Genomic DNA, 57,671 nt, shown 5'->3' with positions numbered 1-57,671 from the left:
TCAAAGGCTTTATTTAGCCGCCCCTGGTTTCCTTTTACAGCGAATAAATAATCACCTCCCTGTTTTTGTATCTTCTCTGCAATATCTTTCTGGCAACCCATCGCATCAGTTGTGATAATTTTTCCTTTAATATCCAACATGTTAAGAAGTTCAGGGATAGCTGTGATCTCATTAGATTTCTCATCTGTCTTGATCTGTCCGATGACCAGACTGTGCATTGTTGAGAACGCACTAATGACATGAATCGCTCCCTTGCGGCGACTCTTGTCATAAGAATGCCGGAGCGTTTTTCCATCAATTGCAATGACGTCTTTATCATTTGACGAATGGCAGTCACGCATCCAGTTAATAAAGCACTCGTGAAATTTTGCAGGACTGATACAGGATACAACTCTGGCAATGGTATCGTGAACAGGAATACCATTTTCAAAATCACCATATTGCTTCAAAAAATCGAGATGTGTTTCCCCAAAATCCTCTATATCTTCCCATCCTTCTGCACCAGAAATAACGGCACAAATAGTCAACAGTAGAATATCCGATAATTTATATTCCACTTTCCAGGCTTGTCTGTAATCGGGAATAATAGAAATATGTTCCATCAATTTTTTAAGTTCCATTTTGCTCTCCTTAATTATGTAAGGAGTATTTGATCATGTATAAGTAATAAAAAACAGCTTCAGGTAATGAGGAATATCTCAATTTTTAAACATAAAATGCGAATTATTTAGTACAAAAAGTGTACTTCTGATGATCTTTCCCTGAACGAAGTACAGGAACTGCGCAGGGAGCTTTATCAGGTTAAACAGGCAGTTAAGGGGATGCGTGACGGGATCTTTAGTGTGCTGAACGAGAGTTAAATAATAAAAAACCGGGAAGGTTCAATTCCCTTCCCGGTAATACAAATAACTAAACCCTAATATACACATCCATATATTTTGATACATTATCTTTATATAAAGAAGAATTTCTAAAGGTCTTTAAATCAATACCATTTAATTTACTGTAACCATCCTCACTCAATGAGTCAGATTGCCAACCACAGACGGGGCATATTTCAAAAACAGAGTCTTCATATTTGTCAAAAACAATAAACCTACAAGCGGCGCAATGAACCCCAGTAATTTCGCTATCAGAATGATCGATGATTTTTATTTCATTCCCAGTAACTTCCTTAACCTTATTTTCTAGATACTTATTTCTTACTAATGGAGATAATTTATAAGCATCAATAATATCGTTATTAAAAATTTGCCTATTAGATAAGGATGATTCAGGAATATCTATTAGTCCATTCTCATACAAAAAAGTAACTCTGCCGTCTGAACTTAAAGTAAATAATGAATAAGAGGAAAGAAAATCAATAACCTCGGAATGAAGGAATTCTATATACATTATTTTTCTCCAGCTAAGTCAATTGCATCCTGAAATGGAGTCTTACTTCGTCCATCATCTATATAATAAGTCCTCATTTCTCTTTTCCCCATATGCCCTACAAATATCTCACCAGTACTTTTATCATGTCTGATTACAAAATTGCCTACCTTTGCTTCTTGCATTGATTCGGTTAAAGGTTTTGAAGCAAATTCTTTCGCTTTTGCCATATATTGATTTTGCGTAATATTACCAAACTCGTGTCCATGTTTTGCATAGTGATATTGTAATCCAGTTTGACCTGTTACAGGGTTTTTGTTCGGGTTAAAGCTTTTCCACTTAACAGAGCCAGCGATACCACAATTATTAAGTCCGAGAGGATCGATCCAACTTAATGGATTTGGTGCATACTGATAAAGATTTATTCCCCCGCCAGCTATCGGGTCCGTAACCATGAACCGCCCGACATCCGGATCATAGTACCTGTGCAGATTGTAGTGCAGCCCCGTTTCCCTGTCGAGGTACTGTCCCTGGTAGCGCAGGTTCTGCTCCACCCTGCCGTGGTCCTTCTCCTGTATCGTGTTACCCCAGACCTGATACCCCGTCTCCCACACGATTTTCCCGTCACTGTCCGTCATCTCTTCCGGCGCGCCGTTCACATCCGTGTGAAAATACAGTATCCGGTTCGGTCCCTCTTTGCCCGCCTTATCCACCCGCGCCAGCGGTTCATAACTCCCCTGGTCACTGTAGATATACAGGCTGCCTGTTCCCTCCGGCCTGCTCTCCTGCGCCAGCCGCATTCCGTCCCATAAAAATTTTGTCCGGTTGTACGGCTTACCGTCAGGGCTGATGTGCTGTTTTTCCGTCCGCCTCCCCAGCGCATCGTACACATACCGGTACGTTCCCCGCACTGTCGTCACTTCCACCATCCGGTGTTCCGCATCATAACGGTAACTCTGCGTTCCGCTCCGGCCCTGCTTTTCCACCGTCCGGCCGTGTTCGTCATAACGATAGTGCACGCCACGGTAAGACATCAGCCGGTTGAACGGCAACACGCTGTTTTCTGCCGTGGCCCTTTCCCCCGCGCGCCTCCCCAGCAGGTTTCCCGCCGCGTCGTACTGCCAGCTCGCCAGATACCCCTCATCCTCCGAGCGGCACGCCGTGATGTGGCCCGTAGGGTCATAGAAGTAATCCGTTTCCCCCCGCCGGCTGTGCCGCGTCTTCAGCAGTTCATCCTCGCCGCTGTAGCTGTACTGCCGGTCCGTGAACGTCTCCGGTACCACCCCGCGCATCCCGCTGTATGTTTCCCTGCGCTTCAGCCGCCCGCCGGGGTCGTAAAGCTGCCGCGTGCTCAGTCGCCCCTGACTTCTGAGCACCTCCCGGTGCAGGGCGTCACGTGTGAACTCGCTGATGACCTCCCGGTCCAGATTTATCTGCTGGAGATGTCCGCTCCCGTAGTACAGATGGCGCTGCGTTCTGCCGTCCGGAAAGGTGGTGGCAGTCCGGTTGCTGAGTTCATCGTACTGATGGGTTAAGACGCCCTGTGCCGTCTCCTCAGTCAGCATCCGCCCCAGTCTGTCGTAACTGAAACGGATAATCTCCGGTGCGTCCGTTTCCCCGGCATCCGACCTCCGGCGGCGGATTTCCAGTAACTGGTCTGCCGCATCATAGACGTATTCCGTACGGCTATCGGCTGTCTCCTTTGCCGTGAGCCGGCCCACCGCATCACGCGCCAGCCGGTGACGGATTTCACCGCCCCGGTCCCCGGTGAACACCACTTCCGTGACCGCGTTCAGCGCGTTGTAACGGTACGCCTGGCGGCAACCGTCCGGGTTTATCTGCTCCGCCAGACGGTCCAGCACATCGTGTCGGAACTGATAGCGTTCTCCGTTCTCGTTTGTCAGCCGGGTCAGCCGCCCGTAAGCGTCGTACCCGAACGCCGTCCTGCGCCCCATCGCGTCCGTCCGGCTGCGCACCCGGCCCTGCCCGTCGCGTTGCCAGCGCGTTATCCTCCCCATCGCTGGTGTACTTCACCAGCCTGCCCGCCGCGTCTGACTGGTAATTCACCGTGCGGCCGTCCGCCAGTATCACCTCCACCAGGTGACCGCTGTCGTCATATCCGTAGCGCGTGCTGTGGCTCTGCGCGTCAGTCATCCGTATCAGCCGCGTGCGTTCGTCGTAGAACCAGGCCGTCTGCGAGCCGGAACAGTCCGTATGTCGCATGAGCTGCCCGTCTTCGTTCCACTGAAGGTATTTATTCCCCCCACGGGCATCGGTTATCTGTACCACCTGGCCGTGGCGGTCATACTGATACCGGGTGTTCTGTTGCAGCGGGTCGGTCACGGCAAGAAGATTGCCGCGTTCATCGTACTCACACCGCCAGCTGTTCCCCGCTGCATCCACTTCCGTTTCCGGTTCGTGCCACACCGGGTGCCACTGTGTCTGTGCCACCCGCCCCAGCGGGTCGTGCGTCTCCGAGATATGCCCCAGGCGGTCATACACATAGCGCCATTTGCCGCCCTGAGCGTCGGTCATCCCCAGCAACAGTCGTTCTTCGTCGCTCCAGCGGAACGTCATCACCTGCCCGGCTTCGTCCTGGTACGCCGTCACCTGATTCTGTGCATCCCACTGATGAAAGCGGGTCCGGCCAATCCCGTCTGTCACACATACCACACGTTCAGCCATCCGCCAGTCCAGACGGTATCGCGCACCACTGTCGGTATGGTGGCCCGTCACGCGCCAGCCTGCATCATCCGGCCCTTCATACCAGCCCCACTGGTAATAATATCCTTCACCACCGGGCTGGCGGTGCAGCGTCATGCAGTGGTTTTCGTCGTAAGCAAACTCACGCAGCAGCTGCCCCGTGCTGTCGTACACGCCGTTCAGGTCGCCGGCCTCGTCATAGCTGTAACGACGCAGCAGTAAAGGAGCAGCCTCAGGGAAATGCTGATAAATCTGTGTCACCCGCCGAGGATGCGCCGCCAGTTCGTAATACAGACGGATGCACGGACGCTGCTGTTCGCCGCTGATTTCAGTGATGCGTCCCCGGTCGTCGTAGTACAGATTCAGACAGTTGCTGTTACGGTCGCCCAGCATTTTCAGCCGCTGGCGCTGCGGGTGATGCGGGTCGGCTTCAAACAGAAAAAAATGTCCATCATCGCTGCTGATAAGCCAGTGCCCCTGCTCACCACGCCGTACCGCCAGTCCTTCGCCGGGGCTGTAAAACCCGCCCCCCGGCAGTACGGCTTCCATATCCAGGCGTCGCCCCATACCCGACATAAAGGTCATGCAGTTTTCGTCCGCGTTACCCGGCGTGCGCACGAGGCTGACTTCATACATCACACTCCAGCCCTGACCAAACATCCCTTCCGTGCGTTCGTCACGACTGCTGTACACGCGCTGCCAGTCCAGCGGAAAGTGGCCCGGCAGGCTGAAGTCGAAGTCATCGTCATCAGCCAGGTATTTGGCCCCGGTGGCGGCATTGACCGGATGCGGAAGGGCGCTGATGGCCTTCTGCGTCATCATGCTCATTCCGATACTGGCAGCAAAACAGGCGATTTTAGAAAGCATTTTGCCCGGGCGAAGAAACATCAGCGCCACGGTTGCCACCAGGGTTATCTGCGACCTGCCGCTTCTGATATCCCTGACCACCAGTAACGGACCGCCAATGCGGACATCCGGTGACACAAACGCCCCGTTTCCCGGCTCATTCACCACCCTGGCCTCGCAGGTGCAGCGTGCCCCGCTGCGTGCCGCCGGCTGGCTGTTGATACGCACATCCCGCGCGCCTTCCGCGATATATTCCGCCGCGGGCGGCTCGTCATCGCCTTTGAACAGATTACTGATGCTGCCAATAACCGCATTCACTCCCTGAAAGGCGGTTTCCAGCATACCGTCCGGACTCAGCAGGTTAAGGGCCGTTCCCAGAGGGTCATCCAGAAAGGCGGCTTTTTTTTGTGCGAGAAACTGCGTCAGTGAGGAAGGATGTTTATGGCAGTCGATTTTATCGTCAGGGGTCGGGGTGGAGCCCGGGGCCGCACTGGCCACAGTGGGCTGCCATAGTTCCGACACAAAATGTGTCACGCCATCCACCATTTCAGAACGCCCTTCTTCCGTACTGAGCTGGTCGTGCAGCGCACGGGACATCAGCACAGGCCCTGTTACCGGGTTAACCGTCAGGGCTATTGCCCCCGCCATTTCCAGATATTCCCCGGCGACATCCAAGAACGTTCTGGCATCCTCCTGACGCTGCGCTTCTTCCTGTTCCGCCTTCGCCTGCGCTTCCTGCGCCTCAATGTCCTGCCGCGATGCCGCAGTCGCCGCTGCCCGCGCGGCAGGTTTGCTGTTGATCCATGTGTCGCCAGAGCCGGTGAGGATGTAACCTTCAATCTGAGGAGAGAAAAGCATATTTGCGAGGTCTGAACAGGCTCCGCTGACCGTTTCTGTCACGCCGGTGTACACCATCGCCACACCCACCACAAAACCGGTCAACACGACGGCCGTGCATCCCATCGTGAACCCCACTGACGCCGCCAGTAACGAGGTTGCGCCGACAATGAGGGCATCAATAACGACATTTGCGGCCACCTCCAGCACCGCCCCCAGCACATCTGCCATAAACGACGTATGCAGCAGGGCATCACCCAGTCTTGCCGCCCAGAATGCATCTTCCATGTCCCGTTCCCTGTGTGATTAATTCGTCCTGGCTTCCTGCCGTATCCTGAAGCGCAGATTCTTTTTAATTTCAGCCCAGCGCGTCATATCAGCCGGGGTCAGCGGTGTGGTTCTGGCGTAGGTGAAGGCCATCATGACCCGCTCACCCGGCAATACAAATGCCACCTGACACTGGTACACATGCTCGTTACCCCGGAGAAACTGGCTCTGTATCTCCAGCCCTTCCTCTGCGTCATTAACCCCCACGCGGGTCACCTGCACGGGCGTGTAGCGCAGTTCTTTTACCTGCTTTTCCAGCTTTTTCATTTGCTGTTCAACCTGAGATGCTAATTCGTCTCCTTCCTGCATCTGGCCCCGGCTGATAATTAGTGCGGCGTCGGGATTGCTGAGCCGCAGCATATTAATGGTACTATCCTGAATAATATTTCCAGGAAAAGTTACAACAGCTTCATTAAGATAATACTCCGTCATAATGGCATGAGTCCTTTTTAATAAATGAATTGTTTATGGATTGGTTTTTATTTATTTTTTAGTCATGAAGGTAACGTCTATTGCCGTCTGAAGGGCTGTTTTCTCTAATGCTCCAGGCGGAGGTATATCTGCCGCTCTGTTATTCATATTTAAATCAAGCTGCCCTGATTGTGTATTTATTTTCCCATTTTCTGTTGCAGTAATATTAAAATTCTTACAGGTTATATTAAATATCCCGTCACTGGTCATTTGCAGGATAGTTTCTCCGCAGCTAAGAATAATGGAATCTCCCGCAGCAAGGCGTAAATTCTGCACTGTCTGAATTGTTTTATCTCCTCCGGCGAGAGAGATATCATCTGTCTGGACTGTTAGAGAACGTTTCTCACCAATAATCGCAGTTTCTGTTTTATCAATGACTTTAAGGCGATTATTGCCCACCCAATGGCTTTCATTATTATTTACTTCAATGCGTTGATCTTTCTCGGCATGCAACCAGATTTCTTCTCCGCCAGTTTTATCCTCAAAACGCAGGGCGTTAGCATTGGTTGGGCCGCCGCCGATGGTGTGGCTGTAAAACCCGCTTTGCGTCGCTGCGCCCGGTAGTCCCCACGGTGGCATGGTGTCCTGGTTGTATGTCCGCCCTACGATAATGGGTAAATCCGGATCACCAATGGGTAAATCCGGATCACCATTTTTGAAATCCACCAGAACTTCCTGACCAATGCGCGGGATCTGAATGCCACCGAATCCTTTACCCGCCCACGGATAACTGACACGGACCCAGCAGGAACTGTTTTCATCATTCTTACCGTAACGATCCCAGCCAAACTGAACTTTCACCCTTCCATATTTATCTGTCCAGATTTCCTGTCCCGCCGGGCCGGTCACGATGGCGCTCTGTGGGCCTTTGGTGTGGGGTTTGCTCAGGGTTCGCTGCGGACGGTAAACTTCATTGGTGGGATGTAACTCAAAGCTGGTTGAGTAAGAGAAGTGCTGCTCCTGGCCGCTGTGTTGCGCATTGTCCTGTATAAATAGCGTGGTCTGTGCCAGCAGATATTCCCGGTTCACTTCGGCTGTCGGATAGTTTTCCAGGGTGAAGGTAAAACCTGTCATCAGGGTACGAATATTGCCGCTGCCCTGTACCCGACTACCGGGGCTCCGCTGTTCTTCCATGCGGATGCGTGTCAGCATTTCACCTTCACTCTTTGTGAAGTAGTCTCCCGGCCATTCATAGTGCTCATATTCAGCAAGGCCGGTTTCACGCGGATTAGCCACGGTGCTCTTCAGCAGTGAACGCGGCTTCATAAAGTCGAAATCATTCAGCACCCACTGTCCGCTGCGCAGGCTTTCATTTGCTGTGATGGTATGGATAAACTCCTTGTCCAGTTTCAGCCCTTTCTGGTAATAACACACCAGCGGCGAATCTGCGCATGCCTTGTGGACATTAATGGCATCAGCCAGCACTAACGTGTGACTGTTCTCGCTGTGCTCAAACCACCAGTAGATACCCCACTCCTGCATCAGGCGCTGAATAAAATCGAAATCTGTTTCACCGTACTGCACCTGCCAGGCGCGAGTCGGATAATTTTCCACCAGTCGTTTTTCGACTGGCCAGGGGTACTCATCCAGTACCTCATCCAGAATGTCCACCACGTTTTTATTCTGAAACGCTTTGTAGTCACTGGTGTGGGTCAGTATTTTTAACCACGGTTCGATCCGCAGTTCATACACCACCGAACGTCCTTGGTGACCAGCCACGCGTGCTGCCGTCACCAGCCCGCTGATATAACGTTTTCCGCCGCCATCCAATTCGATATGGACGCACAGATCTTTGCCCACCATCGGTTTGAGCTGCAGGTTGGCTGCGGGGGAAACATAGCCCAGGTTCAGGGTGTCAGGCGTTTTTAATTTAATAGAATAAGTAAATAGTTCCCCTACTGTTTCTGTACCCCCCAAGCTTGCAAACAGTAACATTCCATCAGGAACTGCGCTGCCGCTCAAAGTCACGTTATGTGTACCCGCTCCAACTAGTGCGCCGGATGGATAATCTGTAGCTGTAAAACTCATAATTAATCCTTTTAACTAGAAATGGTTCACTGCTAATAAGAAATCTTACAGAAAAGAAAATATGCAATATATTCGCCTGGCATAAAATACTTCAATACTTATGAGTGCTACTAAGAAACTATCAACCATATATACCATGAAGAATGCACCGTTATGTTAACCTGGTGAAAACATTCATCTGAAACACATTAATAAAACTAATGAAATTATTTAATTTGTCATTTGATATGATTATCATCAAGTCTTAAAATACGTTCCCCTGATCTAATTATGCTAAAACCATAGTATTCTTTTTTACTTCCGGAAGAGAGCATGTATTTTCCGATATAAATGACATCTGAAGATAGCTCACTTATGTCAATACATACGGGATCGAACTGACCAGTCACTCTTTTCAGTTTTATTGCATTGCCATATTTACCTTCATATAAAATGTAATTTGAAATCATATTCCCATCGTCTGGTTTTGAACAAACCCGTCCGTCTTGTAAATATATATTACCAGGCAACAATGGGCGAACATAATCACCAACAGTACATCCCGACAAAAAGAGCAACAAAAAAAATCTCTTCATATGACGCCCGCAGGAAATAAACCAAGCACATTTTTGTATTTTTCCGATAGAGTATTCACTGATTCAGTTGTATCACCTACATACTTAACATTTGCCAAATCAGCTACCAGTCCATAGTTAATCAACAGCCAATAATCAGCAACTATAGATGCTTGTTGTTCCATGGAATAAGAAGCAATTGACTGTAAACTAAGATCGTAATGATAATTTGCTGCCCAGGAAAATAAACCACGCAACTTAACTGAATACCCTTTCTGATATTGCCAAACATGCATCATTTCATGAATAAACAAGTGAGAAGCACCTGCTACTGTTTCACGACCACCAGGCATTGCTTGCGATGAAAAATCTGAACTATAAACAGCATCAGGATAATACATTTCCCCGTTTGGGGTCATCGCGGTTCTTTCCCCTTGACCTGGCAAATATTTTTCATTGTGGATCCATACTTTGTTATAATCAATTGTATTCTCAAAAATCGATCTGGCTAATGTTAATTCACCAGATGTCATTCTCCTTAATGACATATCCTTCCTCCTGGAGATAATATTTTTCAGATAAAAAACAAACGCTATTTTATTATTTATTAAATAGGGTTCTATTTGATGCTCAATATTTCCACCTTATGAAGTGTTGATGGCATCGTCTTCATAGACAACGAAATCAAAGCAAGTTCTCAACGTTTTCCATTACGATTTCTTAACATTAATTCTCAGCATTTTTATTTATCTATCTTCGATATCAATTGTTGATGTAAATGATTTTACGGATAACATAACTTTCATCAATCAATTAATATCTATAAACGCTACCGCCCCACCCTGATATCTTAATCTGCACATAGCCATCTTAACGTTATGCCCCATACATTAGTAATGTAAATTAAGAATTCGGAATATATCAAATTCACTTCATAAATTAATATCGAGAATGATATACACATTAATTATATTGAAGTAATGTTTTAAGGGTTGTAATGTCCCTGGAACGGGACTAATTCAAGAAGTTTCTGTTGGGCAATAGCGCGTTTATCACCCTATATCCCTCTTACATTTTTTGGCATTTTCTGTAGCGTCGGTAACTGGCATTTCTAATCAGCAATTGTATTGGTCTTTGGCGTATTACCCCTGAAACCAGTCATACGCTAGTCCTTCACTATTCAATGATAATCAGCGACGACCAACCACACCAGTGTCCACTGCAACCACTGGCGTTCAGAGCAACGAACGAGTGGTGAAAAAGTCGGCGACCGTCGAGTACCATCGAACCAAAAGTGGTTTTTCCGTCATAATTTCATCAGGTTGCGACTTTGTCGCTAGCCGCCATTATCCCCACACATTTATAGCGGGATTATTTTGCATCGTTACACGATAAAAGGTAGGATTCTGCGCCGACAGTTATACCCATAAAGAATAATGGTGAATCTTGTCATCGCCAGGATGAATAAACATTGTTCATGGCAAGTTATATGACGTTTTTATTAAAGCAATCAGGGAGAGCAATGAGTAAACACGACACCGACACTTCAGATCAACACGCCGCGAAACGCCGCTGGCTTAATGCCCACGAAGAGGGGTATCACAAAGCGATGGGCAATCGTCAGGTGCAGATGATCGCCATTGGCGGCGCGATTGGTACTGGTTTGTTTTTAGGCGCGGGAGCCCGACTGCAAATGGCAGGGCCAGCGCTGGCACTGGTCTATTTAATCTGCGGCTTGTTTTCGTTTTTTATTCTGCGTGCATTGGGTGAGCTGGTGTTACACCGCCCTTCCAGTGGCAGTTTTGTCTCTTATGCCCGAGAGTTTTTAGGAGAGAAAGCCGCTTATGTTGCCGGTTGGATGTACTTCATCAACTGGGCGATGACGGGGATTGTCGATATTACCGCCGTCGCACTGTATATGCATTACTGGGGCGCATTTGGTGGCGTGCCGCAGTGGGTCTTTGCGCTCGCTGCGCTGACCATCGTTGGCACCATGAATATGATCGGTGTGAAATGGTTTGCGGAGATGGAGTTCTGGTTTGCGCTTATTAAAGTGCTCGCCATTGTGACCTTTTTGGTTGTGGGTACAGTGTTCCTCGGTAGCGGTCAGCCGCTGGATGGCAACACGACTGGCTTTCATTTAATAACCGATAATGGCGGCTTCTTCCCCCACGGTTTGCTGCCTGCGCTGGTGTTGATTCAGGGCGTAGTGTTTGCTTTTGCCTCCATTGAAATGGTGGGTACAGCTGCCGGAGAATGTAAAGATCCGCAGACCATGGTGCCTAAAGCGATTAACAGTGTGATTTGGCGTATTGGCCTGTTTTACGTCGGCTCCGTGGTGTTGCTGGTTATGTTATTGCCGTGGAGCGCGTATCAGGCGGGGCAAAGTCCGTTCGTGACGTTTTTCTCTAAACTGGGTGTGCCATATATCGGCAGCATTATGAACATTGTGGTGCTGACCGCTGCCCTCTCCAGCCTGAACTCAGGTCTGTACTGCACCGGGCGTATTCTGCGCTCGATGGCGATGGGCGGTTCCGCACCGAGTTTTATGGCGAAAATGAGCCGTCAGCATGTGCCGTATGCCGGGATTCTGGCGACGCTGGTCGTTTATGTCGTCGGCGTATTCCTCAACTATCTGGTGCCGTCTCGCGTATTTGAGATTGTCCTGAACTTCGCGTCGCTGGGAATTATCGCCTCGTGGGCGTTTATCATCGTGTGCCAGATGCGCCTGCGTAAAGCGATTAAAGAAGGCAAAGCAGCGGATGTCAGTTTTAAACTGCCTGGCGCGCCCTTCACTTCCTGGCTGACATTACTGTTTTTACTGAGTGTCCTGGTGCTGATGGCGTTCGATTACCCGAACGGGACTTATACCATCGCGGCGCTGCCGATTATCGGTATTTTGCTGGTTGTGGGTTGGTTTGGTGTGCGCAAACGCGTTGCCGAAATTCACAGCACTGCGCCAGTCATCGAGGAAGATGAAGAAAAACAGGAAATTGTGTTTAAACCTGAAACGGCGAGTTAATTGCAAAATTGCCCGGTTTAGAGCCGGATGCGGCGTAAATGCCTTATCCGGCCAACAAACTATAAATAAATCAAATAATTATGCGTATTGTAGGCCTGATAAGACGCGACAGCGTTGCATCAGGCATTGTGCTCCGCTTGCCGGATGCGGCGCTAGCGCCGCATCCGGCCTACGAAAGACAAACTCCCCTGTGTCGATTACAGCGCAATACGAATCACATCGTCCGGCTGGGTAGCTTCCTGCTGTTTAGTGGATTTTTGTTTAACACTGACATACAGCGTTTTGCCATCGGCAGACAGCGCCAGGCTGTTCGGATGAGTCGGCGTATCGAACGTTTTCACCACCTTATAGCTTTTCGCATCAATCACACTAACTTTACCCGCCTGACGATGCGTCACGTAGGCTTCATTACGCGCCGGGTTAAACAGCACAGCCAGTGATTCCGGTGCCGCAACCTTCGCCAGAATATTGCCATTACGGGTATCGACCACTAACACTTCTGCCGCTTTAGAGTCGGTGATAAATGCACGCTGCCTGGCGGTATCGAGGCTGATGTTGATAAAGAAGTGCTCTTTGCCGTCATCCAGCAGCTTTTTACGGCTGAGAATTTTATTATCGGCGGTGTCGATGGTAATCAATTCGCCGTCAGCGTTAGTGGTGTAAAGACGTTTGCCTTTGCTATCCAGCGCCAGGCCAGTACTCATTTTACCGGTGTTCTGGATGGCAGTTTTCAGTTTGATGTTCTCGCCATCAACGACCCAAATCACGCTCTCTTTGCCAATACCACTGATGTAAACCGTGTTCGTGGCATCGTCAGCTACCAGCTCACGCGGCTGCAACGGGCGCACCTCTTCCGTGCGCTTACGATCATCCAGCACCAGACGGCCTTTCACTTCGCCCGTTTTGGCATCTATCGCCGTGACCGCGCTGTTTACGGTGTTACCAAACCACAACGTTTGAGTAGCGTTGTTAATGGTGGAGCCAAACGGCTTGAGATCGTTATGAATCGCCAGAGTCACTTCCAGAGTGACCGGATCAAGACGATAAACCACGCCGCCTTTATCCAGTTTGCGGCTTTGCGAAGTGGCGAGCCACAGCGCGTTTTCTTGCTGGCTATAAGCCATTTCGTAGGCACCTTTACCTACCGCTTTACGCAGCATTTCTTCTGCGGCCTGCGTACTGAATGATGAAGCAACAAGCAATGAACCTAACAGTAATGAACCACGCAGGCGCGATGAAAACAGATGACGTAAATGCATGACGACTCCCTTTGATGAACCGATATTTTTGCTGCTTCACAATGCTTCGCTAAGCGTAATCATCGTTACGCTCTTGTTATAAATGGGAATGGTAATCATTATTTTCTCAAATGTGGAGTATTTCTTGCCGTTACGACTACAATTTTCTCAATTGCTTAACGTATTGTGCTGTTTCGTTTTCCATGAATTTACAATTTTATTACCATGACGGCGTATTCCCATTCTTAACCTGGCTTTTTTCATGAAGATTTTCTCCGTCCGACAGACTGTTTTGCCCGCACTGATTGCCCTTTCCCCTTCCGCTTTTGCAACCAATGAACAAACCATGATTGTCAGTGCCGCGCCACAAGTGATTTCCGAGCTGGATACGCCAGCAGCCGTGAGCGTGGTGGATGGCGAGGAGATGCGCCTGGCAACACCGCGCATCAATCTGTCTGAATCACTGACCAGCGTGCCTGGTTTGCAGGTACAAAACCGGCAGAACTATGCGCAAGATTTACAGCTGTCGATTCGCGGATTTGGCTCCCGTTCCACTTACGGAATTCGCGGTATTCGCCTGTATGTGGACGGTGTTCCCGCCACCATGCCCGACGGACAAGGGCAAACATCCAACATCGATTTAAGCAGTGTGCAAAATGTGGAAGTGCTGCGTGGCCCCTTCTCTGCCCTGTATGGCAACGCGTCTGGTGGGGTGATGAATGTCACTACTCAAACCGGACAGCAACCGCCAACCATTGAAGCCAGTAGTTACTATGGCAGTTTTGGCAGCTGGCGCTATGGGCTGAAAGCAACGGGCGCAACGGGCGACGGCACACAGCCTGGCGATGTCGATTACACCGTCTCAACCACGCGTTTTACGACCCACGGCTATCGTGACCATAGCGGCGCACAGAAAAATTTAGCCAATGCCAAACTGGGCGTACGGATTGATGACGCCAGCAAAGTAAGCCTGATTTTCAATAGCGTGGATATCAAAGCAGATGATCCTGGTGGATTAACCGAAGCAGAATGGAAGGCGAATCCGCAACAAGCTCCACGCGCTGAACAGTACGACACGCGAAAAACCATCAAGCAAACTCAGGCTGGGCTGCGCTATGAACGTAGCCTGAGCGTGCAAGATGATATGAGTGTGATGATGTATGCCGGAGAGCGAGAAACGACCCAGTACCAGTCAATCCCGATGGCCCCCCAACTTAACCCGTCGCATGCGGGCGGCGTGATTACTCTGCAACGCCATTATCAGGGGATAGACAGCCGCTGGACACACCGTGGCGAGCTGGGCGTTCCGGTCACGTTCACTACCGGCCTGAACTACGAAAACATGAGCGAAAACCGCAAAGGCTACAATAACTTCCGACTGAATAGCGGCGTGCCGGAATACGGGCAAAAAGGTGAGTTGCGCCGCGACGAACGCAATCTGATGTGGAACGTCGATCCCTATTTACAGACGCAGTGGCAGCTGAGCGAAAAACTGTCGCTGGATGCTGGCGTGCGCTACAGCTCCGTGTGGTTTGATTCCAACGACCATTACGTTACTCCGGGTAACGGCGATGACAGCGGTGATGCCAGTTATCACAAATGGCTACCTGCCGGATCGCTAAAATATGCGATGACCGATGCCTGGAATATCTATCTGGCAGCCGGGCGCGGTTTTGAAACACCGACGATTAATGAGTTGTCTTATCGCGCTGATGGGCAAAGCGGTATGAACTTTGGTTTAAAACCTTCCACCAACGATACGATTGAGATCGGCAGTAAAACGCGTATTGGTGATGGATTGCTTAGTCTCGCATTGTTCCAGACCGACACCGATGATGAAATTGTTGTCGATAGCAGTAGCGGTGGACGCACCACGTATAAAAATGCCGGTAAAACGCGTCGTCAGGGCGCTGAACTGGCATGGGATCAACGTTTCGCCGGAGATTTCCGCGTAAAAGCGTCCTGGACCTGGCTTGATGCCACATATCGCAGCAATGTTTGTAATGATCAGGACTGTAACGGTAACCGGATGCCAGGGATCGCCCGTAATATGGGCTTTGCGTCTTTGGGGTATGTGCCGGAAGAAGGCTGGTATGCAGGCACGGAAGCGCGTTATATGGGCGATATTATGGCAGATGATGAAAATACGGCCAAAGCGCCGTCTTATACTCTCGTCGGCTTATTCACCGGCTACAAATATAATTACCACAATTTAACTGTGGATTTATTTGGTCGTGTCGAAAATTTATTCGATAAAGAATATGTCGGATCGGTGATTGTTAATGAATCAAATGGTCGATATTACGAACCAGCTCCCGGGCGTAATTATGGTATTGGAGTAAATTTCGCCTGGCGGTTTGAATAACCACATTGATGCCCGGTATTTGCCTGGCATTTTTAATTTAACGGCTGTATTGCTGGCACAACATAGCAACGTTTTTTTGCATAATTTCAGCAAGACAATGTCTGCATCCCTCTTTGTCTTTTGCTTTTAACGCGGCGAATAGTACATGATAGCTTTCTATACGCTCACGTAATTCCGCTGGATTAATCGCTTCATAAAGATAATGTAAACCAGGTCCCATCCTGACCCATAATTGCTCAATCATTTCACACAGGATGGGCATATTTGAGCGATAATAAATCGCTAAGCGGAATAGTCTGTTTGCATTAATGAGTTGTTCCATATCGCCATTTTCTTGCGCCTGCTGTAATTTCTCGAGCAATTCCTGTAGTTCCGCTATGTCTTGCGAGGAAATGTTTTCAACAGCCTGGGCAACTGCCATTAATTCCAGTTCGTAGCGGATCCGATTGATTTCGTCTAATTGACGTTTCCCCACTTCCGGAACTGTAAATGCTTGCGCTGGTGCGACAGAAAGCGCATTCACCGAAACCAGACGTAATAATGCTTCACGCACAGGTGTAATACTCATACCTAATTGCTCCGCCAGATTTTTAGTAATCAGGCGTGCGCCAGGTTTTAATGCGCCAATACTAAGCTGATGTTTCAGGTCGTTCTCAACCTGCAGAGTCAAACTGACATGTTTCATTTTTCCCGTTCCAGGCATTTTAATTCCTTCGCGTATTTTCTGTCCAACCCTGCCTGCATGGCAGAAGGAGTTCACCTGGTGTATTAAAGTGAATAATCATAAACCACTCACCTTTGTTGTTATTAGCAGCAGAACAATGACGTGGTTAGTTAATTAAAGCTGAAAATAAGCTTTTTGCCTGGATTTTTATGGCGGCTTACGCCGCCGTTGAAACTTTAATCATCACCCGCCACGCGGATCACCACTTTGCCGAAGTTTTTACCCTTCAGCAGGCCGATAAACGTCTGTGGCGCATTCTCTAAATTGTCAGTAATTTCTTCGCGGTAGTGGATTTTATCCTCTTTCACCCATTGCCCCATCTCCTTCTGAAACTCATGGATGCGGTGACCATAATCCTGAGCGATAATAAACCCTTGCAAGCGAATACGTTTTTTCAGCACTGTAGCCATCAACAGAGGTAAACGATCCGGACCGGGTGGTAGCTCTGTAGCGTTATAGCTGCTCACTAAGCCACAAACGGGAATGCGCGCAGATGTATTAAGTAATGGTAGCACTGCATCAAATACCTTACCGCCCACGTTTTCATAATAGATATCAATACCTTTTGGGCACGCTTTCGCCAGTTGTTCGGCAAAATCGTCCGCGTGGTGATCAAGGCAAACATCGAAGCCTAACACCTCGGTAGCATGGCGGCATTTTTCCGCGCCACCGGCTACCCCCACCACTCTGCAACCTTTAAGTTTGCCGATTTGCCCCACCGTCGCCCCCACTGGTCCTGTCGCCGCAGCTACCACCAACGTTTCGCCCTCTTTAGGCTGACCGATATCCAGCAGCCCCATATAAGCGGTAAAGCCTGGCATTCCCAGCACACCCAGCGACCACGATGGATTTTGCGGATGATCGCCAAGTTTCACCAGATCATCACCACTGGATATGTCATAGTCCTGCCATCCACTGTAGCCCAGCACCCAGTCGCCAGGCTGATAATCAGGATGATTCGACTCCACGACACGGCTCACCGTACCGCCGACCATCACGCCGCCAATATCAACCGGCGGTGAATAAGATGGCTCATCGCTCATACGTCCACGCATATACGGGTCCAGGGACAAATAAACTGTGCGCAGTAACACCTGTCCTTCACCCGGTGTGGCGACATCATCTTCTTCAAGACGGAAATTCTCCGGAACCGGTGCGCCATGTGGACGCGAGGCCAGAACCCAACGTCGATTACGCTGCTTTTGTTGCCCCATAATGCTCTCCTGTGCTTTTGGCATGAATCCATCAATAGTAGCAGGCTCACGGGATTGGTTTTGTTTGCAGCCGTCACATCCCCTCTGCAACACGCAATAATTTCATCGAGGAATCCGTTGCTTCGGGCTGTTTTCGATAGTATTGATAACATCATCATCATTATTTTATTGAGGCCAGACATGTCCATCCGTTTTGCCCGCAAAGCCGACTGTGCTGCCATTGCGGAAATTTATAACCACGCCGTGTTGTATACGGCGGCTATCTGGAATGACCAAACGGTGGATGCAGATAACCGCATTGCCTGGTTTGAAGCGCGGACCATAGCAGGTTATCCGGTGCTGGTAAGTGAAGAAGATGGCGTAGTGACGGGATATGCCTCATTTGGCGACTGGCGTAGTTTCGATGGTTTTCGCCATACCGTGGAACATTCGGTTTATATCCATCCCGATCATCAGGGCAAAGGTCTGGGGCGTAAATTGTTAAGCCGATTGATTGATGAAGCGCGGGATTGCGGGAAGCATGTCATGGTCGCCGGGATCGAATCGCAAAACCAGGCTTCGCTGCATCTCCACCAGTCGCTGGGATTTGTCGTCACCGCACAAATGCCGCAGGTGGGCACTAAATTTGGGCGCTGGCTGGATCTGACATTTATGCAGTTGCAACTCGACGAACGCACTGAACCGGACGCGATTGGATGAATCAGTCGCTCACCCTTGCCTTTTTGATTGCCGCCGGAATTGGTCTGGTAGTCCAGAACACGCTGATGGTACGCATCACCCAGACCTCCTCAACCATTCTCATCGCCATGCTGCTGAACTCCCTGGTGGGGATTGTGCTATTCGTCTCCATTTTATGGTTTAAACAAGGGATGGCAGGGTTTGGCGAACTGGTTTCCAGCGTGCGCTGGTGGACACTGATTCCTGGCTTGCTGGGCTCATTTTTTGTCTTTGCCAGTATCAGCGGATATCAAAACGTTGGCGCGGCAACGACCATTGCAGTATTGGTCGCCAGTCAGTTGATTGGAGGGCTGGTGCTGGATATCTTCCGCAGTCATGGCGTACCACTACGGGCGTTGTTTGGCCCAATTTGTGGCGCAATTTTACTTGTGGTTGGCGCCTGGTTGGTGGCCAGACGCTCGTTTTAATCACAGGATAGTGCCGCCTTTGGTTAACTGTTCGTGGCGAGCTTCCATATCTTCTTTATGCTTACGCCCGTGATGAGCGATTGCTGTACGCAAACGCTGCTGCTGAGTGTAACGTTCTTCCCGACTTAACTCTGCGTCATCGCTCAGGGCGATTAATAATTCGTTCATATGGGCAATGACGCTCTCATCAATCGCTGCATCCACGCGTGCGATGACCTCTTCCAGATGCGACATACTTTCTCCTTAGCCACTTGTGAAAATTATCGATTCTCCCAAATGATATAAGTCTGCGTTGTGCCGTCAAGCCAGTGCTCAAGATTTAAAACAGCGAAAACAGCAGCGCCACTGGAAAACTCATCGGCCAGGTCACCGCCACCAGGAAGGCGCTCAGAAAACGAATGTGCTTCTTCTCGTGAGAAAGAAACCAGGTAATAACAAACGCGATAGCTGCCATAACAGCATAAAAAACAAGCAGGCATTGATAAAGAGACATGTACGGGCGTCCAGCCAGAGGAATAAAACGCGCGCAAATATGCGTTATTTTTTGATGTACATCAAGTTTTACAATCCATTTGAGATATTTCCATAATCCGGGAGCTGCCCTTGTCCATCTTCAGAATGAGTATTATTGCGGATTTACTTAACCCGTACTATACACATAGGGGCTATGACAAAAGGTGGCAAAATATGAATGTTTCCAGTAGAACTGTAGTGCTTATAAATCTCTTTGCTGCTGTTGGATTGTTTGCTCTTATCTCTATGAGATTTGGTTGGTTTATTTGATGTAGCGATATTGCACGCAGTACACACTGTCAGAGAGATATCAACTCTCTGACAGTGCGTTAGATCTTCTCACACTCTCCCTGGCTACAATATTATCCTTAATGTTTAACCATTACGTGGCGGACAACGGTGTAATCCTCCAGCCCATAAAGTGACATATCCTTGCCGTAACCTGAAAGTTTCTGACCACCGTGCGGCATTTCACTTACCAGCATGAAATGGGTATTGACCCACGTGCAGCCATATTGCAGACGTGCACTAACGCGATGCGCCCGACCTACATCTTTCGTCCACACTGAAGAGGCTAAACCATACTGGCTGTCATTTGCCCAGTTCACTACCTGTTCTTCATTATCGAAGACAGTCACGCTCACCACTGGACCAAATACCTCTCTTTGAACGATAGCATCTTCTTGCAATGCGCCTGCCAGCAGCGTCGGCGCATAGTAATAACCGTTACCTTTTCGTTTCTCCCCGCCGGTGACCACTTTAATGTGTCCCGTCGCTTTCGCCTCTTCCACTGCTTTGCTGACGCGGTCGAGATGAGCCTGGGAACTCAACGGCCCCAGTTCCGTTGATTCGTCATCCGGCGCGCCCGACTTCAGGGTTGCGACAGCGGCGCCCAGTTTTTCCACCAGCGCATCGTAAATGCCTTTTTGCGCGTAGATTCGACAAGCTGCGGTGCAATCCTGCCCTGCGTTGTAATAACCAAACGTGCGTACACCTTCGACCACAGCTTCAATATCAGCATCATCAAAAACAATGACAGGCGCTTTGCCACCTAACTCCATGTGGGTACGCTTAATGGATGGCGCGGTATGGCTGATGATGTGCTCACCGGTGGCGATAGATCCCGTCAGCGAAACCATGCGCACTTTTTGATGCCCGGTCAGCGGATCGCCCACGGTCTGGCCCCGGCCAAACAGTACGTTGATCACGCCCGGCGGGAAGATATCTTTCGCCAACTCTGCAAGTTTTAGTGCGGTCAGCGGCGTGATTTCTGATGGTTTAAGTACCACGCAGTTCCCCGCCGCCAGTGCCGGAGCCAGTTTCCATGCTGCCATCATCAATGGGTAGTTCCAGGGTGCAATAGAAGCCACAACGCCCAACGGATCGCGGCGGATCATAGAAGTATGTCCCTCGAGATATTCACCTGCCGCCAGACCATTCAGACAACGCGCCGCACCGGCGAAAAAGCGAAAGACATCGACAATCGCCGGGATTTCATCATTGAACGCACTATGCAGCGGTTTGCCACAGTTACGGGACTCCAGTTCGGCAAAAACCTGACCATTTTCTTCGATAACATCAGCCAGTTTAAGCAGGCATTCTGCGCGCACCTTCGGCGTGGTTTGCCCCCATTCGGCAAATGCTGCATCTGCCGCGCGAACAGCAGCATCCACCTGTTCTGCCGATGCCTCGGCAATCTCCAGTAAAACGTCCCCCGTTGCCGGATTATAGATAGGCTGTTTTTCCCCTTCGCCGCTAACCAGTTCTCCGTTAATCAGTAACTTATGTTGCATAGCATATTCCTGTATCAGTGGTTATTGACCATTGTCGCCTTCGCGGGTTAGCCACCAGGCCCCCAGGATCGGCAAGGTTGTTACCAACATAACCAGCAGTGCCACCACGTTGGTTACCGGTACATCACGTGGTCGCCCAAGCTGATTGAGCAACCACAACGGTAACGTTCGTTCATGACCTGCCGTAAAGGTCGTAACGATGATTTCATCGAACGACAAGGCAAACGCCAGCATCCCTCCGGCCAGTAGCGCCGAACTAAGATTCGGCAACACCACATAACGAAAGGTTTGCCAGCCATTGGCCCCAAGATCCATTGACGCCTCAACCAGACTCCACGAGGTGCGGCGAAAACGGGCGATGACATTGTTAAACACCACCACTACGCAAAAAGTCGCATGACCGACGACGATGGTGAAAAAGCCAGGCTCCAGATTGATGGTTTTAAACGCGGTTAATAGCGCCAGACCCGTGACAATGCCCGGCAGCGCAATGGGCAGCAGCAGTAACAGCGAAATGGCGTTTTTGCCGAAAAAGTCTCGTCGCCACAGCGCGGCAGCTGCCAGCGTCCCTAACACCAGCGCAATTAACGTCGCCAGCGACGCCACTTTAAGTGACAGTGTCACGGCATCAAGAATATCACTACGCTGTGCTGCCACGCTAAACCAGCGCAGCGTCAGGCCTTGCGGTGGAAAACTAAACGCCGCATCTTCAGTGTTAAACGCATAAGCGGCGATAATCAGGATGGGAAAATGTAGGAAAACCACGCCGCCCCAGGCCGCCAGTTTGAGGAAAAACGGTGCGCGTTCAGAGTGCATCGAACGCTCCCAGACGTTTCACGAACGCCAGATAGAGTGCGATAAGGACTATCGGCACCAGAGTAAAAGCCGCAGCCATCGGCATATTGCCAATCGCCCCCTGCTGGGAATAAACCATATTGCCGATAAAATATCCTGGAGGGCCAACCAGCTGCGGGACGATAAAATCGCCCAGTGTGAGTGAGAAGGTAAAGATAGAGCCAGCGGCAATACCCGGGATCGCCAGCGGCAGCACCACATAGCGAAAGGTTTGCCGTGGACGCGCGCCAAGATCGGCCGACGCCTGCAACAATGACGGCGGCAAACGCTCAAGCGCCGCCTGCACGGGCAGGATCATGAACGGCAGCCAGATATAGAGAAACACCAGAAAGCGACCTAGCCCGGAAGTTGACAGCGTATTACCACCCACTGCCGGTAGTGTGAGAAATGCCGTGAGTAGTGGCTCCAGCCCCAGATGTTGTAAAAACCACTGCGCCACACCGTCTTTAGCCAGCAATAAGGTCCAGGCATAGGCTTTAACAATGTAGCTTGCCCACATGGGCAACATCACCGCAATGTAAAAGAACGCTTTCATTTTGCCGCTGGTATAGCGCGCCATATACCACGCCATCGGAAAGGCCAGAATGGCACTGGCGATAGTGACTGCCACAGCCATTGTCAGTGTGCGAAGAATGATGTCGTAATTCGCCGGATTAAACAGCGCACGAATATTCGCCAGCGTCAGTTCCGGCGTTACCGACATGGTGAAATCGTCAAAGGTATAAAAGCCCTGCCATAACAACGTCAGCAGCGAGCCGAAATAGACGATACCAAACCACATTAGCGGGCCAAGCAGCAGCAAAAACAGCCCCAGCCCCGGATTCCGCCAGAAGAAACCGGACACCTTACCCAGACCTGGACGTGAAGGTGATTGCAAGACGTTCATCGCCATTCACCTCTCCTCAACCAGCGGCACCATCACATCACGCGCCCAGGAAACCATCACCTGTTGACCCGCCGTGAGCGTGTTGGGTAAGTCTTCGCCCGTTACATTTGCCTGGCTAACCAGCAGTTTTTCACCGCTGTTAAGTTTCAGTTCAAAACGTGTGGTTGCCCCCTGATATTGCACCGCCTGAATCGTGCCATTGGCCTGCACTTCACCAGGTGTATTCAGGCGAATATGTTCCGGCCGCAGGGCAAAACTGCCCATCATGCCGCAAAGATTCTCGGCCATTAGCGGATCAAAAACGTTGGATGTCCCGACGAATCCCGCAACAAACGGCGTGCGCGGGCGCATATAGAGATCGCGCGGGGAATCAACCTGCTCAATGCGTCCATTATTGAAAACCGCCACACGATCGGACATCGACAACGCTTCGCCCTGATCGTGGGTAACGAAAATAAAAGTGATACCGAGAGACTGTTGCAGCTTTTTCAGCTCAAGCTGCATTTGCTCACGCAATTTGAGATCCAGCGCGCCGAGCGGTTCATCCAGCAACAACACGCGCGGTTCGTTCACCAGTGCTCTGGCGATGGCGACTCGCTGGCGCTGACCACCAGAAAGCTGTGACGGTTTACGTTGCTGTACAAAACCCAACGCCACTTTCTCCAGCGCCTCTTGCGCCATTACGTAGCGCTGCTTTTTATCCACGCCTTTAACCATCAGCCCATAGGCCACATTCTCGAGAATCGACATATGGGGAAACAGCGCGTAGTCCTGGAAGACGGTATTCACGTCCCGCTCCCACGGTGGTAGATTACTGGCCGGTTTACCGAAGATAGCAATCGCCCCGCCGGAAAGCTGTTCGAAGCCAGCAATCAGGCGCAGGCAGGTGGTTTTGCCGGAGCCGGACGGCCCCAGCATAGAGAAGAACTCACCATCTTTTATCGCAATACTGACGCCATCTACCGCGCGCACGTCGCCGTACAACCGCGAGACGTTGTCAAACTCCACTGCGTACGTCATATAACACCCCAGCGAAGTTAGCGACCGCCCATAATGGCAATGTAATCCTGCGTCCAGCGACTGTAGGGAACAAACTTGCCCCCTTCGGCTATAGGCGTTTTCCAGAAGGCAATTTTATCGAAATAGTTAAAGCCGTTGGTTTCACAGCCTTTATCGCCCAGCAACGGACTGGCTTTGCAGCCTTCCGGTACTACCGGCAGCGAACCAAACCAGGCCGCCACATCGCCCTGCACTTTTGGCGTTAATGACCAGTTCATCCATTTGTAGGCGCAAACCGGATGTTTCGCTTCGCTATGTAGCATGGTGGTGTCTGCCCAGCCGGTAACACCCTCTTTCGGGAAGACGGTGGCGATCGGTTGGCCTTCGCCTTTCAATGCGTTGGCCTGATACGGCCAGGCGCTGGAGGCCACCACGCCCTCGTTCTTGAAATCGCTCATTTGCACGCTGGTGTCATGCCAGTAGCGATGGATCAAGCCATGTTGATCGCGCAGCACTTTCAGCACCGCCTGGTACTGTTGTTCGGTGAGTTGATACGGATCGCTGATGCCCAACTGCGGCTGAGTGGCTTTAACGAACAGCGCAGCATCCGCAATGTAGATAGGGCCGTCATAAGCCTGTACGCGACCTTTATTACTCTTGCCGTCCGGTAGATTCTGCTCAACAAAAACCACTTGCCAGCTATCTGGTGGTGTCGGGAAGGTTTTGGTGTTGTACATCAACAGGTTCGGACCCCATTGATATGGCGTGCCATAGACTTTGCCGCCCACGTTAAACCAGTCGCCTTTAACCACGCGCGGATCGAGCGTTTTCCAGTTGGGAATCAATGCGGTATTAATCGGCTGCACGCGTTTACCCATAATCAAACGCAGCGAGGCATCGCCGGACGCCGTGACCAGATCGTAACCTCCTTTGGTCATCAGGCTGACCATTTCATCGGAAGTCGCCGCAGTTTTCACATTGACCGCGCAACCTGTTTCTTTTTCAAATTGCGTCACCCAGTCGTATTGTTTATCGGTTTGTCCGCGTTCGATGTATCCCGGCCAGGCGATAATATCCAGTCGTCCTTCCGGTTTATCTAAATTGGTAGGCTGTTCGGCGGCGTGGGCGGTCATTAATGTCATGGTAAGCGCACACAGGCTGCTGCGGGCAAATGTCTTGCTCATAAAGTCTTACTCCTGTCGTAATTAATTGTTCAGCCGCCGTGCCGTAAAAATATCTCCTTGTTTAACCATAGACGGCGGCTTGCAGGCGCACCCTCGCCCCCGAGAAAATTTAATCAGGATGTGAGCTAACGCGCATTATGGCGTTTGTGAGGCTATCTTCTGGAGTATAGACAATGGGTTAGGAAATATAGCTTCTATTCGAAATTCATATTACCCAACCTGAGAGAAATTAAATGAGGATCTATTTCAGGTATTCTTTAATAAGGTGACCTAATTGTTTAACCGCCTGTTCTTCGCGCTCGCCCCACTGCCATGCAGTATTAAAACGGAAAAAACGAGACCAACTTTCGCCAGTAGAAAACATTTTACCCGGCGCAATACTGATGTGATGCGCCAATGCCTGAACACTTAATTCGCCCGCATCTAACGGTTCGGGAAGCTCCAGCCAGAGAAAATAACCGCTGTCATTGTGATGAATTTTCACTTCCGCAGGCAGATAACGCAGCAGCGCCTGCCAGGCACGTTGTTTACGTTCCGCAAGCTGGCGACGTAGACGACGAAGATGGGCATCGTAACGGCGAGTAGAAAGGTAATCCACCAGCGCAAGCTGCATCGGTGAGCTGGTGGAAAGCGTACTCATCAACTGCAAGCGTTGAATTTTACGTGCATGTTTTCCGGCGGCGACCCAACCAATACGAAAACCAGGCACCAGACATTTCGAAAACGAAGAGCAATGCAAAACGCCATCGTGGCGATCCCACGCTTTCGCAGGCAGCGGTTTTTCCCGACCAAAGTAAAGCTCACTGTAAACGTCATCTTCAATTAACATCACGTTGTACTGATTGAGCAACTCTACCAGCCGCGCTTTTTTCTGTGGCGTTAAGGTAAATCCGAGTGGATTCTGGCTATTAGTCATCAGCCAGCAGGCTTTGACCGGATACTCCTGTAACGCCAGTTCCAGCGCCTGAAGATCTATCCCTTCTTTAACGTCCGTCGCCACCGATAACGCCTTCAGCCGTAGCCGCTCCAGCGCCTGCAACGCACCGTAGAAACAAGGATTCTCGACAATCACCCAATCGCCCGGTTCAGTGACCGCTTGCAAACTGAGGTTTAATGCCTCTAACGCCCCGGCGGTAATGACAATTTCATCAGGAGAAATAGTGATGCCTTGTAAGGCATAGCGACGAGCAATAGCCTGACGCAGTTCTGCATTCCCTGGCGGCAAGTTTTCAATCACGCTCATCGCCGTGGCGGTTTTACTCACCTGCGCCAGTGAGCGGTTCAGTTGCTGTAGCGGAAACAGGTGCGGATCGGGAAAGGCTGAAGCAAACGGTACTACCGACGGATCGCGACTGGCCTGCAACATGTCAAAAATATAGGTGTTAATATCGACCGTTTCATCACGCGTTACCGGAATAGCAGGTGCCTGCGGTGATTTCACCGTGCGCGGCGCAACGTAATAACCTGATTGCGGCCGCGCAATAATATACCCCTGACTTTCGAGCAACTGATAAGCATGACCGACAGTCATAAAGCTCATGCCAGAAAGCGCAACCTGTTCACGTAGAGAAGGCAGGCGATCGCCGGGTTGCCAGATGCCTGACGCAATTTGCTCACGTAATAGTTCTGCGAGTTGCTGGTATTTTTTCATTAATTGGATCGTTATTATGTGCAGGTGATCCGGCAGTCTATATCAGTTGTTAAAAATGACAACTTTACGTTAACTGTAATTAAACCATTACCAGCGATAACTCTTTGCCCAGGGCTTTAGCCGCAAGCTGGACGGCGTCGATTTTTGTCGCATGATGCAAATCAAACAAGCGAGTGATCTCCTGCCTGGGTTTACCAATCCGCCTCGCCAGCTCTTGCTGGGTGATATCTGACTGTAAAAAAGCATTTAACAGCAATATCTTAGAAGCGACACTTAAAGGCACTTCAATAAAGTGATCGTTGTTATTTAATGGCGAAGGTAACGGAATTAGCTCGTTATCTTCAAAATAAAAATCAAATGCGGTGAGTAAGGCATCTTTTGCTGCTTCCATCGCTTCAGCAACAGTTTCTCCCTGCGTTAACGCTTCAGGGATATCTACAAAAGAAACCACATAACCGCCTTCCGGCGCAGGTGTAAGAGTGACGGGATAACGCATAATTTTGACTGTCTCTCGCATGTCATTAACCTTCTGATGGCGATTAATTCAAACCGAGTTGTTTCAGGATAGCTTTACGCAATGGTTCTTTTATCTCGTCACTGGGGGGACGCGGCATGACACTACGTCGCCCCTGAAACCTGAGTTTCAAATGGTGGCTGCCATTCGCCACATCGACGCCCTGAGATTCGAGCCAACGTCTGAACTCGCTTTGTTTCACATCGCCTCCCTGCCGCTGAGTATATCAACAAAGTAAACATTAATGTTTACCTCCTTTTTTTAATTTGCTCGAAAATAGCACTAATTCGCCGCAACGGTGGAAAGCAGTGCCAAATCAGGAAGGCAGGTTCCAGAAATTCTTTGCGCTAATTTGCAAAACAGAATAATAACTCAAAGAAACTATCGGCATCATAGCGGCAAAGTGTAATAAACGGGTGGCGGGATGTTTACAAAAGCGTTATCGGTTGTCTTATTAACGTGTGCGCTGTTCTCAGGACAGCTCATGGCGGGACACAACGGACATGAATTTTTGTGGGTGAAGAATGTGGATCATCAACTACGTCATGAAGCGGACAGCGATGAATTGCGTGCTGTGGCGGAAGAGTCGGCGGAAGGTTTGCGCGAGCATTATTACTGGCAAAAATCACGCAAACCAGAAACGGGACAACGTTGAGTCGTTTGTTGCCGGATGCGGCATGAACGCCTTATCCGGCTGACAATATCATGCAGATTCAATGAGTTGTGAATACCCCTGAAAGCTTGCGTTTTATCCTTTCCGCTTCGGCAATGTTTTCAGCAGATCATCCGGGCTTACAGATGCGACAACGCTTCCCGGTAACGGCATTTTCAGAATATGATTTTTGATTTTTCCGATGACGTGCATCTCACACGGGCGGCAATCAAACTTCAGCGTTAGTACTTCATCACCGTTAACCAGTTGCATCGGCGTTGCCTTCCAGCTTTTAATATTACCTTTCGCCTGTTTCGGACACAGATTGAAAGCAAAGCGCAGGCAGTGTTTGGTGATCATCACCGGGACTTCGCCCTTCTCTTCATGCGCTTCATACGCCGCATCAATCAGTTGTACGCCATAGCGATGATAGAACTCGCGTGCTTTATGGTTGTAGACGTTAGCAAGGAAGCTCAAATGCGTTTGCGGATAAACCGGCGCAGGTTCAGCAACCGGTTTACGACTGCCGCGCTGGTAGCTGGCAAGACGTGCAGCATCCAGCATTTCGACGGCTTCACGGCGGAACTGATTTAACAGACTGTTTGGCACAAACAGCGCCCCCGGCAAATTAATTTGCACATCGCGGGCGTAATAGATGGTTTGCCCCAGTTTTGCCAGGCCATCTTTCAGGTTATTCAGCGCTTTTTCGGCGTTATTCGCTTCGTCGAACTGCCCATCCAGGGTATGAGTGATGCTCACGCCCTCTTCACTGGTTAACGTCAGAATGAGTTGTTCTTGCCAGCCACCCAGTTCAATGTCTACCGCTACCCGACGCTCGCTGGAGGTTTTCGTCAGTGCCTGTTGCCAGTTATGGTCAAGGTTACGGTTAAGCGGATGATGTGGGCAAATTTTATGCAAATCTGCTGGCATTTCATTTGGCCAGACGCGGTAGTGATTTTCTCCGGTTTTCTCTACCGTATTGGCGCGAAAGCCAACCACTTCACGTTTAATCATTACGTTCAGGCCATCGCCATTTGCCAGTGGCTCGGTGACGGCAACATCGAGATGATCTTTCGCCACTTTCAATACTTCACCCACCGGCAGGCCGATAAATTTCGGCGAATCGAACGCGCCAATGTCACCTTTACGCGCGTTAACAAAGTAGTCTGTGCTACCACGATGGAAGGTTTTTTCTGTCGAAGGCACAAAGAAATGTTCAGTACGACCTGATGAAGCACGAGCCAGATCGCCGCGCGCTTCAATAATGGCATCCAGCATCTGGCGATAATGGGCGGTGATATTCTTCACGTAGCTCATATCTTTGTAACGCCCTTCAATCTTGAAAGAACGCACACCCGCATCGATCAACGCGCCCAGGTTGGCAGTCTGATCGTTATCTTTCATCGACAGTAGATGTTTTTCATAGGAAACCACCCGCCCCTGATCGTCTTTCAACGTGTATGGCAAACGGCACGCCTGGGAGCAATCACCACGGTTGGCACTACGTCCCGTTTGTGCATGAGAAATGTAGCACTGACCGGAATATGCCACACACAATGCGCCATGAATAAAGAACTCAATAGTCGCGTCCGTGGCCTGATGAATCGCACGAATCTGCTCCAGGTTAAGCTCACGCGCCAGCACTATCTGGGTAAAGCCAACGTCAGAGAGGAACTTCGCTTTCTCTACAGTACGAATATCACACTGCGTACTTGCGTGCAGTTCAATCGGCGGAATATCAAGTTCCAGAATTCCCATGTCCTGAACAATCAGCGCATCGACGCCTGTCTGGTAAAGATCGGTAATCAGTCGTTGCGCTGGTTCCAGTTCGTCGTCATGCAAAATGGTGTTAAGCGTGACGAAAATTTTTGCACCATAACGGTGGGCAAATGGCACCAGTTCGGCGATATCTTTCAGACTATTACTGGCGTTATGACGGGCACCAAAACCAGGGCCGCCGATATAAACAGCATCGGCACCGTGCAAAATAGCTTCGCGGGCAATGGCGGCATCGCGTGCCGGGCTTAACAGTTCAAGACGATGAGAAGATACGGTCACTTTCTTATCCAGTAGCTGAAAAAAGGCGGTTATTTTAGCCACAAGCGCGACGTTGCGAAATAGTTTTCCTGTTCAACTACGCGGGTAATGGATAATGGAATGAAAATGCACGGTTTGCTCGCCACGGTTGCAATAGGCATGGGCAACATCTGCGGCAAAGCGTTCACCTTCTCCACTTTTAAGGCTTCGCCACTCACCACCAACGCACAGGTCAAGCTGCCCATCAATGACGACAACATGCTCGATAACACCCTTTTCGTGCGGCGTCGATTCGCTTATTGCACCGGGGGCCATCAGGATCGAGAAATGTTCAAAGCAGAGTTGCGGATCATAAGGAAATAAAGAAGTGATCACCATTGTCTGCTGTTGTGGATCATAAACGGATGGCGTAGCGGTCTGCGGCGGCGAAATAAACGTCGAAAACGGTACGTTCATCCCGGTAGCTATTTTCCATAATGTTGCGACCGTCGGGCTGGATTCATTACGTTCAATCTGCCCTAACATCGCTTTTGAAACGCCCGTCGCTTCTGCCAGTCGCGAAAGACTCCAGCCCCGCTGCTGACGAAGATGTTTAAGCGTAGTGGATAAAAAGCGAGCGAGATTTTCCATGCGACTCCTCCTGCAAAACGGGAGTTTATCACTTGTGCGTTATAACGGACAAATGCTACGGTGCCTGTACGCTATAACGCACGAGGTAACTATGCGTCTGTTTTCCATTCCTCCTCCCACGCTGCTTGCAGGGTTTCTGGCGGTCCTGATTGGCTATGCCAGCTCTGCGGCAATAATCTGGCAAGCGGCGATCGTCGCTGGAGCCACCACAGAGCAAATTTCCGGATGGATGACGGCGCTGGGACTGGCGATGGGCGTCAGTACTCTTGCCCTGACATTATGGTATCGCGTGCCTGTTCTTACCGCATGGTCAACACCCGGTGCTGCGTTGCTGGTCACCGGGTTACAGGGACTAACGCTAAACCAGGCCATCGGCGTTTTTATTGTCACGAATGCGCTAATTGTTCTCTGTGGTGTGACAGGATTATTCGCCCGTCTGATGCGTATTATTCCACACTCGCTGGCAGCGGCAATGCTGGCCGGAATTTTGTTACGCTTTGGTTTACAGGCGTTTGCCAGCCTGGATGGTCAGTTTATGTTATGCGGTAGTATGTTGCTGGCGTGGCTGGCGACAAAGGCTTTTGCGCCGCGTTATGCGGTAATTACGGCGATGATTGTTGGGATCGTGGTCGTTATCGCACAAGGTGACGTTGTCACAAAAGATATCGTTTTCAAACCCGTTCTCCCCGCTTATCTCGCCCCTGAATTTTCGCTTGCTCACAGTTTGAGCGTTGCACTCCCCCTTTTTCTGGTGACGATGGCTTCGCAAAACGCACCGGGGATTGCGGCAATGAAAGCAGCTGGGTATTCGGCTCCTGTTTCGCCATTGATTGTATTTACTGGATTACTGGCGCTTCTGTTTTCTCCTTTCGGCGTCTATTCCGTAGGTATTGCGGCTATCACTGCGGCTATTTGCCAGAGCCCGGAGGCGCACCCGGACAAAGATCAGCGTTGGCTGGCTGCCGCTGCGGCTGGCGTCTTTTATTTACTGGCGGGTCTGTTTGGCAGTGCCATTACCGGGATGATGGCTGCCCTGCCTGTAAGTTGGATCCAGATGCTGGCTGGTCTGGCGCTGTTGAGTACCATCGGAGGCAGTTTGTATCAGGCTTTGCATAATGAGCGTGAGCGCGATGCTGCTGTGGTGGCTTTTCTGGTAACGGCAAGTGGGCTGACGCTGGTCGGTATTGGCTCGGCGTTTTGGGGATTAATTGCCGGTGGTGTCTGTTATGTAGTATTGAATTTGATCGCTGACAGAAGCCGATAATCAGAAGCGCCATCTTGCGATGGCGCGACTGGCATTACTTTTTGTTAACGTCAAACATGGTTGCGTCGGTCGCCATGTCATCAATAACTTGCTTAATATTTTCGAAAGCCATTGGGGTGCTTTCGTTGTTCAGGTCCTTACCTTCGCCCTGACGAACCACTTTGATAACTGGTTTGTTGGTAGCCGCATCAATCAGCTCACCTTCAAAGTACAGGCGGGTGTCCATGGTACGGTGACCCGTCGCCATTTGCGTCCCCGCTACCACTAATGCGACAGGAACAACTTCATAGAACTGTAACCCTTCTTTGCTGGTATCTACACCAGTAATAGCACCACGGAAAATCAGACTACGAGGCCCAGCGGTAGTAACCAGTGGTTTACGCTGTGAGATGGCTTCTTTCATTTCAGTATTGGTATAGCTCAAAATTCTATCCAGAACTTTTTGCCCTACCTGGGTAGAAGGTTTAGGCACCGGATAATAGGTGATTGGGTTCCAGACGATGCTGTCATATTTACTTTGATCAAAATTTGGATCAACCCAGCGTAATACCGGTTTGCCCGTTGCTGAAGTTGTTTCTTGAAGGTTGGAGTAATTGTTTAAAAAACCAGAATATTTATCTGGCTGGGTGATTTTAGAGGCACAACCTGACAGAGCCAACAAGCCGCATAAAGCCGCAACTTTCGCAATTGATGTGGTACGCATGAATAGTTTCCTGAGATGATTATATTACTTTTTAAGTTATAGCAAAAAGTACCGCTTCGTGTTGTGGCAAAAAAAGTGTTGGTGAAAATAAAATTTCCAGCCCCTTTTCTGACAATATAGTCAATGACGAAAAGGGGGCAGAGTCAATCGTCAGTTGTTAAATTTCAGGCAGTTAAGCCGATAAAAAACTTCAACCACTGTGATTTATTTCACATCACATCGATAAAAAATATGCTTACCGAAAAAAACAGCAGTTACACATCTCAACGTGGGCATTTTCATGCACCTTGCCCTTTAGCTTATTTTTTACGTGCCAGCATCGTGGCGAAACGTAGTTTAATACGATTGCCGTTAGCGTCGGTGCGGTGAAGTTCACCCACGTCTTCATTGTATTTCAGCATCTCCCAGCCTTCGTAATATTGACGTAACTCCCCTTCTTTAAAGGCAAAGGGGAATCCGACGGTACATGGAAAATCAGCTGTGTCCATTGCTGCCACAATCAAGTTATAACCACCGGGTTTGGTGCAACGCTGCATATTGGCAATCAGTCCAGGAATGGTTTTCGCCTCCAGGAACATCAGCACCACGGTAGAAAGAATAAAATCGTATTGTCCATCAAAGGTCAGGCTATTTAGATCAACAACCTGGGTGCGCAAATTTTCCAGTTTTTCAATGGATTTGATGCGTTCGACGTTGGCAATACTCATGGCATTTTTATCCCATGCGTCGACATCATAACCATTGGCAGCCAGGTAAAGGCTGTTACGGCCATTACCACAGCCCAGATCCAGCGTTTTACCCGACTTAACCACTTTCACCGCTTCCAGAACTTCAGAGTGTGTGCGGGTTAATTCATATTTATCAGTGAAGTAGTTTTCATCACGAATGATCATTCTTTGTCCTCAGCTTTCATTAAAACGGCGCGCTCGGTTCTGATTAACAATTTTCCCTGCATCAGAAGCGCGCAAGTACGGATGAGCAGTAATGCGATAATAAAATTGGTAAAAATAAATAACGGCACAGCCAGGGTATGGAAAAAGCCATTGTCGTTACCGCTTCCTAAATGCAAACCAGTGGTTGCCAGTGCAGATACGCCGAACGAGAAACTCCAGAATGAGGCATTAAACGGCTGGGAGAGATACCACGGCATCAGGCGTAACATAAAAAGAAGTTGCAGCAGACCGTAACCGAAAAGCATTTTCGCCAGCGTATCGCCCTCGCCACCGTTGACACTCAACCAGGCACTACATGCCACCAGCGCCGGTGCAAGCTGAATACCCAACGATGTACGCAGTGCCGTGGGCAATTCTCCCGAGCTGCGCAGACGCTGAAGGATCACCGGCTCAAGACTTAACCAGGAGAAAACACCAGCCCCTAAAAATACCAGACCGGCATCGGTGTAGCCCAATGCTCCACAGGCCATTGCACTGATGAAGTTGTTGGCAACAGTAGGTAAATAAAGTCCGGGTGTCGTAGCTTCCTCAGGATGGGAACCGCGCCATAAACCGGCTGTTTGCCAGGCGGCATAAGCCAGTTGTACCACCACACCAATACTGAACAGGCCCACCGCCAGCGGACGAAACCAGGGGACAAAACCAATTGCCACCAGCATCGTTGTTGCCGGAAACAAACTCACAAAACTGCTCATCACTGGATGACGCACTTCCGCCAGCACGCTGTGAGGAAAACGTACCAGTCGGGTGATAAATGCCGTAGTCAGTAATCCCCAAATGATCATCGCCAGAATCACCAGCCCATCGCCCAACCAGTGACTGACCTGCCAAACCTGGCTGGCATAGCGCCAGGCAAATCCCATCCCTATCGTCCCCAACACAATGCCAAAGTAACCTGCCGGTAAATTGAGCACTTTATCGCTCTGCATCTTCTTACTCATTTTGTTTAATTTATAAAGTATATTTGAAATGCATTTTATGGAAATTTGCTAAACATAGCCAGAGTCACAGAATTTGCTACGGTTATAGTAGGTCACCTGCGGGAAAACGCTATGCGCAAATATCGTCTTAGTGAAGAACAACGAGCTTTTAGTTATCAGGAAGATAGCGATAAAAAGAGTGTTTTATTGCGGCAGATTATTGCCATCGCTGATTTTAATGACGTAATAGCCGGAACGCCTGGCGGCTGGATTGATAATGAAACCGTATTGGCCCAGGACGGAAATTGTTGGATCTATGACCAGAATGCCATCGCGTTTGCCGGAACGGTGATATCCGGTAATACACGCATCACCGGAAGCAGCGAGCTATGGGGCGATGTTTGCGCGAAGGATAACGTCTGGATCGATAATAGCAAAATCAGTCAGGGTGCTCTGATAAGTGACAACGTCACAATCAATGATTCATTAATATGCGGAAATTGCAGGATTTCTGGTCATGTCTGCATTGATCAGAACTCAATGGTTGTCGCTGCGCAAGGTTTAACGCCCGACCACCATCTTCTGTTGCAAATTTATGATCGCGCAAGAGTCAGCGCCTCGCGCATTGTTCATCAGGCGCAAATATATGGTGATGCCATTGTGAAATTTGCGTTCATTGAGCATCGCGCCGAAGTTTTTGATTTTGCAAGTATTGAAGGTAATGAAGAGAACAACGTCTGGCTGTGTGACTGCGCGAAAGTCTACGGACACGCACGTGTGATCGCCGGAACAGAAGAAGATGCCATTCCCACGCTTCATTACAGTTCGCAGGTAGCGGAACATGCCTCGGTGGAAGGCAATTGTGTGTTAAAACATCATGTTCTGGTGGGTGGTCATGCACTCGTACGTGGTGGCCCGATTTTACTCGACAATCACGTCACCATACAGGGGAACAGCCGCATTACAGGTGCGGTGATGATTGAACACCATGTGGAGTTAACCGACCACGCCGTCGTTGCAGCCTTTGATGGCGACACGGTTCATGTCCGTGGTCCAAAAGTCATTAACGGTGAGGAGCGCATTACGCGAACGCCACTAGTAGGGTTATTGTGAATCGATAATATGCGCGTATAAGTTCACATCATCAAAGGCATCATTCAGGAACTCAGCCTGTTTAAGGCAACCTTCAAGGATAAAACCATTGCGCAAAGCTACCTGGTTGCTTTGCTGATTGTCCACCCGACATTTGATCACGAAGCGTCTGAGTTCACCAGACTGAGCGTAATGATGAATCAATGCCTGCAGCGCCTGAGAAATGATCCCCTGCCCCTGATGAGATTCGTCCAGCCAGTAACCGATTTCTGCGGCTTTGTTCTGCGGTTCAATACGGTTAAAAGACAGGACGCCAACAAGTTCATCTTCACTAAAGATCATGAACATTTTGGCATATCCACGCTGATGCAACATCATATTACCCTGCACCGTTTTTCGAGTGTCATCTTCGGTATTAACAGACTGTGGCCAGTTTAGCGAATTCTGTAACCAGCTTTTATTTTTACAGATTAAATGATGAAGCGGCGTGATGTGATTTTCTGCAACGGAACGTAATTCAATTGAGTCACTAACTTTTATCGTCTCGGTCATGTCACCTCCGGTCAATCTGCGCGGCAATTTAAAAAGCCGCCCGCCAGGCGGCTTAAGGAATTTTACATCTCTTTGACGCTCTCCTGTTGCAGGATTTTGAGCATCTCATCTTTCAACTGGAGTTTCTGTTTTTTCATGCGGACCACTTCCGCATTGTATCCACGACCATCAGATCCTTCCATTCTGGCAATCTCATGATCAAGTTTGTTGTGCTTATCGAACAAGGACATAAAGCGAGGATTTTCGTTTTTCAGGCGGGATATTAAATCTCGGTATTCTGGAAACATACGCACTCCCTGTTAGTGGCTGGCAAAGTGTACATGAAATACACATCATCAGATTACTCAGATAGTTTGGGGAAAAATGCGAGCGGGATCGTGTTTCACCAGACGGCACCTTCCGTCAGAAGGTGCCGAAAAAAATGACGATCAATTCATCACGCGATCGTCAACGTATTTGCGCTTATCCGGAGCTGGTGGGAAATACTGATACAGCCATGTTTCACTGATGGCATCGCCCTGACAGCGAAGATACATCCGCATATCAACCGGATCAGTAGAGTCCGAAGTCGGATACCAGTCAAATTGAATACGGTAACCATCAATCGGTTCAATGTAGAGAATTTCGATTTGCTTCGCTTCACCGCTGGAGAGCGTAATAACAGGTTCAATCCCCTTAGGCGCAGCCGCTTTCAGGTCACCACCAACAAAATCGACGGCAAAACGACGCGCCCATTTTTCTGGATAATGCTCACCCGGCGCCCAACCTTCCGGAAAACCTCCCATGCCGGTACGCGTCGCCATAACACGAGCCAATGGACATTGAACAGGGGGATGTGCGCTCCAGTACAGACGATACTGGAATGCAAACTCGTCCCCTGCTTTTACTGCTTTTTCTGGCTGCCAGAAGCAGACAATGTTATCCAGCGTTTCACCCGTTGTTGGGATTTCCATCAGACCAATGGTGCCTTTGCCCCATTTATTACGAGGCTCTACCCACAAACTTGGTCGTTTGTTGTACCAGCCCATGATGTCTTGATAATGGGAGAAATCACGATCCAGTTGCAATAAACCAAAGCCTTTCGGGTTATTGTCGGTGTAGGCATTGAACTGCAATTTCTGCGGATTATTTAGCGGACGGCAGATCCACTCACCGTTGCCCCGCCACATGGAAAGACGGTCGGAGTCATGGATTTGCGGATGAATAGTATCGCACATACGACGTTCGTTAGTGCCGCAACTAAACATACTGGTCATCGGCGCGATGCCCAGTTGTTTAATGTCTTTACGCGCATACAGGTGATTCTCGACATCCATAATCACCTGGTTCTTCTCACAGTGGATGGTGAACTTGTAAGCACCAGTAATGCTGGCACTATCGAGCAACGCATAAACGGTAAAAGTGGTCGCGCCAGGTTTTACTGTATCGAACCAGAAGGCGGTAAAGTCGGGGAACTCTTCTTTGCTGTCGGTGTAAGTGTCGATCGCCAGGCCGCGGGCCGACAAACCGTATTGATACGTGTCATCAACGGCGCGGAAATAACTCGCTCCGAGGAATGATACTACATCACGCCGCGCCAGTTCGGGGGCTTTAAACACGCGAAAACCGGCAAAGCCGAGATCGCTTTGCCCTTCTAATTGTTTGGTATCAACACCCGCATCGTTGTATTTGAACAACTCCGGGCGAAAGTGAATTTCACGCGCCAGATGTGTTGCTGGATCAACAGAAAACATACGAACGCGGCGACGGAATCCCATTCCCATATGGAAGAACTGAGCGTCAAGCTGGCGGTTCTCGACGTTATGCCAGAGCGATTTTTCGGCGTCGTATTGAATACTGTTATAAGCCTGCGGCGTCATTGTCGCCAGAGTGTCAGGTAACGGACGCGGAGCACCACGCCACGCTGTTTGCGCTAAGTCGTGCGCCATTGACTGTAGAATGGAGAAGTCAAAACGCTGGGTTTGCCCGTCGGCAATATCAGAATCTGCCGCGAATGCCGCCTGAGAAAAAAGAGAAGCAATGCCGCTGGTACCGCACACGGCGGCCATAGCCATTGAACCTTTAATAAATCGTCTACGATCCATACCTGAAAGTGAGTCCTTCTGGTGTTGTGAATGGTCCCGCGCTGGTCGTTTTCAGCGGCAAGAAAGTGCTTATTTATGACCGCTCACTCTAGACAATATTTATTAATAATCCAATTGTTGAACTCAGAGAATATGCATAAATCGGCAATTTTTTTATGTCGATGGGAAGAGCCTGATTCATTTGTAAAATCAGGCAAATTTTTGCAAAGCAGGATGGCCCGATTTTAAAGCAATCCACAGCGGCGTTTACTGCGTTCTTCCGCTTCCTTGTATAACTGAAATTCATCAAAAACCTGGCAGCCAAGCGCCTGCTCGAATGCCTCACGACTGGCATTACCATGACTGCGCGTCTGCGTTTCGTTACCGAGATTGGACTGGAAGATCCCCGCCGCACTCACCGGCAAAAAATCCTCATAGGTAATCGGTTGTGCGACAACCCAGCCACGTTCGATTAAAGGTTGCGGATCGTCCCCAGGATGTATCGCCTGACGATGCGCTTCACCCGATGGTGTCAGTCGATAACGGAACCATGCCAGCCCTTGCTGGCGCATCAAAAATTCGCTGTCCGGGAAAGCGCGAAAGGTTTCCTGCAAATGCAGTTGATGAGTGAGATTATCCTGTCCAGTTCCGGCATTACGCAGAAGTTCATCATACAGTCGCCGCCCTTTCGGCGTTAACGCCACTCCGCGCTGTTCTATCTCACCAAATCGCGCGGTATGCCTCCCCTGCTGTTGCCCCACAAACAGAACCGTTTCTTCCAGTGCCTTAAAGCTGGTTTGACGCAATAAAATCGGCACCTCGCGGCGCGGCGGCCCTTCGATGAGAATTTTTGGTTCGATACCGCACTCGGGCATCATCGACTGCACCCGATCAATGTCCAGCGTGCGTGGCGTCAGGTGATTGATATGACAGCCCGGAAAACAGACTACATCAGCGATCAGCCGATGCTCGTTATGCAATGCGTGATAGGTTTCTTCATCTACCGTTGCTGACTGATGCCAACGAAATGTCTCCAGGGCTTCCCGCACAAACTCCCGCGCTTGCGCTTCGCTAAAACCGCCCTCCCGATCATATTCATCTAACAGTTGCCGACAACGTGGGGTAAAGATATCGCGCTGGCGTAAAATCTCCGCCGCCTTTTGGCGCAATGTTTTGTTTTCGATAAGCTCAAGGCGGAGCAATGAGGTAAAAACGCGGAAAGGATTACGCGCAAGCGAGGCATCATCGATGGGCCGAAATGCCGTAGAATGTACCGGCACGCCAGCCTGCGAGAGATCGTAATAACTCACCGGATACATTCCCATAATGGCGAATATCCGCCTTAATGTGGCAAGTTCCTGCGCGGTTCCCACACGTATCGCCCCATGACGTTCAACGTTAAGCCTCGCCAGTTCATCCGCATTCACCATTTTTTCATGCAGTTGGGGATTATTTTCCAGCACAGCCAGATTCACGTCAGCGACCAGTTCCAGCAACGTACCGTACTGTGGAACTTCTTGTTGATACATGGCTGACATTGCCTGCGAAAACTGTTCCCGAATCTCATCCGCTGTGATGCTGTTCGCCATAATGTCTACCCCCAGTGGTCAATTATCTCGAGTGTAGGTAACCGCATTCACTCTGGTGGGAAGAATTTACAAACTGTGATCTCGCCGCGAAATCATCAATATTATCGTTTTCGATGTAACATAATTACTTTAAATGTTAATAATATTTTGCAATCAAGTTATCATAATCAAACAACATCACTTGTCAGCGGCACCGCTTCGTTTTTAACATCGCTTATGGAAAAAAATAGTCTGTTTAGTCAGCGCATCCGTTTGCGCCACCTTCATACATTCGTAGCTGTCGCACAACAAGGAACTTTGGGGCGCGCGGCTGAAACCCTTAACCTGAGTCAACCGGCACTCTCTAAGACATTGAATGAGCTGGAACAATTGACGGGGGCTCGCCTGTTCGACCGAGGACGTCAAGGCGCACAGCTCACCTTACCTGGCGAGCAATTTTTAACTCACGCAGTCAGAGTTCTTGACGCCATCAACACCGCTGGACAATCACTTAATCGTAAAGAAGGTCTTAACAATGATGTCGTCAGAGTGGGCGCGCTACCTACCGCGGCACTAGGGATATTACCTTCGGTTATAGGTCAGTTTCATCAGCAACAAAAAGAAACCACACTGCAAGTTGCCACCATGAGTAACACGATGATCCTGGCGGGATTAAAAACAGGGGAAATCGATATTGGTGTTGGTCGGATGTCAGATCCTGAACTGATGACCGGACTTAATTACGAGCTGCTGTTTCTCGAATCACTTAAGTTAGTTGTTAGGCCTAATCACCCCCTGCTTCAGGAGAACGTAACGTTAAGTCGGGTACTGGAATGGCCTGTTGTCGTATCACCAGAAGGCACCGCGCCACGGCAGCATTCAGAGGCATTAGTAAAAAGCCAGGGATGTAAAATTCCTTCAGGCTGTATTGAAACGTTGTCTGCATCACTTTCACGTCAGCTTACGGTTGAATACGACTATGTGTGGTTTGTTCCTTCTGGCGCTGTGAAAGACGACCTGCGTCATGCCACGCTGGTGGCCCTGCCTGTTCCGGGGCATGGAGCAGGCGAACCTATTGGAATACTGACCCGCGTAGATGCAACACTCTCTTCCGGTTGTCAGTTGATGATTAACGCCATTCGAAAATCAATGCCGTTCTGAAAAGTAAGGGATCTTACGATCCCTTTTTTATCACACCGTTGCCAAACTCACTGAATTCCCTGTTCCTTGTTGATCCGCCTGAACTGGTTGTTTCTTCAGACGGAACACATCCACGGCTTCCGTTAACCGCGCCGCCTGTTCTTCAAGAGATACCGCCGCAGCTGAAGCCTCTTCCACCAGAGAAGCGTTCTGTTGCGTCACTTTATCCATTTCAGAAATCGCCTGGCTAACTTGTGTGATACCTCTGCTTTGTTCATCTGAGGCGGCAGCTATTTCTTGCATGATATGTGTGACGCTCGCCACAGCATCAACAATAGCGCTCATGGTTTTCCCTGCCGTTGCCACTTCATCGGCCCCCTGGCCAATTAACCTGACGGACTCACTGATCAAGCCTTCAATCTCTTTCGCCGCCTGGGCGCTGCGGCTTGCAAGTGTACGCACTTCGCTGGCGACAACGGCAAATCCCCGCCCTTGCTCACCGGCTCGTGCGGCTTCAACAGCGGCGTTGAGCGCCAGGATATTGGTCTGGAAGGCAATACTATTGATAACAGCCGTGATTTCAGAAATTTTCTTTGAGCTACTGGAGATATTCCCCATTGTCCGCACTACACCGGAAACTGTTTGTCCGCCATCACCGGCTTTACTTGAGGCCTCTTGCGCCAGTTTGCTGGCATGATGTGCGTTATCAGAATTTTGTTTCACTGTTGCGGTGAGTTGCTCCATGCTGGCGGCGGTTTGTTCAATTGCCGCCGCTTGTTCTTCGGTGCGTGAGGAAAGGTCAGCATTACCGGCAGAAATCTCACTGGTGCCACGATAGATCTCTTCAGCCCCCTGACGCACCGTTCCCACCGTCAGCGCCAGCGAATGCTGCATTTGCTGTAGATGGCGACTTAAGCGGCCAATTTCACTGCGGCCAGTGGGTTCGTCAACCAGAGTCAGATCGCCACTGGCAATTTTTTCAATCCGTTGGGCAGCATGTTGCAGAGGACGAATGACAATCCGGCGTAACACCATAAAGGTTATCAGCGTCATAACCAGCGCAAGTATAAATGCGCCAATCATAAACATCCCTCCCAGACGAGTACGCTGATGCGCCTGTTCCGCTAGCTGGTTAGCTCTGGCGCTACGTATCTCAATGGCTTTGCTTAACTGCTGGTTATAGGCATTATCAAGCGTTCTGATCTGCTCACTTTCATGATTGATAATGGCTTCAAACATGCCATTTTTGGCATATTTCAACATGGGTTGCAGGCCGGAAATATAAGCCTGGAAACGCTGATTTAATTCTCCGTCCAGCGCATCGTCAGCGGGCGTTTTCACCAGACGAGTACGGTAAACGTTATAGCCTTGTTGCGATTGCTTTATTTGCAATTCCGCTTGCGCAATATTTCGCTTCATCTCTTCCATTTCAGCGATACGACTTGCTGCCCCGGCCTGAATCATATTGATCCGGGCTGAACGCAATAAATCAGAGCTGTTTGCTAAACCCGTGCGTATCTGGATCTCGCCGCTGACATCGCGCTGATCGCGGTCTGCCTGCCAGAGAAAATACCCCGCCAGGGATGAACTCAAGGCAAACAGAAACAGGATGCCGCCAAGAATGCAGGCAAATAATGGAACCAGCCTGATGTGATGTAAAAAGCCTAAGCGGTGTGAGGATGTTGTATTCATGACCGTTGTCTCTCTTCCTGGTTTACTCCCGATAGAGAGTCATCGGCAATCGATGGTAATTGCTTACTGGCAAAAACCTGTTCATATCACATTTTTACAACAATTTTTGCGATGAGAGATTATTACCATCGGAATAAAGAGACTTACGAGTAGTTATACCTTGTAAGGCGTATTACGAAAAATTCTGGAAAATGCCACGCAATTTCGTGAAGTGATTATTTCGCTGGTAAGGGTAATTACATAGGATGTTTGCGGGCGCCTGAGACTTTCTGTTTTCAGGCTTACCGGGAATCAGAAAGACGAAGGCCCCGACCGATATTTCTATCAACCGAGGCCAACGAATGAACCACACAATTCGGATGTTAGCCTCTTACCCGCCATCCGGCAAGGAGAAAAGGCTATGAAGCGCAACCCCCTGGTGGTGTGTCTGCTCATTATCTGTATCACGATTCTGGCATTCACCCTCCTGACCCGACAAACGCTCTACGAACTGCGATTCCGGGACGGTGATAAGGAGGTGGCGGCTCTCATGGCCTGTCAGTCCAGGTAAGGGCCTGCGCGGGGAGCATTCCCCGCGCATCTGGTTGACGAGTTCATTTTCTCATGGCGCCCCTTATTCATGCCTCAACTGGAAGCTCGCTCGCATAGGGTCTTGCCGCGAGTGTTCTCTGATAACGATTTACCGGAAGCCTCCACGCAATTACGTGAAGTGATTATTTCGCTGGTAAGGGTAATTGCATAGGATGTTTGCGGGCGCCTGAGACTTTCTGGTTTCAGGCTTACCGGGAATCAGAAAGACGAAGGCCCCGACCGATATTTCTATCAACCGAGGCCAACGAATGAACCTAGCAATTCAGATGTTAGCCTCTTACCTGCCATCCGGCAAGGAGAAAAGGCTATGAAGCGCAATCCCCTGGTGGTGTGTCTGCTCATTATCTGTATCACGATTCTGGCATTCACCCTCCTGACCCGACAAACGCTCTACGAACTGCGATTCCGGGACGGTGATAAGGAGGTGGCGGCTCTCATGGCCTGTCAGTCCAGGTAAGGGCCTGCGCGGGGAGCATTCCCCGCGCATCTGGTTGACGAGTTCATTTTCTCATGGCGCCCCTTTTAGTTAGTGCATGTTTTTTTCGATGCGCTGATAGAACCATCATTACAGACAAATTTGCCGCCTGCAGTACAGTGAGAGATCCCCCCTTTCGCACCAGAACAGGGTTTGCGCCCGGCATCAACATAAAAAGACATCAGTAATCCCATCAGTAAAATAAAGAGCAACTTTTTCATACAACCTCCATGGCTTGCCGAATCTTATGTTCGGTATAAAAGTTATACGCTGTGCGGTCTTTATTTCACTTAGGGAGATCAAGGATTGGGGAAATTGAATTTCAATCTTAACAGTAGATATGTTGATTAAATATCAACCCGTTGAACATATAAACTCGGATTATGGTTTTATTTGTCATACAAATAAATATAATAGGCGCTTCCGATGTAGGCCCGTATTCTTCGCCTGTACCACGGGTCTGGTTTAGTACAGGCGCTTTCTTCTAATACCCTCAGGAGCGCTTACGCGGCATCATGCGCAAAAGCGTGTTGTCTTTCCAGAAATAGTGGTGCGCCAGAGCTGCAGCCGCATGAAGCCCGATAACGAAATATCCCAGATTGGCCAACGTTTCATGCCACCACTTTAATCTATCCACCAGGTCAAAATTGGCCTCTGACGCGTAAGGCATCGTCAGACCAAACGCAAACCACGGATTACCCCGGTTATACATCATCACCAAACCAATCACTGGCAATACAATAAACAGGAGATAGATCACCAAATGTCCCAAATGAGCGAGTCCCGTCATCATGGGCCTGGGTTTCGGTACAATGGGCGGCGTTGGGTATTTCAATCTGAGTAACAGACGAAGCACCATCAGCACGAGAATTGAGATGCCACATGAAACGTGGATCATGTTGATCACCGGACGATCGCTACGCGGGAAAAAACCACGAAACTCCATTGCACAATAGGCTGCAATAACCAGCAAAAAGACCAGCCAGTGAATGCCAATTTGTAACCTTGAATATCTAATTCCCATAACATTTCCTGCTTTAACACAATTTGCCGTTAACATAACGAGCTTTTCTTAAAATTTCATTAAATATTGTTCACCCGTTTTCAGTACGTTACGTTTCATGGCAAAAATGTAGATTGCCCATCCTGTCATCCTGGTCTAAGCCTGGAAAGGACTAATTTTCACCCACAAGTTCTTGACTGGAGAAAACCATGAGTAAAGTTGGCATTAACGGTTTTGGTCGTATCGGCCGGCTGGTATTACGTCGGCTACTTGAGATTAAAAGTAACATTGACGTTGTCGCCATTAATGATCTTACGTCTCCGAAAATTCTCGCCTACCTACTAAAGCACGATTCAAACTACGGTCCTTTCCCCTGGAGCGTCGATTTCACAGAGGATTCACTTATTGTTGATGGAAAAAGTATTGCGGTTTACGCCGAAAAAGACGCGAAAAATATCCCCTGGAAAGTAAAAGGGGCTGAAATTGTCATTGAATGTACCGGTTTTTATACTTCCGCAGAAAAATCCCAGGCGCATCTGGACGCTGGCGCGAAGAAGGTGTTGATTTCCGCTCCGGCAGGAGAAATGAAAACCATCGTTTATAACGTCAATGATGGAACTCTGGATGGCAACGACACCATTATTTCTGTGGCGTCATGCACAACCAACTGTCTTGCGCCGATGGCCAAAGCATTGCATGACAGTTTTGGGATAGAAGTTGGCACAATGACAACGATCCATGCCTATACCGGCACCCAGTCTCTGGTGGATGGTCCGCGTGGTAAAGATTTACGTGCATCGCGGGCAGCGGCGGAAAATATCATCCCCCACACTACCGGTGCGGCAAAAGCCATTGGTCTGGTGATCCCGGAACTTAGCGGCAAACTTAAAGGTCATGCGCAACGCGTGCCGGTGAAAACCGGTTCAGTGACCGAGCTGGTGTCTATCCTGGGGAAAAAAGTGACTGCTGAAGAGGTGAATAACGCACTTAAAAAAGCAACGACCAATAACGAGTCATTTGGTTATACCGACGAAGAAATTGTCTCTTCCGATATCATTGGCAGCCATTTTGGTTCGGTGTTTGATGCGACCCAAACGGAAATCACCGCAGTGGGCGATTTACAACTGGTGAAGACCGTCGCCTGGTACGATAACGAGTATGGTTTTGTCACTCAACTCATTCGTACTCTGGAAAAATTCGCCAAACTCTGACCCGCGCTGGCGGAGGAAAAACCTCCGCCTCTTTCATATCTTACGACTGCAAATAGACCACCTGAGTCTGCAGATACTCATGCAAACCATGTTTGCCATCTGCGCCGCCAATACCCGACTTACGCCATCCAGCATGGAAACCTTGCATAGCTTCGAAGTTTTCTCGGTTGATGTAGGTTTCGCCAAACTTGAGTCCTTTGATGGCTTTCATCGCCACGTTAAGATTCTCAGTATATATCGATGACGTCAGGCCATAATCGCTGTCGTTGGCCATGGAGATAGCCTGTTCCAGCGTGTCAAAAGCGACTACCGGCAGCACTGGCCCAAAGGTTTCTTCGTGCATAATGGACATTTCCTGGCGGACATCCAAAAGCAACGTTGGCGGATAATAATAACCTTTCCCTTCTACAGCCTTACCACCCAACGCGATTCTCGCGCCCTCTTCTACTGCCCGCGCTACCTTTTGTTCCACCCTTTCCAGAGCCGCAGCGTTAATCAGCGGCCCCATCGCAATGTCGTTACGTTCGGCGGGGTTACCAAATTGAACCGCCTGCATTGCCTCACCCAGTCGATTAACAAAGCGATCGTAAATACCTTTCTGCACATAAACACGTTCCGCACAGTTGCACACCTGCCCGGTATTTATCACGCGTGAATCAACAATGGCTTTGACGGCCAATTCAAGATCGGCGTCATCCATCACGATAGCAGGGGCTTTGCCCCCCAGCTCCAGACACACTTTGGTGATATTTTTCGCCGCGGTCGCCATGATTTTTTCTCCGGCAGCGACGCTGCCTGTCATGCTGACCATAGCGACTTTTGGATTACCCGCCAACTCCTGACCAACCGTTTCACCGCGTCCTAACACAAGGTTAAACACGCCGCGTGGTAGGCCGATTTCGTCGACGATTTTAGCAAATGCGATCGCATTGTTTGGCGTAAATTCGCTCGGTTTGATGACGATGGTATTACCTGTGAGAAGAGCTGGCGCCATTTTGCGAGCGATCAGGAAAAACGGGAAGTTCCACGGTAGGATACCGGTAGTTACGCCTAAAGCGCGTTTAAACAGCAGGATGTTTTCCCCAGGACGATCACTTTGAATAATCTCGCCCTCGTAGCGACGAGCCCATTCCGCCATGTAATCGATATAGTCAGCAGTAAAAGCAACTTCGACTTCGGCCAGCTGTTGAATTTTGCCGCCTTCCTCGACGATCAATGAGCTAATTTCGCTGGCCCGTTCGCGGATCCCCTCAGAGATTTTCCGTAACCAGTTCGCTCGTTCAATCGCGGGTAATGCTTCCCATTCTGGCTGTGCACGATCTGCTGCATCGATTGCTTTGCGAGCATCTTCAGCCTGACCATCAGGAATGCGGGAAATCACTGCCTCTGTTGCGGGGTTCACCACATCAATCCATGCGTCGCCGCGCCAGGTGACAAACTGTCCATCGATATACATAGGATGTTGAACGGGTACAGACATGGGCTACTCCTGCGATTGATATGTTTATATTTTGTAATTCACATGTTAATTAACATCAATCACAGCAGAGAAGGCATCGTGGATGTGCAATTTTGTGAAAGGCTTCATAAAAAGAGATACGACGGGAATAAAGAGAGGAAGAAAAAGATCAGATTATTACCCGTTTGCAATCATTTGTTCACAAACGGGCAATTATTAGCGCAGTGAACGACTCTCCATTGCCTCAATAAGCACTGCGTCATGCTGTAATAGCTGCCATGCCTGCGTAACTTCTGACGGAAAATCGACGTGAACGATAAAATCGCGTCCGCGCGGTCCATAGCCATCGCTGTCATCGCGCAAGCGTGGCAGCTCGCCAGTAAGTAGGGACAAATATCGCTCAACTGGCCATAGTCCTGTCAGCGGATTAGCAAACGTCACGCTGCCTGCATCATTTCCCAACTGTGGTACGAATCCCGGATAACTTAGCCAGCGAGGCGCATCAGGATTATCTCCTGTAATACGACGGAACGTCGCCATGGTTCGGCGTTGCATAGTGGGATCCTGGACGACAATCGTGGTATGGACTCGCTCTGCTAACTGATTCAATAATGCGATACTGAAACGGGCATTTTCCCCACAGTTAGTTGACTGATCTTCAATCCAGATTTTTTCATGTGGAATATGCCAAAACTGATGGGCGATATCCGCAAGGATGGTAGCTTCTGCCCTGCCAGTGGTGCGGATAGTGTTGTAGTGCGGATGCTGTGCAATGGCGCTATACAAAAAAGTTGTCGAGTGACCAATACCACCACTAATCAGTAAAGGAATTTGCTGATCTCTTGCAATCTTACAAGCGGCATCGATAGTGGGCATAACCGCATTGCCTGCAAGGATCACGCAATCGGCCTGATACGGAGCTTCACCGGAGAAATCATCCTGCGCCAGCCATCGACCGATAACGTTTATAGCATCAATGGTTGACGCTGAAAGCGTCGGAAACGGGTTAATATTCATGGTCCCTCCTTATCGTTCCCTTAAGAATACTGCGTGAGATAATAATGAGAAGCGGAGCACTCTGAAAGGAGGATGCCGTATTTCCTTAACCGCCTCTCCGCAAGCCTGACATATCTTTTACGGAAAAGCTGTAGATAAACATTATTCATCTTGCAGCAGAGAATTGTATTTTTCTGAATTCCCCAATTTTTGCCCTTAACGTTTTTAGAATTAATAAAAAACCCGGCACTAAATGCTTACCGGGTTTTAGATTTATCAGGCAAATAGCAGCGTTAACCGCTAATCTGCTCCATCGCCTGCAAAATACGCTTATCCGAAATCGGATAAGGCGTGCCAAGTTGTTGAGCGAAGTAACTAACGCGCAGCTCTTCTATCATCCAGCGGACCTCTTTCACGTCTTCATCCTCACGACGTGCAGGCGGCAGTTTGTTGAGCCATTGCTGCCACGCCTGCTGGACGTTTTCGACTTTCAGCATCTGTGCACGGTCGCGATGTGGATCAATCGCCAGTTTTTCCAGTCGTTTTTCAATCGCCTGCAAATATCGCAGCGTGTCGCCCAGCCGTTTGAAGCCGTTACCAGTAACAAAACCGCGATAAACCAGCCCGCCCATCTGCGCTTTAATGTCAGAAAGCCCCAGCGCCATCGTCATATCCACCCGCCCTTTCAGACGTTTGTTGATATTGAACACCGCAGTGAGGATTTGCTCGACCTGCTTCGCAATATCCACCACCGTGTCGTTCAGTTCAGCGCGGACTTTTTCATGCAGCGCAGCAAAGCCTTCTTCCGTCCAGACCGGGCCACCATTGGCGTCGATCAGTTGATCCACACCGCAGGAGATACAGTCGTCAATCAGCTCCAGCACTTTACCATACGGGTTAAAGTACAGTCCCAGCTTAGCTTTGTTTGGTAACTTCTCATGCAAATACTTGATCGGCGATGGAATATTCAGCAGCAGTAGACGGCGAAGACCGTTCCACATTGCCTGCTTTTGCTCCAGCGGGTTATCAAACAGTTTGATCGCAACACTGTCGCGCTCATCCACCAGCGCCGGCCACGCCTTCACTTTGTAGTTGCCACGCTTCTGTTCGTAGCTTTCCGGCAGCTGACCAAAACTCCAGATATGTAAGCCGCTCTGCTCGATACCGTCATCCGCCACCGCAGACAGCGTTTCCTGCACTTTGCCTTTCAGCGCATCTTTCAGATCTTGTAATGAGCGCCCTTCTTTTAGCTTCTTGTTTTTGTCATCCACCACGCGGAAGGTGATTTTCAGGTGATCAGGCACCTGATCCCAGTGCCAGTCTTCGCGGTCTACGGTAACGCCGGTCATTCGCCGTAACTCGCGCTCAAGGCTGTCGAGCAACGGTAACTCCAGCGGTGTGACGCGACCTAAAAACGCTTCGGCGTAGTTTGGCGCGGGTACAAAATTACGGCGTACCGGTTTTGGCAACGATTTAATCAGAGCAATCACCAGTTCGCGGCGCAGACCGGGGATCTGCCACTCAAACCCGCTTTCCTCAACCTGGTTAAGTAACGGCAGCGGAATATGTACAGTCACACCGTCAGCATCCGCGCCGGGCTCAAACTGATAGCTTAAACGCAGCTTGAGATTGCCCTGATACCAGAAGTTCGGGTAATCCAGTTTGCTGATTTTTTCCGCACCTTCTTTGATCAACATGCTCTTTTCAAAGTTGAGCAAATCAGGCGTTTCGCGGCTGACTTTTTTCCACCAGCTGTCGAAGTGACGAGCGGAGATTACATCGTGGCTGATGCGCTGGTCGTAGAACTCAAACAACGTTTCGTCATCAGCCAGAATATCGCGGCGACGTGATTTGTGTTCCAGCTCTTCTACTTCCGCCCGTAGTTTCAGGTTTTCACGGAAGAATGCGTGACGCGTCTGCCAGTCACCTTCCACCAGCGCGTGGCGAATAAAGAGTTCACGACATAACGCCGGATCAATCGGGCTGTAGTTGACCTTGCGCGCGGCAACAATCGGCAAGCCATAAACAGTGACTTTTTCCGTTGCCATCACCGCGCCCTGCGCCCGTTCCCAATGCGGTTCGCTGTAGGTGCGTTTAATCAAATGCTGAGCAACTGGCTCCACCCATTCTGGATCGATGCGTGCCGCAATGCGCCCCCACAGGCGGCTGGTTTCTACCAGTTCCGCCACCATCACCCATTTCGGCGGCTTTTTGAATAAACCAGAACCGGGGAAGATGGAGAAACGCGCGTTACGTGCGCCGGTATATTCTTGTTTATCGGCATCTTTCATGCCGATATGGGAAAGCAAACCGGTCAGTAAGGCGATGTGAATTTCGCGATACTCCGCCGGTTCGCTGTTCACCGGAATGCCGAGTTCTTTAACTACCTGGCGCAACTGGGTATAGATATCCTGCCATTCGCGCACGCGCAGATAGTTGAGATAATCGGTACGGCACAGGCGACGGAAGGCGTTCGAAGAAAGCGTCTTTTGCTGCTCGCCGAGATAATTCCACAGATTTACAAACGCGAGGAAGTCAGACTCTTTGTCGTGGAAGCGACGATGTTTTTCGTCCGATGCCTGCTGTTTATCCATCGGACGCTCGCGCGGATCCTGAATGGAGAGCGCGGACGTGATAATCATCGCCTCACGCACGCAGCCATGTTTTTGCGCTTCCAGCACCATACGCGCCAGACGTGGGTCGACAGGCAACTGCGAGAGCTGGCGACCAAGCGGCGTCAGTTTATAGGCACTGGCCTGTTCATCCGTGGTGATCGCGCCCAGCTCTTCGAGCAGACGCACGCCATCCTGGATATTGCGTTTATCCGGTGCTTCGACAAACGGGAATGCGGCGATATCGCCCAAGCCCAGTGCGGTCATCTGCAAAATAACCGAGGCCAGGTTGGTACGCAGAATCTCCGGATCGGTAAACTCCGGGCGCGAGAGGAAATCGTCTTCGGAATAGAGACGAATACAGATCCCTTCTGACACACGTCCGCAGCGGCCTTTACGCTGATTAGCTGAAGCCTGCGAAATGGGCTCAATCGGCAAACGCTGCACTTTAGTGCGATAGCTGTAACGGCTGATACGCGCCGTACCTGGGTCGATAACGTACTTTATACCCGGTACGGTCAGCGAGGTTTCTGCAACGTTGGTCGCCAGCACAATGCGCCGTCCGCTGTGCGACTGGAACACGCGGTTCTGTTCGCTGTTGGAAAGCCGTGCATAAAGCGGCAAGATTTCGGTATGACGTAAGTTCAGCTTGTTCAGCGCATCGGCGGTATCACGAATTTCTCGCTCGCCGCTCATAAAGATCAGAATGTCGCCAGGGCTTTCCTGGCTCAGTTCATCTACGGCATCGAAAATAGCCTGCAACTGGTCGCGCTCGGTGTCATCGGCTTCTTCAACAATCGGGCGATAGCGCACTTCCACCGGATAGGTCCGACCGGAGACTTCAATAATCGGCGCATTATTAAAGTGGCGCGAAAAGCGTTCCGGGTCGATAGTCGCGGAAGTGATAATGATTTTTAGGTCAGGACGCCGCGGCAGCAACTCTTTCAAATAGCCGAGCAGAAAATCAATGTTCAGGCTACGTTCGTGCGCTTCGTCGATGATGATGGTGTCGTACTGCATCAACAGGCGATCTTGCTGGATTTCCGCCAGCAGGATACCGTCGGTCATCAGCTTGACCATCGTGTTGTCGCTGACGTGATCGCTGAAACGCACTTTGTAACCGATGCAACCGCCCGGCTCCGTTTTCAGCTCTTCGGCAATACGGTTCGCCACCGTTCTTGCCGCCAGGCGACGCGGCTGGGTATGGCCGATCAGCCCTTTAATCCCGCGCCCCAGCTCCATACAGATTTTCGGTAGCTGAGTCGTTTTACCAGAACCCGTTTCCCCGGCGACGATCACCACCTGGTGATCACGAATTGCTTCGAGAATGTCCTGTTTTTTCTGACTAACCGGCAAATTGTCCGGGTAAGTGATTTCCGGTCGTGCCGCTTCACGCAGCAGGACTTTCCCTGCCGCCTGGTCAATCTCTTTCGCCATCTCCTGGAAAATGGCCTGTTGTGCATCAGGATTTTTAACCTTCTTCACGCCGTGCAGACGGCGAGAAAAACGCAGTCTGTCACGCAGCATCAGCGAATCCAGCCGTTGCTGCAAGGCCGTAAAGGTCAATTTTTGTTGTTCTGTCATAACGTTAGTGGGCAGTAGTCTGCCTGATTAATTTTCTTTGAAATGATAGATATAGAGTACCACATCGCGGCTTTCTATGCGTTGTTCAATAAATTCGAACATAGGCTTCGATTTATTGCGCTATCTCTGTGGCAGGATTGTGAATAAAGTGTCAACAAGCAACGGGGCATCGCCCATTCAAATATCTATAAGGAAACACCATGAGCAAGGTATTAGTTCTTAAATCCAGCATCCTGGCAGGGTACTCTCAGTCTAATCAGTTGTCCGATTATTTTGTTGAACAATGGCGCGAAAAGCACTCCGCTGATGAAATCACCGTGCGTGACCTGGCTGCAAATCCGATTCCGGTACTGGATGGCGAACTGGTTGGCGCTCTGCGCCCGAGCGATGCGCCGCTGACTCCGCGTCAGCAGGAAGCTCTGGCGCTTTCCGATGAGTTGATTGCCGAGCTGAAAGCCCACGACGTTATCGTTATTGCGGCACCGATGTATAACTTCAACATCTCGACTCAGTTGAAAAACTATTTTGACCTGGTTGCACGCGCAGGCGTTACTTTCCGCTATACCGAGAACGGTCCGGAAGGTCTGGTAACGGGTAAAAAAGCCATCGTTATTACCAGCCGCGGCGGGATCCACAAAGATGGACCAACGGATCTGGTGACGCCGTATCTGTCCACGTTCCTCGGCTTTATCGGCATTACCGATGTGAAATTTGTCTTCGCCGAAGGGATCGCATACGGTCCGGAAATGGCAGCGAAAGCGCAGTCTGACGCGAAAGCAGCCATCGACAGCATTGTTGCCGCATAACCGGACACGATCTTGATGTGGACTGTAGTTCAGTCCACATCTCAATCCACTTACCTGTTTTCCCATAATTTCAGCATCGCTTTGTGCTCTTCCTTAAGCACAATATGCGAGCGTCTGGCTCGAATAAAGTTAATCGCTTCATCAACGGTTTTACAGTGTCCGTAACATAACAGCCATGCCGCCACTACCAGCGCACTGCGCGATAATCCCAATGCGCAATGGACCAGAACGCTGCCTTGCTCTTCGCGTAATGTTTCCAGCATCCCCACGGCCTGTCGGAGCTCCCCCTCTTCCGGAACCACCAGATCTAGCATCGGTACACAGAAATAGAGTCGATCTTTTGTCGCTCGTCCACGAGGGAATTCAAAGGTGACGTCCAGAACCGCATTCTGTGCTGGAATATGTCGTGGAAACGCCCCTAAATAAACACCAGCAGTAATTTTGCTCACCGGCTCCAGGCGAAGACAAAACCAACGCATAGACAGCCACATCCCGATACGCCAGGGCAATGTCAGCCAGTAAACGGCGGGCGGTAGTTTCCCCTGACTATCTTTCCCTGTTGTTATCGCGCCAAGCCCACCGTACCCACGGCCAATAATGAGTAGCGATAATACTGGCCAACATAACCAGACTGACCACCATAACTGAAGCATTATCATTAGCTCCATCAACACAATGCACGAGCACGCACCTACGACATATGGCAGTGCTATTTTGATTCGACGTTGATCAGGTTTCTGATAATTCCAACGACGGTCGACGGGCACCATCCAGTCAATCAACATACCTACCGCCAGCCCTGTGATGACATCAATAAAATGATGCTGCCAGGTCGTCAGAGTAGAAATAGCGATGAGTAAAAACCATCCGCCACAGACTTTACGCCACCTCTCAGCCAGACGCTGACGAAAGTGACGCCAAAGTAGCCAGCAGAGAATAATATGCAGCGAAGGAGACTGGTTATAAGGCAGATCAAACAGTTCAAGTTGCGAAAATAGCCATCCTGTCACCCCACTCACTTCAGGGCGGATAAAACTAAACTTCAGCGGATAGAGCAAAAAACCGCAGCAGGCCATTACCGTTGCCAGAATAAGCCGGTGGACCAGTCGGCGCTGTTCGAATGTCGAGCTACAAACGAACAGCGAAAGTCCATATAAAAGATCCAGACTCCAGTAAGGAACAATAGTCCAGGGAAGAAAAGGGATCGCCGTTTCCCAACCGAACACCTGACTGGGGATATCATGGCTGTTAAGGTCCTGGAACGCGGTGAACTGATTAAGAGATCCATAGGTGAAGAAGAAAAACGGGGCCAGCAACAATAACCAGCCAGCTCCTTGTAGCAATACGTTCCGGCGTTCAGTTATCACGACGCACCGCCATCGAAACCGTAAAAATACCCCACTCATCAATCCGTTGTGTGCATTTATCAAATCCGGCATCATGCACGAGCGAATCCATCTCCCCTTGCGAACGCACGCGCATTACCCACGGTTTACCATCTTTATGACTGGTTAACACTCCGGCAATCAGCTCCAGTTGTGGGTGCCACGGCTGCCCGGTGTAGATGAGAATGCCGCCCGGTTCGATGGCACTGGCAAGACCTGCGAGTGAGTTTTTTACCTGCTCATTTTCGGGAAAAAGCTCATACAGGCCAGAGACAATCGCCAGCGTAGGCCGCGGAGTTAACGCGCTGAGTTCCTCCGTGTTAAACGCATCGCCCTGTTCAAAACGCACCTGCTCAGACATTCCCCGTTGGGTAATCATCTCTTGCCCCTGTGCAACATTTAACTCGCTGTAATCACGTAACAAAATATCGCTTACGGCAGGCTCGTTTGCCAGCGCATCCAGTACATAGCGCCCATGCCCTGCGGCAATGTCAACCACGCGGACGGCTAAACCTTTGGCGTGGAGATCGGCAACGGCTTGTTTAATCAGCATTTGTAAATGGGTTTTGCGCTGGCGAATACCGCGCCAGCCAACACTGTTCAGGTAGATTTTGTCGATTAAGCGCCCGAATGCGTTACTACCTTGCGGTTGATTTTGATAGACATAATCCAGCGAACTGCCTGAATCAAAGCCGGTGCTCATTCCGAGATGCAGGCCCGCAGAGTGCGCCCCGAACAATTTCATCGCCTTTCGCATAAAGCGATACGCCAAATCAACCGGCGATAATGGCACGGGTCCACCAGAAAGGAGCCGCCATCGATCTGCTGATGGTCCTGTGCGGTCTTCATGCTGATAATCAAATTTTTGCGACTTGTTAGCATATAAGCGGCTGATAAAGCTTTGCATTTTTTCAAATGCCTGCGCTCTGTTCTCTTCACCCAACGTGTCGTGATAAAAGCCAGGCAGCAGATGCAGCTCTTTCAAAGGGCTACGTAATCTCTGATAAAAATCAATCTGCGGTTGACGATGTACCACATAGTCATCGCCTGATATCAGAAGTTGCGTGGGGAGCGTAATCGCCGCCGCATCGCTAACAATACGTTCAGACGTTTTATAGAGATCGAGCAAGATATTGACGGCAATCGCCCGTGTGATCAGCGGATCATTATTGAAACTTGCCACCCGTTGCCGATCGTGGGTCAAATAGCGTCCTTTCACATAGGAATTAATAAAAAACAGACCACGCAGACGATGCCATAACGCCAGCGCAGGACGTGCCAGAGGCACATACAATTTAACCTTAAAGGCCGGAGAAGCCAGCACCAGCCCACGAATTGCAGGCGCATAATCATGAACCCAAGTTGCAACCAGCACTGCGCCGACGCTTTGCGCGATTACTACCACCTCTTCCAGTCCGACCTGGCTGTCACTGGCAGCAAAACGGACAAATTCATCGACATCCTGCACTGAGCGCATAAGAGACGGGCTATAACCACGCGACCCCGAAGTTTTTCCATGCCCCCGGGCATCCCATGCATAAAAAGCAGTATCTGGCATCGCCAGTTCATCAACGAGATGTTGTAGACGACCAGAATGTTCATGCCCGCGATGAAATAAGACGATGACCTTTTTCGCCCCGGGCTGTAAAGCGGGCCAGTGCCGATAAAACAACGCTGTATTATCACTGGTGGTAAAAAAATGTTCCCCAGGGATGCGTGAATTTTCCATTTTCTCTATTTTCCTTCAGTAACAGCAGTAGCGAATAAAATAAAAAAATACCGGAGCGGTGAAAATTAATGAGTCAATCCTGTCAAGGAGTCCGCCATGTCCTGGTAATAGTTTTCCACTATCTTTAACACCAATATCTCGTTTGATGGCTGACATCACTACATCGCCGCAAAAACCACTAATACCAATTAACAAACCCGCTAATAATGCCTGTAATGTATTTAGCGGTGTCAGCAACGGTCCAATAATCAGTGACGTAATCATGGTGGTGATTACGCCCCCCACCAGACCTTCCAGCGTTTTTCCCGGGCTGACTTTGGGGACCACTTTTCTTCTGCCGCAGGATTTCCCCCATAAATACTGTGCAATATCGTTTGACTCGGTTAACGCCAAAAGAAATAACACCAGTAACGCCCCGCCCTGGATATTTATGGTTGGCAACATTAATAACCAGGCGGCATGACTCAAGGCGAAAACGGTCATTATCCAGCCCCAAAAAATGGCGCTCACGATATACAGAAAACCGGAGGGTTCACCCACAAAAACTCGCCAGGTGGCTAATATCAGAAACCCAGCCAAAGGTATAAATAACAGAAACAGCTCAAAGCAATTAAAACCGATAAGCAAATAGTTAAGAGGAATAACCCAATATAACCAACGCGGAAAATGTACGGATATAAGCGTACAATATTCTTTCAATGCCAGAAAACTTATCAGCGCAAAAAACGTCAACGTCATCCAGCGTGGACCTGAAATGACCAGTGAAAAACAAATGACGATGCCCCACCAGGTACGAATACGTAATGTAACTTCATCCCCTTTTATCTCCGGTAACCGCCATACCAGAAAACGGTTTATCAGCGTTGCTAAAATTAACAACGCGAAGAGTATTGCCAGAGATTTTTCCAGCATTATCTTTCAGCGCTCATAAGGAGCACGCTTCGACAACGATTAATCGCAGTCCAGATAAGCAGAATTGAAGCAATGCTCCATAAAAGATTATTCCATTGCATCCACTGTGGATAAATGGCAATGGCCAGACCCCACAGACCAAATATTAACGCGCGATCGCTTTTGCCAAAAGGACCGACATAACTACGAATACCGTTAATCGTCTGCGCGAGTAAACCGCAAAACTCGGTCAATATGATGCAAAATAACATGAGTATCACGAGTGATGCGTTACTTTCTGGTAAAAATAAAAACGGTAAATAGAGCGCAATATCGGAAATAACATCGCCAGTCTCATTCAAAATTGCCCCCAGACGTGTTTGCTGATTGCACTCACGCGCCAACATGCCATCCAGCGCG

The 57,671-nt window shown here is 49.7% G+C and carries 49 protein-coding genes and 3 pseudogenes (2 of these 52 running past the window's edge); 13 read left to right on the top strand and 39 right to left on the bottom strand.

Annotated features, from left to right (window positions below):
• From FFT88_RS05825 to FFT88_RS05795, 7 genes and pseudogenes are all read right to left on the bottom strand, one after another.
• On the bottom strand, positions 1-620 hold the 5' portion of the coding sequence (locus tag FFT88_RS05825) for an ISAs1-like element ISEc1 family transposase (RefSeq protein ID WP_135404349.1). It extends 517 nt beyond the left edge of the window; only the first 620 of its 1,137 coding nucleotides appear in the window; it begins with the start codon at positions 618-620; the stop codon falls past the left edge of the window.
• A 289-nt stretch (positions 621-909) separates the two neighbouring features.
• Positions 910-1,395 (bottom strand): CPCC family cysteine-rich protein, encoded by a 486-nt coding sequence (locus FFT88_RS05820; protein ID WP_131162687.1) that lies wholly within the window; start codon positions 1,393-1,395, stop codon positions 910-912.
• 329 nt (positions 1,396-1,724) lie between these two features.
• Positions 1,725-6,048 (bottom strand): annotated as a pseudogene (locus FFT88_RS05815) (RHS repeat-associated core domain-containing protein); the annotation flags it as partial.
• Between the two features lie 18 nt (positions 6,049-6,066).
• On the bottom strand, positions 6,067-6,519 hold the full coding sequence (locus tag FFT88_RS05810; protein ID WP_135404348.1) for a DcrB-related protein: 453 nt from the start codon (positions 6,517-6,519) through the stop codon (positions 6,067-6,069).
• A 51-nt stretch (positions 6,520-6,570) separates the two neighbouring features.
• A complete protein-coding gene (tssI, locus tag FFT88_RS05805) occupies positions 6,571-8,586 on the bottom strand; it encodes a type VI secretion system tip protein TssI/VgrG (RefSeq protein WP_135404347.1) in 2,016 nt (671 codons plus the stop codon).
• 218 nt (positions 8,587-8,804) lie between these two features.
• On the bottom strand, positions 8,805-9,161 hold the full coding sequence (locus tag FFT88_RS05800; protein WP_130219326.1) for a hypothetical protein: 357 nt from the start codon (positions 9,159-9,161) through the stop codon (positions 8,805-8,807).
• The gene (locus FFT88_RS05795; protein WP_135404346.1) at positions 9,158-9,688 is read right to left on the bottom strand and encodes a type IV secretion protein Rhs; all 531 of its coding nucleotides are present in this window, start codon (positions 9,686-9,688) and stop codon (positions 9,158-9,160) included. Before FFT88_RS05795 ends, FFT88_RS05800 begins: the two co-directional genes overlap by 4 nt.
• Before the next feature lie 974 nt (positions 9,689-10,662).
• Between FFT88_RS05795 and ansP the strand changes: the two genes are divergently transcribed.
• The gene (ansP, locus tag FFT88_RS05785; protein WP_130219322.1) at positions 10,663-12,162 is read left to right on the top strand and encodes an L-asparagine permease; all 1,500 of its coding nucleotides are present in this window, start codon (positions 10,663-10,665) and stop codon (positions 12,160-12,162) included.
• Between the two features lie 197 nt (positions 12,163-12,359).
• Here the strand turns inward: ansP and FFT88_RS05780 are convergent, their stop codons facing one another.
• Positions 12,360-13,421 carry a YncE family protein gene (locus FFT88_RS05780; protein ID WP_135404345.1) on the bottom strand — a complete coding sequence of 354 codons (1,062 nt, stop codon included), beginning with the start codon at positions 13,419-13,421 and terminating at the stop codon, positions 12,360-12,362.
• Between the two features lie 241 nt (positions 13,422-13,662).
• Between FFT88_RS05780 and pqqU the strand changes: the two genes are divergently transcribed.
• Complete coding sequence (gene pqqU, locus FFT88_RS05775) at positions 13,663-15,765, top strand: TonB-dependent receptor PqqU (RefSeq protein WP_135404344.1); 2,103 nt, start codon at positions 13,663-13,665, stop codon at positions 15,763-15,765.
• 37 nt (positions 15,766-15,802) lie between these two features.
• Here pqqU and mcbR read toward each other — a convergent pair whose 3' ends face one another.
• Together mcbR and curA are read right to left on the bottom strand one after the other, a co-directional pair.
• The gene (mcbR, locus tag FFT88_RS05770) at positions 15,803-16,468 is read right to left on the bottom strand and encodes a colanic acid/biofilm transcriptional regulator McbR (protein WP_135404343.1); all 666 of its coding nucleotides are present in this window, start codon (positions 16,466-16,468) and stop codon (positions 15,803-15,805) included.
• Between the two features lie 197 nt (positions 16,469-16,665).
• The gene (gene curA / locus FFT88_RS05765) at positions 16,666-17,703 is read right to left on the bottom strand and encodes an NADPH-dependent curcumin/dihydrocurcumin reductase (RefSeq protein ID WP_135404342.1); all 1,038 of its coding nucleotides are present in this window, start codon (positions 17,701-17,703) and stop codon (positions 16,666-16,668) included.
• A gap of 180 nt (positions 17,704-17,883) precedes the next feature.
• Between curA and mddA the strand changes: the two genes are divergently transcribed.
• Both mddA and FFT88_RS05755 read left to right on the top strand, forming a co-directional pair.
• Positions 17,884-18,402: an L-methionine sulfoximine/L-methionine sulfone acetyltransferase gene (mddA, locus tag FFT88_RS05760; RefSeq protein ID WP_089628382.1), complete on the top strand. Its 519-nt coding sequence runs from the start codon at positions 17,884-17,886 to the stop codon at positions 18,400-18,402.
• A complete protein-coding gene (locus tag FFT88_RS05755) occupies positions 18,399-18,848 on the top strand; it encodes a DMT family transporter (RefSeq protein WP_001076539.1) in 450 nt (149 codons plus the stop codon). The genes mddA and FFT88_RS05755 overlap by 4 nt, the downstream gene beginning before the upstream one ends.
• Here FFT88_RS05755 and ydcY read toward each other — a convergent pair whose 3' ends face one another.
• A complete protein-coding gene (ydcY, locus tag FFT88_RS05750; RefSeq protein WP_113649882.1) occupies positions 18,849-19,082 on the bottom strand; it encodes a DUF2526 family protein YdcY in 234 nt (77 codons plus the stop codon). It abuts the gene before it with no gap.
• 85 nt (positions 19,083-19,167) lie between these two features.
• Positions 19,168-19,341 carry a GhoT/OrtT family toxin gene (locus FFT88_RS05745; protein ID WP_135404341.1) on the bottom strand — a complete coding sequence of 58 codons (174 nt, stop codon included), beginning with the start codon at positions 19,339-19,341 and terminating at the stop codon, positions 19,168-19,170.
• Between the two features lie 194 nt (positions 19,342-19,535).
• Here FFT88_RS05745 and yncL point away from each other — a divergent pair, with 194 nt between their 5' ends.
• On the top strand, positions 19,536-19,631 hold the full coding sequence (gene yncL, locus FFT88_RS05740; protein WP_074399477.1) for a stress response membrane protein YncL: 96 nt from the start codon (positions 19,536-19,538) through the stop codon (positions 19,629-19,631).
• Positions 19,632-19,729: 98 nt separating this feature from the next.
• Here the strand turns inward: yncL and patD are convergent, their stop codons facing one another.
• The 8 genes from patD to FFT88_RS05700 form a co-directional block, all read right to left on the bottom strand.
• On the bottom strand, positions 19,730-21,154 hold the full coding sequence (gene patD, locus FFT88_RS05735) for an aminobutyraldehyde dehydrogenase (RefSeq protein ID WP_135404340.1): 1,425 nt from the start codon (positions 21,152-21,154) through the stop codon (positions 19,730-19,732).
• Positions 21,155-21,175: 21 nt separating this feature from the next.
• The gene (locus FFT88_RS05730; RefSeq protein WP_130259058.1) at positions 21,176-21,970 is read right to left on the bottom strand and encodes an ABC transporter permease; all 795 of its coding nucleotides are present in this window, start codon (positions 21,968-21,970) and stop codon (positions 21,176-21,178) included.
• Entirely contained in the window at positions 21,960-22,901 is a 942-nt protein-coding gene (locus tag FFT88_RS05725) for an ABC transporter permease (protein ID WP_001251315.1), read from the bottom strand. The genes FFT88_RS05730 and FFT88_RS05725 overlap by 11 nt, the downstream gene beginning before the upstream one ends.
• Complete coding sequence (locus FFT88_RS05720; protein ID WP_135404339.1) at positions 22,902-23,915, bottom strand: ABC transporter ATP-binding protein; 1,014 nt, start codon at positions 23,913-23,915, stop codon at positions 22,902-22,904.
• Between the two features lie 17 nt (positions 23,916-23,932).
• Entirely contained in the window at positions 23,933-25,078 is a 1,146-nt protein-coding gene (gene ydcS / locus FFT88_RS05715; RefSeq protein ID WP_135404338.1) for a putative ABC transporter substrate-binding protein YdcS, read from the bottom strand.
• Positions 25,079-25,319: 241 nt separating this feature from the next.
• The gene (locus FFT88_RS05710; RefSeq protein WP_135404337.1) at positions 25,320-26,729 is read right to left on the bottom strand and encodes a PLP-dependent aminotransferase family protein; all 1,410 of its coding nucleotides are present in this window, start codon (positions 26,727-26,729) and stop codon (positions 25,320-25,322) included.
• 79 nt (positions 26,730-26,808) lie between these two features.
• The gene (hicB, locus tag FFT88_RS05705) at positions 26,809-27,225 is read right to left on the bottom strand and encodes a type II toxin-antitoxin system antitoxin HicB (protein ID WP_135404470.1); all 417 of its coding nucleotides are present in this window, start codon (positions 27,223-27,225) and stop codon (positions 26,809-26,811) included.
• A 43-nt stretch (positions 27,226-27,268) separates the two neighbouring features.
• Complete coding sequence (locus FFT88_RS05700; RefSeq protein ID WP_130222688.1) at positions 27,269-27,445, bottom strand: type II toxin-antitoxin system HicA family toxin; 177 nt, start codon at positions 27,443-27,445, stop codon at positions 27,269-27,271.
• 222 nt (positions 27,446-27,667) lie between these two features.
• Between FFT88_RS05700 and FFT88_RS05695 the strand changes: the two genes are divergently transcribed.
• The gene (locus tag FFT88_RS05695; protein WP_130259056.1) at positions 27,668-27,898 is read left to right on the top strand and encodes a YncJ family protein; all 231 of its coding nucleotides are present in this window, start codon (positions 27,668-27,670) and stop codon (positions 27,896-27,898) included.
• A gap of 93 nt (positions 27,899-27,991) precedes the next feature.
• On the opposite strand, the gene rlhA is transcribed toward FFT88_RS05695, so the two are convergent.
• Entirely contained in the window at positions 27,992-29,953 is a 1,962-nt protein-coding gene (gene rlhA, locus FFT88_RS05690; RefSeq protein WP_135404336.1) for a 23S rRNA 5-hydroxycytidine C2501 synthase, read from the bottom strand.
• A 72-nt stretch (positions 29,954-30,025) separates the two neighbouring features.
• Complete coding sequence (locus FFT88_RS05685) at positions 30,026-30,562, bottom strand: XRE family transcriptional regulator (protein WP_135404335.1); 537 nt, start codon at positions 30,560-30,562, stop codon at positions 30,026-30,028.
• Between the two features lie 52 nt (positions 30,563-30,614).
• Here FFT88_RS05685 and ydcO point away from each other — a divergent pair, with 52 nt between their 5' ends.
• Positions 30,615-31,826: a BenE family transporter YdcO gene (gene ydcO / locus FFT88_RS05680; protein ID WP_135404469.1), complete on the top strand. Its 1,212-nt coding sequence runs from the start codon at positions 30,615-30,617 to the stop codon at positions 31,824-31,826.
• Between the two features lie 34 nt (positions 31,827-31,860).
• Here the strand turns inward: ydcO and FFT88_RS05675 are convergent, their stop codons facing one another.
• The 3 genes from FFT88_RS05675 to tehA form a co-directional block, all read right to left on the bottom strand.
• Positions 31,861-32,529, bottom strand: a complete 669-nt coding sequence (locus FFT88_RS05675) for a DUF3313 domain-containing protein (RefSeq protein WP_064527441.1) — start codon at positions 32,527-32,529, stop codon at positions 31,861-31,863.
• A gap of 299 nt (positions 32,530-32,828) precedes the next feature.
• Positions 32,829-33,422: a tellurite resistance methyltransferase TehB gene (tehB, locus tag FFT88_RS05670; protein WP_135404334.1), complete on the bottom strand. Its 594-nt coding sequence runs from the start codon at positions 33,420-33,422 to the stop codon at positions 32,829-32,831.
• The gene (tehA, locus tag FFT88_RS05665) at positions 33,419-34,411 is read right to left on the bottom strand and encodes a dicarboxylate transporter/tellurite-resistance protein TehA (protein WP_135404333.1); all 993 of its coding nucleotides are present in this window, start codon (positions 34,409-34,411) and stop codon (positions 33,419-33,421) included. The genes tehB and tehA overlap by 4 nt, the downstream gene beginning before the upstream one ends.
• A 123-nt stretch (positions 34,412-34,534) precedes the next feature.
• On the opposite strand from tehA, the gene ydcK reads away from it, so the two are divergent.
• Positions 34,535-35,515, top strand: a complete 981-nt coding sequence (gene ydcK, locus FFT88_RS05660) for a YdcK family protein (protein ID WP_135404332.1) — start codon at positions 34,535-34,537, stop codon at positions 35,513-35,515.
• On the opposite strand, the gene rimL is transcribed toward ydcK, so the two are convergent.
• The 4 genes from rimL to FFT88_RS05640 all read right to left on the bottom strand — a co-directional run bounded on the left by rimL (position 35,507) and on the right by FFT88_RS05640 (position 39,698).
• On the bottom strand, positions 35,507-36,046 hold the full coding sequence (gene rimL, locus FFT88_RS05655; RefSeq protein ID WP_135404331.1) for a 50S ribosomal protein L7/L12-serine acetyltransferase: 540 nt from the start codon (positions 36,044-36,046) through the stop codon (positions 35,507-35,509). The two genes, ydcK and rimL, sit on opposite strands and share 9 nt — an antisense overlap.
• 62 nt (positions 36,047-36,108) lie before the next feature.
• Positions 36,109-36,333, bottom strand: a complete 225-nt coding sequence (locus tag FFT88_RS05650; RefSeq protein WP_130259051.1) for a YdcH family protein — start codon at positions 36,331-36,333, stop codon at positions 36,109-36,111.
• A 141-nt stretch (positions 36,334-36,474) separates the two neighbouring features.
• Positions 36,475-38,130, bottom strand: a complete 1,656-nt coding sequence (gene opgD / locus FFT88_RS05645) for a glucan biosynthesis protein OpgD (RefSeq protein ID WP_135404330.1) — start codon at positions 38,128-38,130, stop codon at positions 36,475-36,477.
• A 224-nt stretch (positions 38,131-38,354) separates the two neighbouring features.
• Positions 38,355-39,698, bottom strand: a complete 1,344-nt coding sequence (locus tag FFT88_RS05640) for a VOC family protein (protein WP_131161509.1) — start codon at positions 39,696-39,698, stop codon at positions 38,355-38,357.
• 216 nt (positions 39,699-39,914) lie between these two features.
• Here FFT88_RS05640 and FFT88_RS05635 point away from each other — a divergent pair, with 216 nt between their 5' ends.
• On the top strand, positions 39,915-40,838 hold the full coding sequence (locus FFT88_RS05635; RefSeq protein WP_130210229.1) for a LysR substrate-binding domain-containing protein: 924 nt from the start codon (positions 39,915-39,917) through the stop codon (positions 40,836-40,838).
• Positions 40,839-40,868: 30 nt separating this feature from the next.
• Here the strand turns inward: FFT88_RS05635 and FFT88_RS05630 are convergent, their stop codons facing one another.
• Positions 40,869-42,509, bottom strand: a complete 1,641-nt coding sequence (locus tag FFT88_RS05630) for a methyl-accepting chemotaxis protein (protein WP_135404329.1) — start codon at positions 42,507-42,509, stop codon at positions 40,869-40,871.
• Between the two features lie 400 nt (positions 42,510-42,909).
• Between FFT88_RS05630 and FFT88_RS25550 the strand changes: the two are divergent.
• Positions 42,910-42,996 (top strand): annotated as a pseudogene (locus FFT88_RS25550) (Hok/Gef family protein); the annotation flags it as partial.
• Between the two features lie 411 nt (positions 42,997-43,407).
• Positions 43,408-43,494: pseudogene (locus FFT88_RS25540) on the top strand (Hok/Gef family protein); the annotation flags it as partial.
• Positions 43,495-43,622: 128 nt separating this feature from the next.
• Here FFT88_RS25540 and FFT88_RS05615 read toward each other — a convergent pair.
• A complete protein-coding gene (locus FFT88_RS05615) occupies positions 43,623-43,796 on the bottom strand; it encodes a hypothetical protein (RefSeq protein WP_130210233.1) in 174 nt (57 codons plus the stop codon).
• A 272-nt stretch (positions 43,797-44,068) separates the two neighbouring features.
• On the bottom strand, positions 44,069-44,599 hold the full coding sequence (cybB, locus tag FFT88_RS05610; protein ID WP_130219268.1) for a cytochrome b561: 531 nt from the start codon (positions 44,597-44,599) through the stop codon (positions 44,069-44,071).
• A gap of 188 nt (positions 44,600-44,787) precedes the next feature.
• On the opposite strand from cybB, the gene gap reads away from it, so the two are divergent.
• Positions 44,788-45,789 (top strand): type I glyceraldehyde-3-phosphate dehydrogenase, encoded by a 1,002-nt coding sequence (gene gap, locus FFT88_RS05605; protein ID WP_130210237.1) that lies wholly within the window; start codon positions 44,788-44,790, stop codon positions 45,787-45,789.
• Between the two features lie 40 nt (positions 45,790-45,829).
• On the opposite strand, the gene aldA is transcribed toward gap, so the two are convergent.
• The 3 genes from aldA to hrpA all read right to left on the bottom strand — a co-directional run bounded on the left by aldA (position 45,830) and on the right by hrpA (position 52,440).
• Positions 45,830-47,269 (bottom strand): aldehyde dehydrogenase, encoded by a 1,440-nt coding sequence (gene aldA / locus FFT88_RS05600; RefSeq protein ID WP_135404328.1) that lies wholly within the window; start codon positions 47,267-47,269, stop codon positions 45,830-45,832.
• Positions 47,270-47,464: 195 nt separating this feature from the next.
• Positions 47,465-48,265 (bottom strand): DUF218 domain-containing protein YdcF, encoded by an 801-nt coding sequence (ydcF, locus tag FFT88_RS05595; protein ID WP_135404327.1) that lies wholly within the window; start codon positions 48,263-48,265, stop codon positions 47,465-47,467.
• 272 nt (positions 48,266-48,537) lie between these two features.
• Complete coding sequence (hrpA, locus tag FFT88_RS05590) at positions 48,538-52,440, bottom strand: ATP-dependent RNA helicase HrpA (RefSeq protein WP_135404326.1); 3,903 nt, start codon at positions 52,438-52,440, stop codon at positions 48,538-48,540.
• Between the two features lie 200 nt (positions 52,441-52,640).
• Between hrpA and azoR the strand changes: the two genes are divergently transcribed.
• Positions 52,641-53,246 (top strand): FMN-dependent NADH-azoreductase, encoded by a 606-nt coding sequence (gene azoR / locus FFT88_RS05585; RefSeq protein ID WP_000048948.1) that lies wholly within the window; start codon positions 52,641-52,643, stop codon positions 53,244-53,246.
• A 50-nt stretch (positions 53,247-53,296) separates the two neighbouring features.
• Here azoR and FFT88_RS05580 read toward each other — a convergent pair whose 3' ends face one another.
• The 4 genes in view from FFT88_RS05580 to FFT88_RS05565 are tightly spaced (at most 15 nt apart) and all read right to left on the bottom strand, a layout consistent with a single transcriptional unit that may run on beyond the window.
• Positions 53,297-54,589, bottom strand: a complete 1,293-nt coding sequence (locus FFT88_RS05580; RefSeq protein WP_240731063.1) for a phosphatase PAP2/dual specificity phosphatase family protein — start codon at positions 54,587-54,589, stop codon at positions 53,297-53,299.
• Between the two features lie 13 nt (positions 54,590-54,602).
• Positions 54,603-56,360 carry a bifunctional alpha/beta hydrolase/class I SAM-dependent methyltransferase gene (locus FFT88_RS05575; protein WP_135404324.1) on the bottom strand — a complete coding sequence of 586 codons (1,758 nt, stop codon included), beginning with the start codon at positions 56,358-56,360 and terminating at the stop codon, positions 54,603-54,605.
• Positions 56,361-56,375: 15 nt separating this feature from the next.
• Entirely contained in the window at positions 56,376-57,272 is an 897-nt protein-coding gene (locus tag FFT88_RS05570; protein WP_135404323.1) for a phosphatidate cytidylyltransferase, read from the bottom strand.
• Positions 57,272-57,671: the 3' portion of a CDP-alcohol phosphatidyltransferase family protein gene (locus FFT88_RS05565; protein ID WP_135404322.1), read on the bottom strand. Its footprint extends 206 nt past the window's final position; the window shows 400 of its 606 coding nt (coding positions 207-606); the start codon falls outside the window, past its right edge; it ends in the stop codon at positions 57,272-57,274. The genes FFT88_RS05570 and FFT88_RS05565 overlap by 1 nt, the downstream gene beginning before the upstream one ends.

Origin of the sequence: Escherichia sp. E4930, assembly GCF_005845405.1 — a bacterium.
Lineage (GTDB): Bacteria > Pseudomonadota > Gammaproteobacteria > Enterobacterales > Enterobacteriaceae > Escherichia.
The sequence above is the reverse complement of the archived record's forward strand: the minus strand, read 5'-3'. Positions and strand labels throughout refer to the sequence as shown.

Bases quoted from the DNA above. Each gene is read 5' to 3' on its own strand.
- FFT88_RS05820 (WP_131162687.1), bottom strand. From the start codon at position 1,395: ATGTATATAGAATTCCTTCATTCCGAGGTTATTGATTTTCTTTCCTCT.
- FFT88_RS05810 (WP_135404348.1), bottom strand. From the start codon at position 6,519: ATGACGGAGTATTATCTTAATGAAGCTGTTGTAACTTTTCCTGGAAAT.
- tssI (WP_135404347.1), bottom strand. From the start codon at position 8,586: ATGAGTTTTACAGCTACAGATTATCCATCCGGCGCACTAGTTGGAGCG.
- FFT88_RS05800 (WP_130219326.1), bottom strand. From the start codon at position 9,161: ATGAAGAGATTTTTTTTGTTGCTCTTTTTGTCGGGATGTACTGTTGGT.
- FFT88_RS05795 (WP_135404346.1), bottom strand. From the start codon at position 9,688: ATGTCATTAAGGAGAATGACATCTGGTGAATTAACATTAGCCAGATCG.
- ansP (WP_130219322.1), top strand. From the start codon at position 10,663: ATGAGTAAACACGACACCGACACTTCAGATCAACACGCCGCGAAACGC.
- FFT88_RS05780 (WP_135404345.1), bottom strand. From the start codon at position 13,421: ATGCATTTACGTCATCTGTTTTCATCGCGCCTGCGTGGTTCATTACTG.
- pqqU (WP_135404344.1), top strand. From the start codon at position 13,663: ATGAAGATTTTCTCCGTCCGACAGACTGTTTTGCCCGCACTGATTGCC.
- mcbR (WP_135404343.1), bottom strand. From the start codon at position 16,468: ATGCCTGGAACGGGAAAAATGAAACATGTCAGTTTGACTCTGCAGGTT.
- curA (WP_135404342.1), bottom strand. From the start codon at position 17,703: ATGGGGCAACAAAAGCAGCGTAATCGACGTTGGGTTCTGGCCTCGCGT.
- mddA (WP_089628382.1), top strand. From the start codon at position 17,884: ATGTCCATCCGTTTTGCCCGCAAAGCCGACTGTGCTGCCATTGCGGAA.
- FFT88_RS05755 (WP_001076539.1), top strand. From the start codon at position 18,399: ATGAATCAGTCGCTCACCCTTGCCTTTTTGATTGCCGCCGGAATTGGT.
- ydcY (WP_113649882.1), bottom strand. From the start codon at position 19,082: ATGTCGCATCTGGAAGAGGTCATCGCACGCGTGGATGCAGCGATTGAT.
- FFT88_RS05745 (WP_135404341.1), bottom strand. From the start codon at position 19,341: ATGTCTCTTTATCAATGCCTGCTTGTTTTTTATGCTGTTATGGCAGCT.
- yncL (WP_074399477.1), top strand. From the start codon at position 19,536: ATGAATGTTTCCAGTAGAACTGTAGTGCTTATAAATCTCTTTGCTGCT.
- patD (WP_135404340.1), bottom strand. From the start codon at position 21,154: ATGCAACATAAGTTACTGATTAACGGAGAACTGGTTAGCGGCGAAGGG.
- FFT88_RS05730 (WP_130259058.1), bottom strand. From the start codon at position 21,970: ATGCACTCTGAACGCGCACCGTTTTTCCTCAAACTGGCGGCCTGGGGC.
- FFT88_RS05725 (WP_001251315.1), bottom strand. From the start codon at position 22,901: ATGGCGATGAACGTCTTGCAATCACCTTCACGTCCAGGTCTGGGTAAG.
- FFT88_RS05720 (WP_135404339.1), bottom strand. From the start codon at position 23,915: ATGACGTACGCAGTGGAGTTTGACAACGTCTCGCGGTTGTACGGCGAC.
- ydcS (WP_135404338.1), bottom strand. From the start codon at position 25,078: ATGAGCAAGACATTTGCCCGCAGCAGCCTGTGTGCGCTTACCATGACA.
- FFT88_RS05710 (WP_135404337.1), bottom strand. From the start codon at position 26,729: ATGAAAAAATACCAGCAACTCGCAGAACTATTACGTGAGCAAATTGCG.
- hicB (WP_135404470.1), bottom strand. From the start codon at position 27,225: ATGCGTTATCCCGTCACTCTTACACCTGCGCCGGAAGGCGGTTATGTG.
- FFT88_RS05695 (WP_130259056.1), top strand. From the start codon at position 27,668: ATGTTTACAAAAGCGTTATCGGTTGTCTTATTAACGTGTGCGCTGTTC.
- FFT88_RS05685 (WP_135404335.1), bottom strand. From the start codon at position 30,562: ATGGAAAATCTCGCTCGCTTTTTATCCACTACGCTTAAACATCTTCGT.
- ydcO (WP_135404469.1), top strand. From the start codon at position 30,615: ATGCTACGGTGCCTGTACGCTATAACGCACGAGGTAACTATGCGTCTG.
- FFT88_RS05675 (WP_064527441.1), bottom strand. From the start codon at position 32,529: ATGCGTACCACATCAATTGCGAAAGTTGCGGCTTTATGCGGCTTGTTG.
- tehB (WP_135404334.1), bottom strand. From the start codon at position 33,422: ATGATCATTCGTGATGAAAACTACTTCACTGATAAATATGAATTAACC.
- tehA (WP_135404333.1), bottom strand. From the start codon at position 34,411: ATGCAGAGCGATAAAGTGCTCAATTTACCGGCAGGTTACTTTGGCATT.
- ydcK (WP_135404332.1), top strand. From the start codon at position 34,535: ATGCGCAAATATCGTCTTAGTGAAGAACAACGAGCTTTTAGTTATCAG.
- rimL (WP_135404331.1), bottom strand. From the start codon at position 36,046: ATGACCGAGACGATAAAAGTTAGTGACTCAATTGAATTACGTTCCGTT.
- FFT88_RS05650 (WP_130259051.1), bottom strand. From the start codon at position 36,333: ATGTTTCCAGAATACCGAGATTTAATATCCCGCCTGAAAAACGAAAAT.
- opgD (WP_135404330.1), bottom strand. From the start codon at position 38,130: ATGGATCGTAGACGATTTATTAAAGGTTCAATGGCTATGGCCGCCGTG.
- FFT88_RS05640 (WP_131161509.1), bottom strand. From the start codon at position 39,698: ATGGCGAACAGCATCACAGCGGATGAGATTCGGGAACAGTTTTCGCAG.
- FFT88_RS05635 (WP_130210229.1), top strand. From the start codon at position 39,915: ATGGAAAAAAATAGTCTGTTTAGTCAGCGCATCCGTTTGCGCCACCTT.
- FFT88_RS05630 (WP_135404329.1), bottom strand. From the start codon at position 42,509: ATGAATACAACATCCTCACACCGCTTAGGCTTTTTACATCACATCAGG.
- FFT88_RS05615 (WP_130210233.1), bottom strand. From the start codon at position 43,796: ATGAAAAAGTTGCTCTTTATTTTACTGATGGGATTACTGATGTCTTTT.
- cybB (WP_130219268.1), bottom strand. From the start codon at position 44,599: ATGGGAATTAGATATTCAAGGTTACAAATTGGCATTCACTGGCTGGTC.
- gap (WP_130210237.1), top strand. From the start codon at position 44,788: ATGAGTAAAGTTGGCATTAACGGTTTTGGTCGTATCGGCCGGCTGGTA.
- aldA (WP_135404328.1), bottom strand. From the start codon at position 47,269: ATGTCTGTACCCGTTCAACATCCTATGTATATCGATGGACAGTTTGTC.
- ydcF (WP_135404327.1), bottom strand. From the start codon at position 48,265: ATGAATATTAACCCGTTTCCGACGCTTTCAGCGTCAACCATTGATGCT.
- hrpA (WP_135404326.1), bottom strand. From the start codon at position 52,440: ATGACAGAACAACAAAAATTGACCTTTACGGCCTTGCAGCAACGGCTG.
- azoR (WP_000048948.1), top strand. From the start codon at position 52,641: ATGAGCAAGGTATTAGTTCTTAAATCCAGCATCCTGGCAGGGTACTCT.
- FFT88_RS05575 (WP_135404324.1), bottom strand. From the start codon at position 56,360: ATGGAAAATTCACGCATCCCTGGGGAACATTTTTTTACCACCAGTGAT.
- FFT88_RS05570 (WP_135404323.1), bottom strand. From the start codon at position 57,272: ATGCTGGAAAAATCTCTGGCAATACTCTTCGCGTTGTTAATTTTAGCA.